This is a genomic window from Microtetraspora malaysiensis (assembly GCF_001528665.1).
In the GTDB taxonomy this organism is placed as follows: domain Bacteria; phylum Actinomycetota; class Actinomycetes; order Streptosporangiales; family Streptosporangiaceae; genus Microtetraspora_A; species Microtetraspora_A malaysiensis.
Genome location: NZ_BBYJ01000020.1, coordinates 1 through 54,169, shown reverse-complemented (window position 1 = coordinate 54,169; position 54,169 = coordinate 1). Strand labels below are relative to the sequence as shown.

Below are 54,169 nucleotides of genomic sequence, written 5' to 3'. Positions count from 1 at the left end.
CCGCCCAGGCGGACGAGCTGTTCACCGTTCTGATGGGCGAGGACGTGGAAGCCCGCCGAAACTTCATCATCCGCAACGCCCGTGACGTCCGCTTCCTCGACGTGTAAGGACTGACTTTTCGTGACGGAAGTGAACACTCCGCCTGGACCGCCCGCTGACCGCATCGAACCGGTGGACATCCAGTCCGAGATGCAGCGCAGCTACATGGACTACGCGATGTCGGTCATCGTGTCGCGTGCCCTGCCCGACGTGCGCGACGGGCTCAAGCCCGTGCACCGCCGGGTGCTGTACGCGATGTTCGACGGCGGCTACCGGCCCGACCGCGGATATTTCAAGTGCTCCCGCGTCGTCGGCGACGTCATGGGCTCCTACCACCCGCATGGCGACACGTCGATCTACGACGCCGTCGTACGGCTCGCGCAGCCCTGGTCGATGCGCTACCCGCTGGTCGACGGCCAGGGCAACTTCGGCTCGCCGGGCAACGACCCGGCCGCCGCGATGCGGTACACCGAGTGCCGCCTCGCGCCGATCGCCATGGAGCTGCTCCGGGACATCGACAAGGACACCGTCGACTTCCAGCCCAACTACGACGGGCGGTCGCAGGAGCCGGTCGTCCTGCCGTCGAGGTTCCCCAACCTCCTGGTGAACGGCTCCGCCGGCATCGCGGTCGGCATGGCGACGAACATCCCGCCGCACAACCTCCGCGAGGTGGCCGAGGGCGTCAAGTGGAGCCTGGAGAACCCCGACGCGAGCGATGAGGAGCTGCTCGAGGCGCTCATCGCGCGGGTGAAGGGCCCCGACTTCCCGACCGGCGCGCTGATCGTCGGCCGCAGGGGCATCGACGACGCGTACCGCACCGGCCGCGGCTCGATCACCATGCGAGCCATCGTGGAGGTCGAGGAGGACGCCAAGGGCCGGCAGTGCCTGGTCGTGACGGCCCTGCCGTACCAGGTGAACCCGGACAACCTCGCCCTCACCATCGCCGAGCTGGTCAAGGACGGCCGGGTCACCGGCATCGCGGACGTCCGTGACGAGACGTCCTCGCGCACCGGCCAGCGGCTGGTGATCGTGCTCAAGCGCGACGCCGTCGCCAAGGTCGTACTGAACAACCTGTACAAGCACACCCAGCTGCAGACCACCTTCGGCGCGAACATGATCGCGTTGGTGGACGGTGTGCCGCGCACGCTGCGGATCGACCAGTTCGTCAAGTACTACATCGAGCACCAGATCGAGGTCGTCGTCCGGCGGACCAGGTTCCTGCTGCGCAAGGCCGAGGAGCGGGCGCACATCCTGCGCGGTCTGCTCAGGGCGCTCGACCGGATGGACGAGGTCATCGCCCTCATCCGGCGGTCGCCGTCGGCGGCCGAGGCCCAGGGCGGCCTGATGACGCTGCTGGACATCGACCAGGTCCAGGCGCAGGCCATCCTCGACATGCAGCTGCGCAAGCTGGCCGCCCTCGAACGGCAGCAGATCCAGGACGAGTACGACGGCCTGATGGCGCAGATCGCCGACTTCCAGAGCATCCTCGCCTCGCCGGAGCGGCAGCGGACCATCGTCTCCGAGGAACTCGGCGAGATCGTGGCCAAGTTCGGCGACGAGCGGAAGACCGAGATCATCGCCTACGAGGGCGACATGTCGATCGAGGACCTGATCGCCGAAGAGGACATGGTCGTCACGATCACCCGCGGCGGGTACGCGAAGCGCACCAACATGGACCTGTACCGCGCGCAGAAGCGTGGCGGCAAGGGCGTCCGGGGCGCGCAGCTCCGCCAGGACGACATCGTCGAGCACTTCTTCGTGACCACGACGCACCACTGGCTGCTCGCCTTCACCAACAAGGGGCGGGTCTACCGGGTCAAGGCGTACGAGCTGCCGGACTCGGGCCGGGACGCGCGTGGGCAGCACCTGGCGAACCTGCTCGCCATGCAGCCGGACGAGCACGTCATGGAGATCCTCGACCTCCGCGACTACGACGTGGCGCCCTACCTGGTGCTGGCCACGCGCAGCGGCCTGGTGAAGAAGACGCGGCTGTCTGAGTACGACTCACCGCGGTCCGGCGGTCTCATCGCGATCAATCTGCGTGAGGACGACGAAGTGATCGCGGCCCGGCTCGTCTCCGAGGACGACGACCTGCTCCTCGTCTCCAAGGATGCGCAGTCGATCCGGTTCACCGCTTCCGACGAGGCGCTCCGCCCGATGGGGCGCGCCACCAGCGGCGTGATCGGCATGCGGTTCCTCGAAGATGACGAGCTTCTCGCGATGAACGTCATCGGCGACGGCGACGACGTGCTGATCGCGACCGAGGGCGGATATGCAAAGCGGACGCCAGCGAGTCAATATCCGGTTCAGGGCCGCGGAGGTAAGGGCGTGCTGACGGCGAAAATCGTCAGCTCTCGTGGCAAGCTGGTCGGTGCCGTTATGGTTCGTCCGGAGGACGAAGTTTTCGCGATCACGTCAGCTGGTGGGGTGATCCGGACCAGCGCCGGCGAAATCAAGCAGTCCGGCCGGCAGACCATGGGTGTGCGCCTGATGAACCTCGCCGAAGGCGACAGCGTCGTGGCCCTCGCCCGGAATGCCGAGTCGTTGGAGACCGAGGAAGACGGGGCAGGAGACGAGGCATGAGCAACTCCAGCGGCGAGAACGCGGCCGGCGCGCCAAAGAAGAAAGCAGGAGGCGCCCGTCCCGCTTCTTCACCGATGCGGGATCAGGTGACCGAGCGGGTCGGCGAAAGCGGTAGCGTCGCTGGGGTGGCGCGCGAAGCAGATGTGACACCTCCGGGCAAGGACGGCAAAGCCGGAGATTCGGCACGGCCCCGGCCCGGAGGGCCGGACCAATCCTGGAAGCCGTCCGCCGACGGCGGCGCTCCGCGGCCCGGTGCGCCGGGCGGAGGGCCGCAGCGGCCGGGCGGCAATCCCGGCGGCCCGGGGGCGAGCGGTCCCGGTGCGGGCGGTCCGAGCGGGAACGGTCCCGCCGGCTCCGGCGCGGCTCCCGGCAGGCAGGTCGCCGGCCCGGGTCCGACGGCCGCCTACCCTCGGCCCGCCACGGGCTCCACGCCCAAGCCGGGCGCGGGCGCGTCTAGCGCGTCCGAGTTGCCTCTGCGGACCGATCCGGCCCCCGACGGCAAGCCGGCGATCCGCGCCCCGCGTAAGGCCCACCTGGTGCTCCGCCGGGTGGAGCCGTGGTCGGCGATGAAGTTCAGCTTCGTCCTGTCGCTGGTCTGCTTCGTGGTGCTGTTCGTCGCCGTGGCCGTGCTGTACGGCGTGCTCTCGGCCCTTGGCGTCTTCGACACCATCACCGACATGGTCACCCAGCTCACCTCCGGCGACGGCGGCAAGGCGACGAGTGACCTCGCCAAGAGCATCGAGTCGTGGTTCGACCCGGTCCGCATCCTCGGCTACACGGCCCTGCTCGGTGCGATCAACGTCGTTCTCATCACCGCGCTGTCCACGCTGGGCGCCGTCATCTACAACCTGTCGTCCAGCCTCGTCGGTGGCATCGAGGTCACCTTCAGCGAGGCCGAGTAGCCCGCTCCGGTACGGTCGCCGCTCGCCGGGCGGTGGCCGTACCAGTCCGGCGGCCCGACCAGCCCGCCGGACAGGGTAAGCTTTCTCTCGTTCGAGCAACGGAATTCGCCTCCGTCTTACGGATGCGGTAACGTTCGTTGCGCGTACGAGGGGCTATAGCTCAGTCGGTTAGAGCGCTTCCCTGATAAGGAAGAGGTCCCAGGTTCAAGTCCTGGTAGCCCCACTTCGATAAACGCCCCGAAGCGATCAAGCTCCGGGGCCTTTTTATTGCCACCTGTACTGCAACAGCCTCATTCGATGAGTTTCACCGCGGCACGTGACGAACGAGCCGGAACGGTGCCGATGGTTGGTGGGTCGGTCAGCGGCGTCCCGCTCGGGTCAGTGCGTCCTCGGCCTGGGTGGCCATCGCGGTGACCAGGTCCTGCGCTGAGGGCAGGTCGGTGATGAGGTCGACGGCCTCGCCCGCCCAAACCGGCTGCGAGGGGATCGCGCCGCGTGCCACGTCGTCCTGGTAGTCCTGAAGGGCTTGGGGCTCGGCGGCGAGCTCGGCCTCCCTGCCACGCCAGCGGTCGAGATAGGGGTGGCCGAGGGTGCGGGCGGGGTACTTCGACGGCCAGCTGGAGCCTCGTGCGATGTCCAGCACGGTGCTGCGCTCGGTGTCCTCCCCCCGCCCCTCGAGGATCGCCTTGGTGATCGAGGGATCGACCAGAGCCTCGGTGGTGGCCTGGAATCGGGTGCCGATGAGTGCCCCGGCAGCGCCCAGCACGAGAGCCGCCGCCACCCCGCGCCCGTCGGCGATCCCGCCCGCCGCCAGCACCGGCACCGGCGCTACGAGATCCACCACCGTGGGCACGAACGGCAGGGTGGACCGTCCGCGCACGGCTCCGTGCCCACCGCTCTCGGTTCCCTGGGCCACGATCACATCGGCGCCCAGGTCCACGGCCCGCCTGGCCTCCTCCAGATCGGTGACCTGGAGGATCAACAGAGCCTCCGCCCGGCGGACATGCTCCACGTACGGGCTCGGATCGCCGAAGGACAGCATCACGGCGCTGGGGCCGTAGCTCAGCGCCAGCTCCACCGCGGCGAGATCGATCCCCCAGGTCAGGAATCCGACCCCCCACGGCCCTTCAGTGCTCGCGACGATCGGCACCTCACGTGCCAGCCACTCCGGGTCTCCGTACGCGCCGCCCAGAATCCCGAACCCGCCACCGCGGGAGACGGCTGCGGCCAGCGCGCCACCGGCCGACCCACCCATCGGCGCCAGCGCGATCGGATATCGCACGCCGAGCATCTCTGTGAACACCGTCGACAATGTCATGATCACAGCATGCCGTCTCGTCCGGGGGGTCGCACGCGGAAGCTCTTCGTGCTCTCGGGATCGCCGCCACTTGTCCACAGCCTGTGTGCCGAGGACCTCTAGTAGCCCGATGGATGGTTCGACAACCAGGTACGGTGCCGCTCCCTGAGGGCGTCACGTTCTGAGCACGTGGGCAGTATCACGTCGGTGCCGCCGTCGTAAGGGTGGTACAGCCATCGGAGGTCCGAAGGGCCGAGGATCACGCCGCCGATCTCGTCGTCCGCGACCGCTCGCAGCACGGTGTCGACGATGCCGGGACACCATGGTCGTAGCTCGGCATAGAGCTGCGTATAGGCGTGGAAATCGGGGTCGTCTGGCTCTTCGATGAGAGTCTGCCAATGCCGCGCTGACGGCGCGACCTGGGATCGCCTCGGCCACCGGTGGGGTGTGATCGCCGCAGTGTTCGTCCAGTCGGCCGTGATGATCAGGAGGTCCGCGCCCGGATCGAGTTCGGACAGCAGGGTGTAGTGGCGGTCGAGCACGACCGCGTATTCCGCCTCATTGTCCGGATAGCGCTTGGACTCCGGCAGGCTGTGAAATCTGACCCAACGGTCCGGATAGTGGCCGCGCAGCCAGTGGGCGAACGGCGGGCACTCGGGCCACTGTTGTTCCCAGAGTCGGCTCAGCGTGCGCGGATCAAGGTCGCCGTTGGTGAGCACTATGCCTCCTGTCGGAGGGGTCGAGGACGGCCAGGAAGCGGGTGAGGAGCGCGCTTGGCTCGGTGGCCCGCCGGACGAGATGCAGCGTGGTCGCGGTGCCCGCGAGCCGCCGGGGCGTCACCCCCTCGCGACGCAGGACGCGGTAGGAGTCCGTCATGACGGCCGCGCCGAAGCCCGCGGCGACCAGGGCGAGGATCGTCTGCACGCTCCGGCCCCGGGCCCCGATGCGCGGCACGATCCCGGCGTGATGGCACAGCGCGAGGATCTCGTCGTGGGAGTGGGGTGCGGACTCGCGCGGCCACAGGACCAGCGGGATGTCTCCGAGAACGGAGACCGGTGCCGGTTCGCGGGTCGCCGCGCGTGGGTGGGCGGACGGCAGGAAGACGGTGAGCGGCTCCCGCGTCCAGACGCGGGTGGCGAGCCGGGCGTCGCGGACCGGCAGCCGCTGCACCGCCACGTCGATGCTGCCGTCCAGGACGCCCGCCGACATCTCGGCGTCGTCGAACATCTCCACCAGCCGCAGATCGACGTCGGGGAGGCGGAGCCGGAGGCGCCCGAGAGCCTCCCCCAGCGCCCCGTTGATGCCCGATCCGGCGAACGCGACCGTCACGCGTCCGGTCCTGCCCTGGGCAGCCAGTCGTACGTCGTCGAGGGCCGTCTCGGCCTCGGCCAGGACGGTGACCGCGCGGCGCAGCAGGGCTTCGCCGGCGGCGGTGGGTACGAGCCCGCGGCCCGAACGGGCGAACAGGTCGACGCCCAGCCGCCGTTCCAGTTCGCGCAGTTGCCTGCTCAGGGTCGGCTGGGTGAGGTGCAGCCGACGAGCGGCGCCGCTGATCGACCCCTCCTCGGCGATCGCGATCACGTAGCCGAGCATGCGCAGATCCATCCATACCTCCCGGGCATGACCGCTAGGCCGATCGATGCCTCACAGTAAGGCCTGACTTGGCTCCAGCTTCAGGATCATGACTGCGTGCGGGGCGCTGACCTCGGGATTCGCTGCCGGGAGCGGCGAAATGCGCACACTGAACAGGTGGCTCGTGTGGGCCCTGTCCCTGTACGTGCGTGTCCGGACGGCCAGGCATAGCCGCCTGCGTGGTCAGGTTTCAAGGGTCTCCACGTGTGGACCGGCAGGTGTCTGTCTGCCCCTCCCGACCTCGTCATCACTCCGCCAGGCACTACCGCGGCCTGGACGATCACGAGATGAGGAGTACGGGGTGGGCACGATCAGCGCTTTCGAGAGCGTCTGTGTGGACGGCGTCATGCAAGGGCCGGGCCGGGCGGGCGAGGACACCAGGGGTGGATTCCATCACGGCGGTTGGGGCATCGGGTACACCGACGAGGTGATCGGGAAGTTCGTCGGGTCGGGGATCGGCAGAGCCACGGCGATGCTCTTCGGGCGTCGGACGTACGACGACCTTCTGGGTCACTGGACAGCGGTGACCGACCCCAACCCGTTCACCGAGGTGCTGATGAACTCGCGCAAGTACGTCGCCTCACGCGAGGCGGGCAGCGAACTCGCCTACCCCAACTCCACGCCGCTGGTGGGGGAAGCGGCCGGCACCGTCGCACGGCTGAAGGACGAGGTCGACGGCGTGATCAGGGTGATCGGCAGCGGTGAGCTGGTGCGCTCACTCCATGCGGCGGGCCTGGTCGAGGAGTACGTCCTGCTGATCCACCCAATCGTGCTCGGTTCGGGCACGCGGCTGTTCGGCGAGGGGGAACACACCAACCTGACGCTCCAGGAGGCGATCACGGCCACGACCGGTGTGGTGATCGCACGCTACCGGGTCAAGTGACGAGGGAGGATCGGGATATGCGGTACATGCTGTTGTTCCACTATGGCGAGGAGAACGAGGAGTCGATCGGGGCCGAGGCGATAGCCGCAGGGATGCGAGCCATGGCCAGTTACGCCGTGACGCTGGAGCAGGCCGGGATTCTGGTGAGCGGCCAGGTGTTGCAGCCGTCGGCCAGCTCGACCACACTCACGTTGGTCGACGGGGAGCCGCGCATCCAGGACGGGCCGTTCGCCGACACCAAGGAGCAGCTCGGCGGCGTGATCGTCATCGAGGTGCCGGATCTGGACGCCGCCCTGGAGTGGGCGCGGCAGGCGCCGCCGCTGTCGTGGGGCACCGTCGAGGTCCGGCCCGGTGCCGTGCACATCGAGGCCGGGACATGGGTTCCATCATCGTGACCGGCGAGACGGCCGCGCACGTCGCCGAGCGCACCGCACGGGCGTCCTACGGCCGGCTGGTCGCCCTGCTGGCCGCTCCGACCGGCGACCTCGAACTCGCCGAAGACGCCCTGGCCCAGGCTTTCGAGCAGGCTCTGACCACGTGGCCGCGCGACGGCGTACCGGACAACCCCGAGGGCTGGCTGTTCACGGTCGCACGCAACCGTCAGCGGGATCTGTGGAAGTCCGCCGCCCACCGCCGCAACCAGCCGCTGGAAGCGGCCACCGACATCGCTGCCGACGCCGTCTCGCCACTGAATTATCTCGACCCGGACCAGATCCCCGACCCGCGGCTGGCCTTGCTGTTCGTCTGCGCGCACCCGGCCATCGCCGCCAACGTCCGTACCCCGCTGATGCTTCAGGCCGTGCTCGGGTTCGACTCCGCCCAGATCGCGCGGGCCTTCGCCCTACCCGCCGGGGCGATGTCGCAACGCCTGGTGCGGGCCAAGCGCCGGATCCGGGATGCCAAGATCCCCTTCGCCGTTCCCGGGCGGCAGGCCATGCCCCAGCGGCTGCCGCCGGTGCTCGAGGCGGTGTACGGCTGCTACGCACTGGCCTTTCCGGAACGGGGCGACGAGGCGTCGCTCGCGGGCGAGGCCCGGTATCTGGCCGTCACCACCGCGACGCTGCTCGGCGACGAACCTGAGGCGTGGGCGCTGGCGGCGCTGCTCACCCTTGCCTCGGCACGCGCCACGACTCCCCGCGATTGCTATCTACCGCTGCAGGACCAGGCCCCAGACGATTGGGATCACCGCCTCATCACCGAGGGCGAAGCCTATCTCCGCCGCGCCGAGCGGCCCGGCCGGCCGCCCGGGCGCTTCCAGCTCGAGGCGGCCATCCAGGCGGTCCACTGCGATCGGGCCCGCAGCGGTGCCACCGACTGGGACGCACTGCGCACCCTCTACACGGCTCTGGTCGCGATCGCGCCGAGTCTGGGCAGCCGGGTCGCGCACGCCGCCGTCATCGGCCGCACCCAATCACCGCAAACGGGGCTGTCGCTGCTGGAGGCATTGCCCGTCGAGCGGGAGCGGTTCCAGCCGTATCACGCAGCACGCGGCGATCTACTCGCCCAGCTCGGCCGGCGCCAGGACGCGGTCGCGGCCTACGCCCAGGCGGCCACGCTCAGCGCGGATCCCGCTCTCCGGGCCTTTCTCGAGCGGCGGACCAAGGAACTATCGCGCTGACCGGCATTCCCTGCTGATCACGAACCCGGCCGCGGCCTGAGCGCGCGAACAGGTCGACGCCCAGCCGCCGTTCCAGTTCGCGCAGTTGCCTGCTCAGGGTCGGCTGGGTGAGGTGCAGCCGACGAGCGGCGCCGCGGATCGACTTTTCCTCGGCGATCGCGATCACTCAGTCGAGCACGCGTAGATCCATCCATACCTCCCGGGCATGACCGCTATGCCGATCGATGCCTCACGGTAAGAGACGGAGGCGCGCCGGTGCCAGGATGGAGGAACCCGCCTGCCTGACCCCCGGAGAAGCCATGCGTCACCTCGGCATCCTCGCCCACAGCACCGGAGGGGCCGCGCTGTGCTTCCTCGAGTTCTGCCAGGAGGGGTTCCGGCGGCTGGGCCGTCACGAGCACCCCGATGTGACGCTCGACTACATCGCCTTCGGGTACAGCATGCCGGCCTGGGACGCCGGAGATCACACGACGATCAGGACCACCCTGGCCAGGAGCGTGGAGCGGCTCGCCCGCGCGGGCGCGGATTTCTTCGTCTGTCCGGACAACACCGCCCACATGGCTCTTGAGGTGCCCGGACCCGATCTCGCCCTGCCGGGGCTGCACATCGCGGATGTGGTCGCCGACCAGGCCGCTCGTGAGGGGCGCGGGCGCGTCGGCGTACTGGGGACGACGTACACGATGGACGGCCCGCTGTACCCGCGGGCCCTTGCCGCCCGGGGCATCGCCGCCGAGGTGCCGGATGCCGACGACCGCCGGATCGTCAACGAGATCATCTTCGATGAGTTGGTGAACGGCGTGGTCACCGAGGCCTCGCGACAGGAGTACGGCCGCGTCATCGGCCGGCTGGCGGCCCGGGGTTGTGACGCCGTCGCCCTGGTGTGCACGGAGATTCCGCTGTTGGTCACTCCCGAGGCGTCTCCCTTGCCTACGCTGGACTCGACCCGCCTGCTGGCCCGCGCCGCGTACGAGGTGGCGGCCGGTCACTTCGCCCTGCCGTCCTGGCGCGGCGGCCCGATGTGAGCCCGGCCCCCTTCGAGTAGAGGAGCCGCTGGTCGGGTACGTACGGCACTCGCGGGCGGCGGCGAGCCCATCTCGACGATGAGGAGCAGTGATGACGGACGGCATCATCGAGCGTGACGGTGAACAGGTCGTCTTCCGGTACGAACGCCGCCTGGCGCGGCCCCTGGACGCCGCCTGGCACGCCGTCACCGACCCGGCGGAGATCGAGCGCTGGGGCGGGGCGCGCACCGAACTCGACCTCCGCCCCGGCGGGCAGTTCGTCTCGTATCACCAGGGCGGCCATCGCGTCGAGGACCGCGTGTTGCGGGCGGAGCCGCCGCACCTGTTCGAGCACACCTATTTCAAGGACGTCAACCCCGGCGCCGTCGTGACCTGGCGGCTCCAGAAGGCCGACACCGGCGCGCTGCTCACCTTCACCCACCGCCTGCCCATGGACGACGTACGGGCGGCGGCGGAGGGGATCGCGGCGGGAGACGATCCGCGCACCATCCTGGCCCGCAACGGCGCGGGGTGGCACCACGTGCTCGACATGCTCGGGGCGTATCTCAGCGGCCAGAGCCTGCCCTGGTCGCCGCAGGAGCAGCAGGCCCTCCAGCGGCACTACGCGACGCTGATCCCGTAGCGGCCGGAGTGTCGAACGTGGCTCTCCGGTGGCGTCGCCAGTACGAGAAGGTGACGGCGAGCAGCAGGGGGCTCCAGCCGAGCAGCGGCGCGTAGCAGACGATCAGCACCGCGACGCCCCTCGAGGACAGGACGGTGGAGATGGTTGTGTCACCGCGCAGCGCCCAGGCGCAGATCATGGCGATGAGCGCGGCGCCGACGCAGGCGGCCGTGACGGCGGCGGCCGGCCGTACTCTTCTGCCGCCGACGAAGGGGATCCAGCGGGGCGCCACCTCGCCCCAGGGGCGGACCAGGCCGAGGGTCATGAACGCGGCCAGTTCGCTGATCAGGCTCAGCGAGAGGATGTACGCGATCTCTCCCGGGCCGATGTGGGGTCCTCCGGCCGGGAGGTGGTCGGCGTAGCCGATCGGGAGGCCGGTCACCAGCGCCACCCGCCACAGTCCCGAGGGCAGGACCAGCAGCGGCACGGTGTGGGCCGCCCAGACCGCCCAGCGAGGCGGCGGCGGGACGATGGGGAGCGCGCGTGTCGCGGGGACGTGGGGGCTGGCGTCGGCTCGGCTGCTCATGTTTTCAGCGTCCCGGCGGCGGAGGGCCCAGGCCTCCCCCGTAGGTGCCGGCCGTCTCCCTCTTGCGGGGGAGCGGCCCGGCATCGGCCGTCAGCTGAACGGGGGCCTCGGCGAATGGACAAACGTCACATAGCCACAGAAAATCGGAGAAACAGAAACACCCCTAGCATCAGTGACGTGCGGGAACGAAGGGGAAGTAGCCGAACGGGCCCGCTCCGGTGAAGCGGATCGCGACGCCGAGGCCGCGACGCCGAGATCGCGGTGCAGACGACAAGGGGGAAACGTGCGAAGGATCCTGATCGCGGCTGTGGTCGCCGCGCTCAGTGCGACAGTGGCGGCGTGCGGGCAGAGCGCGGGCGAGGCGGCGTCCACGGGGGCGCCGGCCACGGCCGGGACGTCGCCCGAGGCCGTGGTGGCGACGCCTCCGACCGCCTCGCCCATCTACGTGAACAACCTGTACGGGGCCGAGCAGGGACGGGATGACAGCAGTCCGGCGAACCTGGTGCTGTCGGAGTTCAGCTCCATGAACGGGATCACCTGGACGAGCTGGGGGCCGGACCAGGCGGTCGGCACCGGTGCCCTGAGCGGGACCTGGTGCCTGCCCGGCTGCACGGAGAAGCCGTACGACGCGACGGTCACGCTCAGCGGCGTCGCGACGGTGAAGGGCACGCGGTATTTCACCCAGTTCGCGGTCGACGGCGACTTCCCCAAGCCCGGCGACCCCGCCGACAAGCTCACCGGTTCGCTGCCGACGCCGTGAACATGATCCGGACCGGGGCGCGGATCCGTTCGCGCGTCCCGGCCGGTCAGGCGCGGGCCATCGGAGCCGACCGCATCTTCGAGAACACCCAGGGCGGCGCGCCGGTCCGGCTCGACCTTCGCGAGAGCGTGCGGCGCCCGCCGGGCTGAGCCCCGGGCGTCGGAATCAACCCCACCCGGTCCGTACGCGTGCGACCCTGGATGGCCCGGTCGTACGGGAGGGGAGCGGATGACAGCGGCGGAGGACTTCGGGGCGCGCGTGGAGGAGCACCGGCGCGAGCTGCACATTCACTGCTACCGGATGCTGGGCTCCTTCGACGAGGCCGAGGATCTGGTGCAGGAGACGCTCCTGCGGGCCTGGCGGCGCCGGGACGCGTTGCGCGAGGAGTCCGGGCTGCGGGCCTGGCTGTACCGGATCGCCACCAACGCGTGCCTGGACCATCTCCGGGCGCACCCCCGGCGGCCGCAGCCGCGCTCGGCTCCGGCCGCGGCCGATCCCGGAATCGAGCCGCCCGTCTCCGACGCGGTCCCCTGGCTGCAGCCGTACCCGGACGCGTTGCTGGACGCGGCGGACGCGGCGATCGAGCGCGAGACGATCGAGCTGGCCTTCCTCGTCACGATCCAGCACCTGCCGCCTCGGCAGCGCGCCGTGCTGATCCTGCGCGACGTGCTCGGCTGGTCGGCGCAGGAGACCGCCGAGTCGCTGGATCTCACCGTGGCGGCGGTCAAGAGCGCTCTGCAGCGGGCCAGGCCGACGCTCCGGGAGCACCTGCCGGAGCGGCGCCTGGAGTGGGGCGCGGTGACGGAGCCCACCGCCGAGGAGCGCGCGGTCCTGCGGCGCTACATGGACGCGGTCGAGCGGGGCGACCCGTCCCTTCTGCCGGGGATCCTGCGGGCCGACGTGTGGCAGTCGATGCCGCCCGAGCCGATCTGGATCCTGGGACGCGAGGCGTTCGTGGCGGGCTGGACGCCCGCCATGGTGGGCCCCGAGGCGTGGGGCGACTGGCGGCTCCTGCCCGTCCGGGCGAACCGGCAACTTGCCGCGGCCGCGTACCTCCGCAGGCCCGGGGAGTCCCGGTTCTCGCCGTCCTGGATGGGAATCCTGCGGGTCGAGGACGGCCTGGTGTCGCAGATCACGACGTACGGAGACGAGGTGTTCCCGCGGTTCGGGCTGCCGGCCGCGCTCTGATCTTCCTGCGGACCGATTCCTTTCTCCCGCCCCGCTCGTCTCACGAGGGAGCCAACAAGAGAGGAACCACAATGGCCGATCTTCAGCGGAACGTGCAGGCCGTCGTCGACGAGATCGTCGGGTCGGGGGCCGAGCGCGGGGTGCAGGTCGCGGTCTACCGGCGCGGCGAGCCGGTGGTCGACGCGGTCGCGGGCGTCGCCGATCCGGAGACGGGTCGCGCCTTCACCTCCGACACCCCCGTGTACGCCACGTCGACGGGCAAGGGGGTGACCGCGGCCGTCGTCCACGTGCTGGCCGAGCGCGGGGCGCTCGACTACGACACTCCCATCGCGGACGTGTGGCCCGAGTTCGCCGCCCACGGCAAGGACAAGGCGACCGTACGGCACGCGCTGACGCACGCGACCGGTGTGCCGGGGCTGCCGGTCGCGACGACGGCGGCGGACCTGTGCGACTGGGACCGGATGTGCGCGGCGATCGCGGACGCCGTGCCGTGGTGGGAGCCGGGCACCGGCTTCGGCTACCACGCCCAGACATACGGCTACATCCTGGGCGAGGTCGTGCGCCGGGTGACGGGCAGGGCGATCTCCCAGGTCCTCCGTGACGAGGTGGCGGGTCCGCTCGGCGTGGCCGGCGAGCTGTTCTTCGGCGTGCCGCGCCGGGAGCTCGGACGGCTGGCCAGGATCGAGGACGCCCCGTTCCCGGCGGAGCCACCCGCCGAGGCCGCGGAGACGGCGGAGCCACCCGCCGACGCCGCGGAGGCGCCGGTGGACATGCCGTTCTTCCGCGTGGTGAACGGGTACACCGCCGCTCCGATGGCGGCGCTGCCCGACGCCGCGTTCAGCAACCGCGCCGACGTGCTGACCTCGGACATTCCGGCCGGGGCGACGATGACGGCCCGCGCGGCGGCCCGCCTGTACGACGCGCTCCTGGCCGGGACGCTGGTCTCCCCTGCCCGGCTGGCGGAGTTGTCCTCGCCGGCGGTCTCCGGGACGGACGAGGTCACCGGCGCCCCTGCCGTCTTCGGGCTCGGCTACACGATCGGGCTGACCGAGGCCCTGTCGGATCCCACCCTGTTCGGCATGGCCGGCAGCGGCGGCACCGCGGCCTTCGCGGACACGGCGACGGGCGTCTCCGTCGGCGTGATGAAGAACCGCGCGTCGATGGGCGACTTCAGCACCGTCGAACGGATCGCCCGGGTCGTGCTCCAGGCCGGTTGACCGGATCTCCGCGGCGTCAGCCCTCGTCGGGGCCGGTTTCCGGGGCGCGGACGGCGTCCAGGACGAACAGGCCGACCAGGATGCCGTCGGGCAGGGTCACGACCACCTGGTGGACCTTCTTCCGGTCCATCCGGCGTACCAGGGGCTCCATGTCCTCGCTGAGCCGTACGGTCGTCACGCCGACGCGCATGACGCGCTCGGCGGTGGCGTCGGCCGGCACGTCCCTCAGCTCGGCCGGGCCGATCACGCCCTGGACGAGGCGGTCCCGGTCGACCACCACGGCGAGCCCGGCCGGGTCGGCGACGATCCGCTCGGCGACGTCGTCCACGGTGTCGTCGAGATAGGCGATCACCGGGTCACGTCGTACGGCCTGGGCGACCAGGACGGCGTGCCCGTCGAAGGGCAGCCCGGCGGCGATCCAGTCCATCTTGCCCTCGGCATAGTCGTGGACCTGGTCGAAGCCGAGCCGTTCGAGCCGGCGGGACGCGCGGGGGCTCAGGTCGCACATCCGGTCGTGGCAGTAGACGATCACGGGCCGGGTCGGGTCCAGTCCGGCGGCCGTCTCCTCGTTGAGATTTGCCAGCGGCAGATGCGTGGCGCCGGGGAGGTGCGCCCACTCGTACTCCTCCAGGGGGAGCACCTCGACGAGCTGGGCCCGGTGGCCGGTCAGCAGGTCCTGTACGGCGTCGCGGTCGATCGTGTGCACCATGGGTGAGCCCTTACCCGCCGTCCGGGACATGGCACGTGCCCGCGCCTCCCGGCCCCGGAAAACGAGCTCCGGGGCCGGGAACAAAGCCCGGGGACCGGTGGTTACATTCCACGTGGCCGGTGTGCAGGTGTCCCCGGGCCTCACCTAATTTCGCCTTCGCGGACTACCGTTCGGCTGGAGCCGCGTTGTGCTTTTCGCCGAGAGGCGACCCGGCACCGGTTACACATACGTCGAGACCCCGTCAGGAACGCTCCTGGCGGGGTCTCGTCTGTCTCCGGGGGACCCCGCATCGGCGCGACGCTCGCGGGTAGGTGTGCCTGGTCAAGGGGGAACTCATGACCGATCGCTCGGACCCCGAGGTGGACCTGCTCTGGGAGGAGTTCCACGAGGTGGTCAACATGACGTCGGCGGAGCTGCGTTCCTGGCTGCTGACCTCCGCGTCGGACGAGGACGCCTTCCCCGCCGATCCCGACCTGGGCATCCGGGAGCTGGGACGCGGTGTCCTGCATGTGCTCGGCAAACGCAAGGTCGATCTGACGGACGAGGACGTCGAGGTGATGTGCCGGGTCGTCGACTTCGTACGCGAGAGGGTGACGACGGCCCCGGCCGGGGCGGCGCGGGACGACCGCTGGCGGCGCGCGCTGATGTCGGTGGGCCACGATCCGCTCGGGCCGGCCGTGCCCGAAGGCTGACGCCGCGGATACCCGAAGGCTGACGCCGCGGGACGCCTGTGCCGGGTGTTCCCGCCGCCTCCGGGGGAAGGGGACGACGTCATGTGGGGCAAGCGACGAGGCACCGAGCCGCTTGAGGCGCGCTCCGCGCTCCGCGCCCGGGCGCTCCTCTCGAGCGTCGCGCTGCCCATCGCGATCGCGGCCGCCGCCTTCTTCGCGTGGCTCGCGAGCGCGACGGGAGAGACCGTCTGGGCCGTGGAGTCGGGCATCGCCGCTTTCATCGCCCTGGTCGCGGCGATCGACCTGGTCGTCGTCTGGGTCCGGATCAGGCGCCGCAGGAGAGCGGGGACGCTCTGATCGCCCCCGCCCGGCGCCCCTGAGGCCGGGCAGGCGCGATCAGTGCCCGGGGCCGGTGTCGTCCCCGGCGACCGCCCGCATCACCTCGGCGGAGTTGGCGTACCGGCCGGCGGGCAGCAGGGTCAGCGCCGTCACGACGCTCTCGTCCGCTCCCGTGCGGTCCGCGAAGCGGACGAGCTGCTCCCGGGTCCCCGGATATGGGAAGGCCGAGAGGGCCTCGCTCACATGGACGGGATCAGCGGTGGCCACGGCATCTCCTCGACTCGTCGCAACCGGTTCGGCCGCCCACGCCTACCCCGGCCTCGGCATGTCATGCGTGCCGCCGCCGCGGCGGGTCAGGGAGCCGCGGGGGCGTGGCCGGGACGCCCGACCTCGGCGAGGACCCGTTCGATGCGGTCGGCAGCCGCGATGATGTCGGCCACCGGCCCGATCCGCGTCTGCCAGGGGAACCAGAACCAGAGGGCGCCCTCCTCGTCCGGGGCGGTGAACACGCTCTCCGCCAGGGCGGGGGCGGCGACGTTGGTGATGTTCAGCATGGCGTGGCCCCCGCGGGCGCGCACGCGCACGGCGAACCGCCGCTGCTCCAGCTCGGTGCCGAGTCGCTCCAGGTGGCCGATGGCGTCGATCATCATGATGGTCCTCGCTGTTCGAACCGTTGTCGGTACCAGGTGGCGGGGCCGGCCGCCGTGGGTTACGCGGCGGCCGGCGCGGGCCGGTTCGTGATCAGAGCCGCTGCCAGAGGGCGGGCACGTTCGGCGGCTCCCAGCCGGTCATCGACGTGTGCGCCTGGAGGCACCGGTAGGTGACGCCGCCGTAGGTCACCGTGGCGCCCGCCGCGTACGACGTGTTGGCCTGCCAGGTGGTGCCGCCGGGCGGGTTGCTGGGGCTGGGACTCGGGCTCGGGTTCCCGCCGCCGCCCTCGACCCTCAGGGTGAGGCCGTAGGTCGAGAGGATCTCGCCGACCGGCTGGAAGTACGTCGTGCCGCCGCTGCTGCAGTTGCCGGTGCCGCCGGAGGTGACGCCCTGGGCCTGGTCACCGGAGATGAAGGAGCCGCCGGAGTCGCCGGGCTCGGCGCACACGTTGGTGCGAGTCACCTCGTAGACGGTGCCTTCCTGGTAGGTGACGCTGCTGTTGCGCTGCTGGACGGTGCCGCAGTGCCATCCGGTGGTCGAGCCGGAGCGGCAGACGGACGCGCCCTCGATCGCCACGTTCGCGCCGCGTACGGTGAGGTTGGCCCCGTTGCTGTACACCCACGGCTGCGCGGTCCAGCTGCCGTTGGCCGCGACCCAGGCGTAGTCGTTGCCCGGGAAGGACGAGCCCTGGAAGGTGCCCAGGGCGACGCCGTTGGAGCCGCTGGTGGAGCTCGCCACGGCGCAGTGGCCCGCCGTGACGAATCCCTGCGTGGCGCCGCGGGTCACCGGGAAGCCGATCGAGCAGCGGGTGCCGCTGCCGATGTAGTACGCGTCACCGCCGCGCAGGTCGTAGAACGGCCGCGGCTGCTCCGCCGACTTCTCCACGTGGACGAGCGAGCGGTCGGTGCCGCTGGCGGCGACGAACGCCTCGGCCTTCGCGGGCTGGGAGGCCAGCACGACGACGCTGTTGGTCCGTACGTCCACGTACCAGACGGGAGCGGTACGGGGCGCCTTGGCCGCGGCTCGGTCGAGGGCCTCCTTTGCGGCGTCGAGGTCGGTGAGGGAGTGCTGGACGACCGTGGCCTCGGCTCCGGTGGCGACGATGGCGGGCACCGCGTTCGCGTCGGTGGTGGCGACCACGAGCGTGGCGGTGGGGCCGTTCAGCCAGGAGCCGCCGAAGCTGCCGGAGAGCCGCGAGCGCAGTGACGCCTCGGTCTGGCCGGCCCGCTGCTCGTTGGCGAGGCGGGTCCGCGCCTGTTCCGCGCTGAGGCCGAGGTCGCGCTGCATCGCCTCGGCCACGCCGGGCGGCGGTTGCGGGGCCGGCTGGGCGACGGCCGGCTCTTGGGGGGAGGTCGCGGGCTGCGCGGCCGCCATGGTGGCGGGGAATGCCAGGGCGGCGACGGTGAGCGCGCATCCCGCGAGAACGGAGTGTCGAATGCGGAGCATGACGTTTCTCCTTGGGGGGTGGGGACGCCCTCAAGGTAACGGCCATTACATCCGTGGCGTATCTACCGATTTACCCCTATGTCGGTGTTATGGAATGGCATGGAACTGCGGGTTCGCCTTGAGCCACTCCGCGCATCGCGGGCTGCGCTCTACGGCCTCGGCGTGCGCCGCCATGGCGAGGTCGATCACCATGGACGCGGCCCTGGCGGCGGGGGCGTCGGCGTGCCAGCCGATCCGCTGCCGCCAGTGGAGCGGCGCTCCGGCGAGGGGCACCATGACGGTGCCGGGGACGAGCTGGAAGGTGGCCTGGCAGAGCACGACGGCGCGGTTCAGCTGCGCGAGGTAGACGCAGGTGGCGAGATCGGTCTCGTACATGGTGGCCGGGGTGAAGCCGGCCCGGGCGCACGCGGCGGCGAAACAGTCGCCGAAGCAGCCGTCCCCCGGCGTGACCGCCCAGCTCTCGTCGGCGAGCCGGCCCAGCTCGATCTCGTCCGCGTCGGCGAGTGGATGGTCCTCGCTCAGCAGGACGAAGACCGGGACGGCGCCGACGGTACTCCACACCACGGGATCGCCGGCGGGCGGCGGGCTCTCCCCGCAGGTGCCCACCATGGCGAAGTCCAGCCGGCCGGTGACGAGCATCCCGGTGAGCTCCCGCGCGGACCACGAGGTGTAGGTGTTCACCGGGGTCTCCGGGCAGGTGGTGGTCAGCCGGGCGACGAGCCCGCCGAGGATGGGCCCGTTGGTGGCGCCCATCCGGAAGCAGGTGATGCCGTCGTACGTGTTGGCGAACCGCACCGCCTCCTCTTGAAGCTCCCGTACCGCTGGCAGGACCACGCGGGCCCTGCTCAGGACCAGCTCGCCGAGGGGCGTGGGGCGGGCGCCGTAGCGGTCGCGCTCGAACAGGGCGCCGCCGAGTGTGCGCTCGATGCGCTTGAGCTGCGCGGTCAGCGCGGGCTGGGCGAGGCCGAGCAGCGTGGCCGCCTTGGTGATGCTTCCCGCCTCCGCGACCGCGGTCACGATTTTCAGGTGACGCAGCTCGAGATCCATAGCCGGAAAGTACGGCGGTTGAGTTGTCTGTGCAATCAAGCTACGTCACGAAATCGCGATTGATTTCATTTTGGAGCGTGACATTTCGGATTCGGAGAGTGAATCGGTGGGCGGCTCCCCGTGGCCGCCCACCGATCACCCGGTCAGATCTTCTGCCAGAGCGCCGGGACGAGCGGCGGCTCCCAGCCGGGTAGCGCCGTGTGTCCCTGCAGGCAGCGGTACCGATCGCCGCCGTAGGTCACCACGTCGCCCGCGGCGTAGGTGGTGTAGGGCGCCCAGGTGTCGCCCTGCCCGCCGCCACCGCCGACGGTCAGCGTGAACGTCGCCGAGTGGTTGGCCGCCGTGCCGTTGCCGTTGACGGTGATCGTGTACGTGCTCGCCGTGGTCGTCGCCGAGGTGGCGATCGTCACCGTGGAGGACTGACCCGCGGTGACCGTGGACGGGCTGAAGGAGACGGTGATCCCCGAGGGCGCGTTGGCCGACAGCGTGACGCTCTGCGCGTTTCCGCTGGTGACCTGGGTGCCGACGGTCGCCGTGGCCGACTGGCCGGCCTGGACGGAGGCCGACGACGGGCTCAGCGAGAGCGTGAAGTCGTCGGCCGGGGTCGGCGTGCCACCGACCGCGAGCTTCCACAGCGCCGCGGCGACGGCGTCGCTGTTCCGGTCGAGCGCGGTGGTGTTCACGTTCGCCGGGTAGCGGTCGCAGGACGCGTGGTAGCAGGAGTCGTACGCCTGGCCGGCCGTACCGCCCCACTTCTGCGCCTGCGCGGCGGTCTTCACGCCCTCGGCCCCGCTGAACAGGCCGCCGACCCGGACGCCCGCGTTCTTGAACGGCGCGTGGTCGCTGCGGCCGTCCGCGCCGGTCTCCGGTTCGGTCGCCACGTTGATCGAGGTGAAGTAGTCGGTGAAGACCTTCTGGATGGCGACGTCGTCCTTGTAGACGAAGTAGCCCGGGTTGGGCGAGCCCAGCATGTCGAAGTTCAGGTACGACTCGACGCCGCCCGCGCCGCCGTTCTGCACGTAGTACGTGGAGCCGCGCATCCCCTGCTCCTCCGCGCCCCACCAGGCGAACCGTACGTGCTTGGTGAGCGTGGGGTTACGGGAGGCCAGGGCGAGCGCGACCTCGAGCAGCGCGGCGGAGCCGGAGCCGTTGTCGTTGACGCCGGGGCCGGCGGTCACGCTGTCGAGATGGCCGCCCAGCATCACCGTCGGACCGGTCGGACCGGCCGGCCAGTCGGCGATCAGGTTCGCGTGGGTGGCTCCGTTGTAGGTGAAGTTCTGGATCCGCGTGGTGTATCCCGCGGCGTCCAGCTTGCCCTTGACGTAGTTCAGCGAGGCCGTGTAGCCCGCCGAGCCGGAGGCGCGGGTGCCGCCGTTGGCGGTCGCGATCGACTGGAGCTGGTTCAGGTGCGCGGTGACGTTGGCGACCGCGATGTCCGGGGCCCCGGTCGAGGGGACGCCGACCACCAGCGAGAACGCCGACTCCTTGGTGCCGCTCGCGCCGGTCGCGACGACCGTCAGCGGGTAGGTGCCGTTCGCGACGCCCGGTGACGTGCTGATCGTCAGCGTCGAGGACTGCCCGGAGTTGACCGTCGAGGGCGAGAAGGACGTGCTCACGCCGCTCGGCAGCGGGGTGCGGGTGCTGAGCGTCAGCGACTGCGCGTTGCCGGCCGTCACCGTGGTGGTCACGGTCGCGGTCACCGACTGGCCCGGCTGCACCGTCTTGGACGAGGGGTTGAGCGAGACCGAGAAGTCGTTGCCCGGCGTGGACGTGCAGGTCGGTTCACCGGCTTGCGCGGGTACGCTCACCGCGGCCCAGGCGGCCTTGGTCGCGTCGAACTCGGCGCAGCTTCCCGGGAAGAGCGACTTGGCGGCGTTCAGTGTGGCCACCCGCGCCTTGGCGTGCGTCCACGGGGCCGTCTTCATGTTCAGGCCGGCCTGGAAGATCTTGCCGGCCTTCTGGATGCCGATGCCCGTCACCGTGGTGCTGTTGCAGGTCGGGCTGGCCGGCTTGCCGCCGCCCGGGTTGCTGCCCTCGGCCAGCAGGTAGAACCAGTGGTTCTGCGGGCCTGCCGCCGCGTGCACCTCGGTGTTCGGGATCGAGGACGAGTAGCAGTTCGGGTCGCCGAGGGCGCCCGGGTTGTACATGTTGCGGATGGGCCCGGTGCCGGTGAGGTTGACCCCCTCGCCGACCAGGTAGTCCGGCGTGTCGTACGGCGCGGGCTCGTTCGCGTAGTGCTCGGTCAGCGCGCCGAAGATGTCGCCGGTCGACTCGTTCAGCCCGCCTTCCTCGTTGCCGCTGCTCTGCTGGGGGCTGCCGGAGTACTGGAAGACGGAGTGGCCGTACTCGTGGGCGACCACGTCGATCGGCGTCGCCTGCTTGGCGTTCGACTGGTTGTGGCCGAAGTTGGTGTAACTGCCGTTCCAGTACGCGTTGACGTCGTTCAGGCCGACCCGGGCCGGGAAGGCGCCGCCGGAGCCGTTGAAACCGTTGCGCCCGAGCCAGTCGCGCAACATGTCCCATTCCTTCTGCGCCGCGAACATCGCGTCGACGCAGGCGGTCTCCAGGTCGGTGCCCGACCCGTTGCCCCAGGTGTCGGAAGCCTTGGTGTACGCGGTGCCGCTCTGGCCGCCGCACCGCAGACCGGGCCGCGTCGGGTCGGTCATCGAGTACGACGAGCCGGACCCGGACGTGTTGAACGTCACCGGGCCGTTGTAGTTGCTGTTGCCGGTGCCGCCCTTGACCTCGTCCCAGGCGTCGAAGACCGAGCCGTCCCTCGCGTCCACGTAGACGTGCTGCACGCTCGGGCCCTTGCCGGTGGCGCCGGTGACCACGACCTCCCAGGCGAGGCGGGGCCGCTCGCCGACCGCGTGCACGAGGAGGGTGGGCTCGCCGACGCTTTCGACGACGGACAGCTTGGTCCTGGCCTTGGTCGCGGCCTCGCTCGCGGTGACCGAGGTCGTGGGGTCGATCTTGAGGGTGGCGCGCTGGCCGGTCGTGACCGCCTGGACGACCTGGCCCGACTTGTCGGTCGCCACCACGACGTCGCCGCCGTACACCGGCAGGCCCCGGTGCGTCCTCCGGTAGGTCAGGTACTGGAGGCCCTGGCTGCCGGCGACCGAGCGCTCGAGCTGGAACGCGTCGTCGGAGGAGGTGTGCAGCGCCGCCGCGTCGGTGAGGAGCGCGCCGCCCGCGCTGCTGATCGCCCGCTTGCGCTCGTCGGAGCTCGGCGGGCTGAAGGCCGGCGTGGGGTCGGGCGCGGAACCGGCCAGTGCGGAACCGGCCAGTGCGGAACCGACCGGGCTCGATCCGGCCGGCACGGACCACGTCCGTGCCGCGGCTGAGGCGCCCGGTGCCGCGGCCAGCGAGGCGGCGGCCATGGCCGCCGCCAGCACGGCTGCGGCACCGGGCCTGATCTTGGGATTCACTCTCGTGACTCCTCTGCAGGGGGGTGGGGGGAGCCCGCAATGGGGGCTGCGTAAAGCTGACACCGAGAGCGCGAAGGCCGGTACCTTCCAAGAATCCATAGCGCCGAGATATGGAACCGGCGGCGTGGCCGTCCGGAGCCCGTCGGCGCGCTGCGCGTCCCGGCGCCGCCAGGGGAGGTCCGCGGCGGCCGGTCGTCGTGCGCGGCCTTCGCCGGGGTCCTCCACAGGAGGGCTTCAGACCATCGTCCCGGTCCTTCTGGGCCTGCGGACGGAGGATCACCCCCACCTCGCGCCGCTTAAATGAAGCGACAGTTCCATGCCGTGAACGGCAACATGGATCCGTTTCGGGGGCGTCAGCGAGGAGCAGCAGTGCACAGTGTCCGTCGTGATCTCGGCCTGCTCCGGGATCGGCGTTTCGCCCTGCTGCTCGCCGCGCGGACCATCTCGGTGCTGGGCAGCGGCTTCGCGCCCGTCGCCCTCGCCTTCGGCGTGCTCGGGCTGCCGGGGGCGACGCCGACCACGCTATCGGTGGTCCTCACCGCCGAGGCGCTGCCGATGATCGCGTTCATGCTCGTCGGCGGCGTCATCGCGGACCGGCTGCCCAGGAACCGCGTGATGATGGCGGGCGAGGGGCTCAACGCCGCGGCGTACTCCTGCCTCGCCGTGATGATGCTCACCGGCTGGACGCCGATCCCCGGCCTGGTGACGGCGGCGGCCGTCAGCGGCATCGCGACCGCGATCTTCTTCCCCGCGCTGACCGGGATCGTGCCCGACGTCGTTCCCGCCGAGCGGCTGCAGACGGCGAACGCCCTGCTCGGGCTCGGCAGCAACATCTCGCGGGTGGCCGGGCTCGTCCTGAGCGGTGCGGCGGTGGTCCTGATCGGGGCCGGTTGGTCGCTCGCGATCAGCGGCGCGATGTTCGCCGTGGCCGCCGTGCTGGTCGCCGCGCTGCGCCTCGCCTCGACGGAACGCGCCGCCACCGCCGAACGCCACTCGGTGCTCGCCGACCTGCGCGACGGCTGGCGCGAGTTCAGCTCCCGCCAGTGGCTGTGGGTGGTGGTCGCGCAGTTCTCCATCATGGTCATCGCGATGCAGGCGGCCCACGGCGTCCTCGGTCCGCTGATCGCCAAGGAGAGTCTGGGCGGCGCTCCCGCCTGGTCCGCCGTCCTCGCGGGTGAGGCCGTCGGCATGATCGCCGGCATCCTGGTGACCCTGCGGCTGCGGCCGCGCCGCCCCATCCTGGTCGCGACCCTGCTCACCCTGCCGACGGCGCTGCCGTACCTGCTGCTCGGGGCGGCGGCTCCGCTGTGGACGGTGGTGGCTTCCGCGGTCGTGATGGGCATCTGCTTCGACATCTTCGGCGTGCTGTGGAACACCACGATGCAGCGGGAGGTGCCGCCGGAGGCGCTGTCGCGGGTCAGCTCCTACGACGCGCTGGGCTCGCTGATGTTCGGCCCGATCGGTCTGATGCTGGCCGGGCCGGTGGCGATCTCGGTCGGTCCGCGCCCGGCGCTGCTCGGCTGCGCGGCGATCGTCGCCGTGGCCTCCCTGCTCGCGCTGCTGTCTCCCGGCATACGGAACCTGCGCGCGCCGCGTGACGAGCCGGTGACGGCGGCGCCGGACGCGGCCCCGGCGGAGGCCGGAGCCTAGCTCTCCCCCCGCACGCCCGTACGCGCGGTTCGGTTGGGGTTTCCGCTCGGCCGGGTCGGTCACTTCGCCGGAAGTGCGGTCCTCGCGAAGCCCGCTTCGCCGGGCCGACGCCGCGGTCCTCGCTCCCTTCCGCTCCGCTCCCTCCATCCGCCCCGAAGTGGTGACTGTTTCGGCACGTCCGATGACCTTGGGTAACCGCCTGCCGCTTCGCGCGGAGCCGGTTCGGGGCGGTCGTCAAGATCAAGGCCGACTTAGACGGTTTTAGCGCCAAATCCGTGCCATCTTTCTCGTGTGATCTGTGTCACACTCCGCGCCCTGACTTGGGAGGGTCCCGATGGTCAGGATTTGTGGCCAGATTTGCTGTCTGACCAGGTCAAACGACATTGTCTCCTTTTGATCATCTTTTCGATAACGAAATGGTCACCCGTCCGACCTGCGCAAATGATGACCTCAAACCGTCTTACGGGTAGTTGGTGTGGCTTGTAGGTTCTTGACCTGTCCTTAACTGACGGATGGGGCGCAGATGACGTCCCACGACAGCCCAAGGAGCTGTTCTCTTGAAGCGCACCCTCGCCATCGGCGGAACCCTCACCGGCCTCCTGGCCGCCGGACTGGTGGCCTCTCCGGCCCAGGCAGGCGGCTACAGCGTCAAGGAGACGCTGGCCGGCACCTCGCAGGCCGCACAGCAGGTCGCCTTCTTCTGGTCGGCGCAGATGCTGAAGCAGGCCACGCCGTACAACGTCGAGACCACGGTCGCGGCGAAGCACATCTCCACCGGCGGGCCGTCCAAGAGCAGCAAGCCCGGCACCGTTCCGGCCATCGGGGATGAGAAGAAGTCGTCCTCGAAGTCCAAGAACGTCAACCTCCCGAAGACCACCGGCAAGGTGTTCTTCCTCGGGGCGGACAACCAGCCGCACTGGTGCACCGCCACCTCCCTGCAGTCCAAGTACCGCAACCTGGTCGCCACGGCGGGCCACTGCGTGTACGACACGAAGAGCAACAAGGCCACCCTCGACAAGTGGGTCTTCGTGCCCGGCTACTACCAGGGCAAGACCCCCTGGGGCATCTACGTCGGCAAGCAGGCCTTCACGCACTACGACTACGACGTCTACGAGGACGGCGACCGCGACTACGCGTTCGTGACCGTCTACAACGGCATCCAGCTCGCCGGTGACAAGGAAGTCGACAAGAAGACCTACGACGCCTACACCGGCGACAAGCAGATCCTCTCCGAGGAGGTCAGCGCCGCCGAGTTCGCCGCGAAGTACACCGAGGGCGGACCGTACTGGAAGAAGGCGCTCGACCCCGAGAGCGTGGAGGTGGACCCGCCGGCCGACGGCCACGCCAAGCACGACGAGTACTACACCAAGGGCATCGACGGCATCAAGCTGACCGCCGTCGAGGTCGACGCCAAGGCCTACAAGGCGGCCCCGGACGGCACCACCGCCATGAAGAACGGCGAGAAGTGCCCGAACTGGTGCGGCCACCAGAGCGACGCGTGGACCCGGATCTCCATGATCGAGTACCACAAGCTCAAGCGGGACAAGAACTTCCTGGGCGACCTCAAGGTGGCGCGCGGCAAGCGCTACGTCGAGGCGTACAAGAAGCAGTACTTCCTCAAGCGGTGGATCAAGACCAGCACCCCGGAGAAGTACTACAAGGACCACTACTACGTCCGCGCGGTCTCCAACGTCGGCCGCCTGGGCGACAAGGTCGGCGGCCAGGGCCTGGCCTACAACCAGAAGCTCGGCAAGAACGTCTACGTCTTCGGCTACCCGAGCGGGTCGCACCCGGACGGCAACCACGCCTACACCGGCCAGACCCTCAAGTGGAGCTACGGCAAGACGTTCGCCGCCAAGGCGCCCGCGATCAAGGCCGAGGAACTGGTCGCCGTGAAGTCCTCCTTCACCGGTGAGGGCTCCCTCGGCTCGGCGTGGCTGCTCAACTACAAGAACAACCGCCGCCTCGGCTACCTGAACGGCGTGACCATCGCCGTGGCCGACCGTGACGGCAACAAGCGGATCGACACCAGCATGTCCCCGTACTTCGACGGGGAGACCTACGGCGTCTACAAGCAGGCCGCCAACGTCTGGTCGGGTTCGATCGTCTAGTTCCCCCCATCGGGTGATTCCGCCCGTCAGGGAAGCACGACCTAGGGATGACTCCTAGGGAAAAAGGGATGCCAACGGGGTCCGGCGCTCGGCGCCGGGCCCCGGTTCGGCGTCTCCTGACATGGTCCTCAGTCGCCCGCGGCGTCCACGCCTCCCGTGCGGAACCGCGCCACGTCGGCCTCCCGCAGTTCGAGACCGAGGCCGGGGCGGGACAGGTCGGGCCGCAGCACGCCCTCGACCGGTTCACGGAAGCCGTCGAAGAACATCGACTCGATCCTGACGTGGTCGTGGAACCACTCCAGGTGCCGGACGTTCGGCGTCGCCAGCGCGACGTGCAGGTGCAGCTGCGGCGCGCAGTGCCCGGACACGTCGAGGCCGCGCGCGGCGGCGAGCGCGGCGGCCCGCCGCCACTCCAGCATCCCGCCGCACCGGGTGACGTCGATCTGCAGGCAGTCGACCGCGCCGGCCAGCCGCCGGAAGGTGTACAGGTCGCAGCCGTACTCCCCCGCCGCGACGTCGGCGCGCACCGCGTCGCGGACCCGGCGCAGGCCCGCGATGTCGTCGGAGGTGACCGGCTCCTCGAACCACCGGACGTCCCACTCCTCCATCGCCCGGCCCATCCGGATCGCCTGTTTCGACGTGTACGCGCCGTTGGCGTCGACGTACAGTTCCGCGTGGTCGCCGACGGTCTCGCGGGCCTGCCATACGCGCCGGAGGTCGCGTTCCTCCCGGGTGCCCCGGCCTTCGCCGATCCTGAGCTTCACCCGCGAGATCCCCTGGTCGTGGACCCAGCCGCCGAGCTGCGCGGCCAGGACCGCGTGGGGATAGGTGGTGAAGCCGCCGCTGCCGTAGATGCGCACCCCGTCGGCCGCCTGGCCGAACAGCACGCAGAGCGGCACACCGAGCAGCCGCGCCTTCAGATCCCACAACGCGGTCTCGATGGCCGAGATCGCGTACCCGCACACGCCCGCCCGGCCGTCGTCGCGGACCTTGCGGACCATCTCCTGGAAGGCGCCGGGTACGTCGAACGCGTTCCGGCCGATCACCACCGGGGCCAGCTCGGCGCGGGCGACCGCGGCGCACGCGGCGGCGCCGTACGTCCAGCCGAGGCCGCTCTGCCCACCACCGGTGACCTGGACCACGACGACGGTCGTCCGGTCCCAGGCCAGCGTGCCGTCGGCCTCCGGCCGGTCGGTCGGCACGGTGTAGGCGGTCGCGCGCAGGCTCCGGATCGGCGTCATCGCGAGCCGGAGGTCCGATCCGCCGGCACCGGCATCAGCCGCCGCGCCTGCCGGGGCAGCGCGCCGGAGACGGCCTCCCGCCATGCCTGGTCCAGCGCCTCGGCGAGGTGGATCGGCCGCCGCCCGATCTGCGCCTGCTCGATCTGCGTACGGCAACTGAACCCGTCGGCGAGGACGAGCGCGTGCGGCGGGGCGGCGCGCAGCGCGGGGAGCAGGGCGTCCTCGGCGCACGCCATCGACACGGCGTGGTGGCCGTCCTCGAACCCGAAGTTCCCGGCGAGCCCGCAGCATCCGGCGTCGAGCACGGTCAGCCCCGCCCCGGCCGCCTCAAGCAGCCGCCGGTCCGCGTCGAACCGCATGACCGCGTGCTGGTGGCAGTGCGGCTGCGCGACGACCTCGCGGTCCATCGGCGGCGGCTCCACGCCGTGCTCGTCCAGCAGCTCGGCGAGCGTACGCGTCTGGTCGCGCAGCCGTCTGACGTCGAGGTCGTGCGGCATCAGCTCGGCGGCGTCGGAGCGGAACACGGCCGTGCAGGACGGTTCGAGGCCGACGATCGGCAGGCCCGCCCTGATCTCCTCGCGGAGCACCGCGAGAGTCCGCTCGATCACCTTGCGCGCGACGCCGAGCTGCCCGGTGGAGATCCAGGTCAGGCCGCAGCACGCCGCCGCGCGCGGCAGCCGTACGGTGAACCCGGCCCGCTCCAGGACCCGGACCGCGGCCACACCGACCTCGGGGTGGAAGTTGTCCATGAAGGTGTCCGGCCAGAGCAGCACCTCGCCCCGGTGGCCGTCGCCGCGCGGCCCCCGGCGGCGGTAGGACCGGCTGAACCTGGCGGCGGCGAAGGGCGGGAGCGCCCGTTCCAGCGCGATGCCGCCGGCGCGCTTGACCAGCTCGTCCAGCGGAGGCGTCCCCGTGATGAAGTTGACCAGGGCGGGTGCGAGCGCCGCGAGCCGCGCCCACACCGGCAGCCACCCCATCGAGTAGTGGGCGCGCGGGCGCAGCCGCCCGGCGTAGTGGTGGGCCATGAACTCGGCCTTGTACGTCGCCATGTCCACGTTGACCGGGCAGTCGCTCTTGCAGCCCTTGCAGGCCAGGCACAGGTCGAGGGCGTCCATCACGGCCTCCGAGCGCCAGCCGTCCTCGATCACGCCGCCGTTCACCATCTCGAACAGCAGCCGGGCCCGGCCTCGGGTGGAGTGCTTCTCCTCGCGGGTCGCGCGGTAGCTCGGGCACATGACGCCGCCCTCCTCGTGGCGGCACTTGCCGACGCCGACGCAGCGCAGCGCCGCCCGCGCGAACGAGCCCCGGTCGTGCGGGTAGGCGAAGTGTGTGTCGAGGTGGGGCGGCGCGTAGTCCGTGCCCAGGCGCAGGTTCTCGTCCATCCGGTACGGCTCGTCGCCCGAGAGGCGGACCAGCTTCCCGGGGCTCATCCGCTCGCGCGGGTCGAAGACCGCCTTGAACTCGGTGAACGCCGGCATGAGCTCGGCGCCGAACATGGTGGGCCACAGCTCGCCCCGGGCCTGCCCGTCCCCGTGCTCGCCGGACAGGGAGCCGTTGTAGGAGACGGCGAGGTCGGCCGCCCGCTCCACGAACTCCCGATATTTCCTGATCCCCTCGGCCGTGACCAGGTCGAACGGCATCCGGGTGTGCACGCACGCCTGCCCGAAGTGCCCGTACAGCGTGGACGCCTCGGCGTAGCCGTACTCCTCCTGGAGCCGGTGCAGATCGCGCAGATAGGAGCCGAGATCCTCCGGGGCGACCGCCGAGTCCTCCCAGCCCGGCCAGGTGTCGGGTTCGAGCGGCACCCAGGCGGTCGCGCCGAGGCCGGCCTCGCGGATCTGCCACAGCTCGTCCTCGCGCCGGGGGTCGTCGTAGAAGCGCACGGCGTGGCCGAGCTCCTCGGCCAGGTCCCGCGCCTTGGCGTCCGCCTCGTCCTGGGTGTCCGCCCCGAACTGCGCGATCAGCCAGCCCGCGCCCTCGGGCAGCAGCCGCAGCGCCTCGGCGTTGAGATGCTTGCGCTTCTCGAAGCCGATCAGCTTGTCGTCCAGCCCCTCCAGGGCGAGCGGCTTGTGCGGCAGGATCGCGGGCACCGCGTCCGCCGCCTCGAAGATCGAGGGGTAGCCGAAGACGACCATCGCCCGCGCCTTCGGCCGGTTCACCAGCCGCATCCGCGCCCGCAGGATCGTGACCAGGGTGGACTCCGACCCGACCAGCGCGTTCGCGAGGTCGAAGCCGTTCTCCGGCAGGAGGGCGTCGAGGTTGTATCCCGAGACCCGGCGCGGGATGGCGGGGAAGCGGCGCCGGATCTCCTCGCCGTACCGCTCGGCGATCGAGCGCAGCCGCGCGGTCATCTGCGCGGGCACGCCGTCGCCGCCGCCCGGCGCCGCCCAGAAGCGGTCGCCGTCGTACGTCAGCACGTCGAGGCCGAGCACGTTGTCGGACATCTTGCCGAACGCCTGGGCGGTGGAGCCGCAGGAGTTGTTGCCCAGCATCCCGCCGATGGTGCAGTGGTCGTGCGTCGCCGGCCGGGGTCCGATCATGAGGTCGTACTCGGCGATGCGCGCGTTGAGCGTGTCGAGCACGATGCCCGGTTCGACCGTCACGCTCTTGGCGTCGGGGTCGATCTCGACGATCCGGTCGCAGTACTTGGACCAGTCGATGACGACGGCCGCGTTGCAGCACTGCCCGCCGAGGCTGGTGCCGCCGCCGCGTGACAGCACCGGGACGTCCTGCTCGCGGCACATCGCCACCGTCTCCATGGCGGCCTCCACGGTGCGCGGGACGACCACGCCGACCGGCACCTGCCGGTAGTTGCTCGCGTCGGTGGAGTACAGCGCGCGGCTGCCGTCGTCGAACCTGACCTCGCCGTCCACGCGGCGGCGCAACTCGCCTTCGAGCAGAAGGTTGCGGGAAGCCATGGTCTAGTCGCCCTTCTGCCGGATCCGGTTCTTGAGCGGCGTGGTCGCGATCGCCGTCTTGTGCGGCCGGCCACGCGGGAACGCCTCGGTGAACTTCTCGGCCTGCCGGCAGGTCGCCCTGCCCGGCACCTCGCCGGGCAGGCCGAAGACCGTGCCGACGCCCCAGGCGGCCGGCCGTTCGATCAGAGATTCCGCCGCTATTCGGGCCATGGGCCCGCAATTACCCCTGTCGGCCCAGGTCATGCCCGGGCGAACGTCCGCCGGTACGCCGTAGGAGTTGTCCCGACTATGCGGAGGAAGTGACGGCGGAGCATCGTGGTGGTCCCGAAGCCGCACCGGCCGGCGATCTGCTCCACGGACAGCTCTCCGGCCTCCAGCAGCCGCTGCGCCTCCGCGACCCGCTGCGCGACGAGCCAGCGGGCCGGGGTCGTCCCCGTCGCCTCGGTGAAGTGGCGGGCGAACGTGCGCGGCGCCGAGCGGGCCCGTCTGGCCAGGTCGGCCACGGTCAGCGGCCGGTCGAGGTGCGCCCTCGCCCAGTCCATGGTCTCGGCCAGCGCGGACCTCGTCGTGGTGACCGGCGGGACCGGGCGCTCGATGAACTGCGCCTGCCCCCCGGTCCGGTGCGCCGCGGCCACCATGCGGCGGGCGATGGCGTTGGCCACGGTCGCGCCGTGCGACCGCCGGACGAGTTCGAGGCAGAGGTCCACCCCGCCGACGGTGCCCGCGCCGGTCCAGACGCCCCGGTCCTCGATGAACAGCACATCAGGCTCGACGCGCACCTGCGGATGGTCGGTGGCGAGCCGGTCGGCGAGCGCCCAGTGGGTCACCGCCCGGCGCCCGTCCAGCAGCCCGGCGGCGGCGAGGACGAACGCGCCCGCGCAGAGCGACCCGACGGGAACGCCCCGCGCGTGCGCCTCGCGTAGCGCGCACAGCACCTCCGGCTCAACCGGTGTGAACGGGGCGTCCCGCCCGGGGACCACGACCAGGTCGGCATCGTCGAGCCCGGTCAGGTCATGGGTGGCCGACACCGTCACCCCGGGGAACATCCGAACCGGCCGCGCGCCCGCCGAGCAGCGGCGCAGCTCGAAACCGGGCAGGCCTCCGTTCGTGCGGTCCATCCCCCAGACCTCGCAGATCACTCCGAAGTCGAAGGCCCGGACATCGTCGTAAAGCAGGGCGGCAACGGTGAACATGGCAGGAAAATATCGAACGATGACATTTCTGCCACTCACCGTCGCGGCCGGGCCAGGGCCAGGCTTGGGGGCATGAGAGAGATCGACACCAACGCCGCCCTGATCGTCATCGACGTGCAGAAGGGCTTCGAGGACGCCTTCTGGGGGCGCAGGGACAATCCGGACGCCGAGAAGAACATCGCCGCGCTGATCCGCGCCTGGCGCGCCGCGGAGCGGCCGGTCGTGCTCGTCCGGCATGCCACGCAGAGGCCCGGAGCGCCGCTGGCGGCGGACACGCCGGGGCACGCGTTCAAGGACGTCGTCATCGAGGCGATGGACGGCGCCGAGCCGGACCTGTTGGTCACCAAGGCGGTCAACTCGGCGTTCTACGGCACGCCGGACCTCTTGGGCTGGCTGCGCGGGCGGGGTATCGGCCAGATCGTCATCGCCGGGATCCAGACCAACATGTGCAACGAGATCACCGCCCGGATGGGCGGAAACCTCGGCTTCGACGTGCTCTACCCGATCGACGCGATGCACACCTTCGACGCTGTGGGGCCGGACGGCGACGTCGTCACGGCCGAGGAGCTGACTCGGGCCACCGCGGCCAGCCTCCACCACGGTCGCTTCGCCACCGTCCTCCGTACTAGCGAACTCATCTAGGTTGTAATCCTAACTAGGTTGCCTTACGGTTTAGATCGTCACGCAACGAAGAAGGGACAACCGGCGATGACGATCTCCCCTGATTTCTCCACCCTCGCCGCCTGGCTCGCCGCCCCGCTGGTGGCGTACCTGCTGCTCCTCGCCCCCTGGCTGGGCAAGCGCTCGTACGACCGGCTGGTCCGCCGCCGGGACGGCGACCCCCGTGCGCTCGTACGGATGTTCCGCTCCTGGATCGCCGAGTCGTGGGGCCTGATGGCCGTCGCGCTCGCCCTCGCCGCGATGTCACCGGGCGTCGGCCTCGCCGACCTCGGCCTCGTGATGCCGTCCGGCGGCGGTTCGTGGATCATCGGAATGGTCGTCGGGGCGACGATCGGCCTGGTCATCGTGACCCTGGTGCTCCGGAGCCGGGCGAAGTCGGGCCGCGACATCCCCGGCCAGGCCGCCTTCAGCGCGATGCTGCCGCGTACGACGGCCGAGCGCTGGGCCGCGGCCGCGATGGCGGTGACCGCGGGCATCTGCGAGGAGGTGCTCTACCGCGGCTTCCTGATCGCGCTCGGCGTCGGCGTGCTCGGCCTCGATGTCAAGGTGGCGGCCGGAGCGGCCCTGATCATCTTCGTCGCCGGCCACTGGTACCAGGGGTGGAAGGGGCTGCTGATGGTGACGCTGGCCGGATGCGGCCTCACCGCGCTGTACCTCGCCCAGGGCAGCCTGCTCCTCCCGATCGTCGTCCACGCCCTCATGGACCTCCGCGGGCTGCTCTTCGTGCCCACCCCCGAACGGCCGGCCGGCGCCGACACGGGAGCGGTCGAACCGGTGCGAGGATGAGCGCATGGCCACCGACCGACGCGCGAGCTGGCTCAAGGGCGTCCTCGACCTCCTGGTGCTCGCCAGCCTCACCGAGGGCGAGAGCTACGGATACGAGATCGCCAAGACGTTGGCGGGCACCGGGCTGGGCCAGATCAGGGGCGGCACGCTCTACCCCGTGCTCAACCGGTTGGAGGAGGCGGGGCTGGTCGCCGCGGAGTTCCGGGCCACCGAGCGGGGGCCGGGCCGCCGCTACTACCGCCTCACCGAGGAAGGGCACCGGACTCTCGACGAGCAGGGCCAGTTGTGGCTGGCGTTCGACGACTCGGTACGCGCCGTGCTGTCCAAGGGAAAGATCGAATGACGGGCACCTCTGACGACTACTTCGAGGAGCTGGCGGAGCGGCTGCGCGCCTCGGGCGTCCCGGCGGACCAGGTGGCCGCCACGATCGACGACCTGGCCGCCCACCTCGACGAGACCGGGGCCGAGGCCGAGGCCGAGGCCGAGTTCGGCCCCGCGGCCGACTTCGCCGCCGAACTCACCGCGCGTACTGCCGACGAGGGCGAGGCGCCGCCGCAGGCGAGGGAGTGGCGGTGGACCGCCGACATCTTCCAGGACCGGCAGATGCTCGACCACTTCGGGCAGCAGGGCTGGGAGGTCGAGCGGGTGGACGGCCTCGGCCGTTTCGTCTGCCGCCGCGACGCCGAGCGTCCGCTTCAGTGGGAGTACCGCCGCGAGCGGGTCCCGGTCGGGGGACGCCGCGCGTTGAGCGCCCGCCTCGCCCCCGAAGGCTGGGAGCCGTGTGGCTCCTGGATGTACTTCGAATACTTCAAGCGCCCCGCCTCCGCCAGCGCGGGCCCGGCCGCCGAGGTCGCCTCGCCTCCGGACGCCCCCAGGCGACGCACCTTCTTCAGTCGCCGCTTCTACGCCTTCTCGGCGGCATATCTCGCTTTCCTGGCCGTGGTCGGTGTCGTCCTGATCAAGACGGGCGCGAGCGACGGCGGATCGGGCTTCCTCGTCGGGGTCGCCACCGGGGTGCTTCTCGCGGCCGCCTTCATCGCCGTACGCGCTCGCGGCCCGCGATAGCCGTACGCCGGAGTTCTGCCGATTCGGTATATCAGGGCATCTGTCAGTGCATGTACGGATGCACGTGCAAATGGGAGGGTCGTATTCTTGCCCATGATCAAGAGAGAGTGAGGCATGGATGACCGATTTCCCCAACGGAGCGTCGTGCGCCGAACTGGGCGACCTTCCCTGGCGCAAGAGCCGGTACAGCAACCCGAACGGCAACTGCGTCGAACTCGCGCCGCTGCCCGGCGGCGGCGTGGCGATGCGGAACTCGCGGCACCCCGAGGGGCCCGCGCTCGTCTACCGAGCCGCAGACCTGCGTCTCTTCGCCCACGCGGTCAAGGCCGGCGAGTTCGACGATCTGCTCGGCGACTGAGCTTTCCTCAGCCGATTGTCCGCAGGATGTGTCAGGCGGCCCTCGCCGGTTAGTAGAGGTATCGGCAAAAGAGACGAAAGCCGCAGACGGCGAGAGGCGGTGGACGAGGTGTCGGGCACCCTCCTGAGCCTGGAGTTCGACCGCAGCACGATCACAATGGTCCGGCACATGGTCACCGACTCGGCCCGCAACGCCGGCCTGACCGGCATGGCGCTGGAGGACTACGTTCTCGCCGTGCACGAGGCGGTCACCAACGCCGTCCGGTACGGCAACGCCCCCCGGGGCATCGCCATGTGGAGAGAGCCGGGCGTGCTGCGCTGCGAGGTCACCGACAGCGGGCCGGGCATCCCCGACCGCTCGCTGCATCGCAAGCGCCTGTCTCGGTTCGATTTCGGCGGCCGCGGGATCTGGCTGATGCACCGGCTCTCCGATGTCAACATCCGTACCGGGCCCGAAGGTACGAGGGTGCTCCTGTCCACCCCCGTCTCGTGAGAACGTTTTTTGCTCAGGGCGGATCCGGCGATGGTTGTCCGAAAAGCCGCCGACCTTGCTCGCGTCGCCGGGATTAGCGCGTCCGTGACCTGGGCAATCTCACGTAGTACACCGTTCGTCGCGAGTTGTACGACCTGCCATACGGACCGATTGGGCCTTGGGATAAGGTCCAACCGGTTCCATCGTGAGCAGGGCTGAACGTCCATCCCTTGCTAGGCTGCAGGGAACCGTAGAACCGGGCGTTGTCTCACCCGGCAGGTGAGACCGTCATAGAAGTGGGGTCACACCGTGAAGAAGCTGCTCGTTCTGGCGCTGGTCGCTCTTGGGGGACTGCTCGTCTGGCGCAAGGTGCAGGCGGACCGCGCCGAGCTGGACCTGTGGACTGAGGCCACCGGCAGCGAGAACTGACCACCGGGGGTGGACCTTGATCGTGGGGAAGGAACGGGCATGACGCCCGTACGGCTGGTCTGCCTTGACCTGGCCGGCACCACGATCGGCGACATCGCGATGGTGGAAAGGGCGTTCGCTGAGGCGATCGCCACCCAGGGCATCGTCCCCGGGACCGGTGCGTACGCGCGCGCCATGGTGCACGTGCACAGGTCCCGGGGCTGCCCGACGATCGACGTCTTCCGCGGCATCTTCCCGGGCAACGAGGCCCAGGCACAGGCAGCGAACCTCACGTTCGAGCGCGCCTACGAGGGGGCCATCGAGCGGACGGGGCTGTTCCCGCTTCCCGAGGCCGTCGAGGCGCTGCGACAGCTCCGCGAGGCCGAGGTCAAGATCGCCTTGGTCACCGGCTTCACCCGATCCACTCTCGGACGTGTCCTGGGCACGCTCGGCTGGGCCGGAGAGCTCGACTTCGCCCTCTGCCCCGAGGACTGCTCCGGACGGGGCCGCCCCTTCCCGGATCTGATCCTCACCGCCCTGTTACGCGCCGGCCTCGAGGACGTACGCGAGGTGGCCGTTCTCGGCGACTCGGAGAACCACATGCTCGCCGGCAGACGCGCGGGCGCCTCGATCGTCGCGGGGATGCTGTCCGGCGGCCACAGCCGTGAGCGCCTCATCGACGGCGGCGCCACCCACATCGTCGAGTCGGTCGCGGAGTTCCCCGCTCTGCTCACCGCCACCGAAGGGGTCGGCGCGCACCACGCTGCCACTTCCGCCCGGTAAGCTTTCCCTAGCACCAGGGGCCTTAGCTCAGTTGGCAGAGCGCCTGCTTTGCAAGCAGGATGTCAGGAGTTCGAATCTCCTAGGCTCCACCAGCCAAAACGCCGCTTTCCGGATCAAGGAAAGCGGCGTTCGTGCCATTAACGTGCCATTAGCGTCTGGCCGGAGCATCTTCTGAGTCCTTGCGCTCAGCTTCCACCCGGGCGCTCAACGCGTCAGCGATCTTCTGGTCCGCGTCGCGGGTGGCGTGCTGGTAGATCAGCGCCGCACGGTCGCTGTCGTGCCCCATCCGAGCCTTGAGGTCGGCGAGGCTCGCGCCTGACTGCGCGGCGAGTGTGTTGCCGGTGTGCCGAAGGTCGTGGAAGTGCAGGCTCTTGACTCCCATCGTGGCCAGGGCTTTCGACCAGCGCGCCTCACGCCGGAAGTTGCCGCCGCGTAGGAATGCGCCCCGCTTGCCGAGAAAGACGAACGAGTCGTCCGCCGTTTCGACGAACTCGGCGAGATGCTCAGACAGTGCCGGAACGATCGCGGCGGGGATGCTGACGGTCCGCTTGCCGGCCCGAGACTTGGGCGGCGCGAGCACCATCTCTCCCCCGTCCAGTTCGATGAGCTGTTCCCGCACCCGGACCGTGCGCGCCTTGAGGTCGATGTCCGACCGGCGCAGCGCGATCACTTCGCCCCACCGGAGGCTTGCGAACGTGGTGAGCAGGATCAACGCACGAAAGCGGCGATCGTCCATCCGGTCAGATAGCTCGAAGACCTGGGCGACGGTGAGGATGGGACGTTCCGGCGTCTGCTCGTTGTCCGCGCCCTTGATACGGCAGGGGTTCCGGCTGATCAGCTTGTCCTCTTCTACCGCCGTCATGAGCACGGCCCGCAGCAGGCGGTATGCCTTGGCCGCCGTGGACACCGAGACACCTTTGTTGATGAGTTTGGCCCGCCATGAACGCACCATCGGTGTGGTTAGCTTGCCGACCGCCACCCCACCGAGGCCGCCTCACGCGCCAGAGCCCGCGCGAACTCCACATCCTCCGCCGTGACGTGGTCGGCGGCCGAGGTTGTGACGAGCACCTGAACTCCGCCGAGGCGGTTCCGGCAGTCCTCGATCTATCCCGCAAAGTGTCCCAAATGTGAACGTAGAGCACTAATCTAACGAACTCCGAGATCACTACGTGATTCAAAGGCGACAAGATTTCTATCGCTTGCTTTAGCTCAAGGAGCGATATGAAGCGTCTTAACGTCGTCGTCGTGCTCGGTATGCTCGCGGTCCTGCTTACCGACACGGGCACTGCTCTTGCCGCATCCGCCGTCAATCCGATCCAGGCTCTCAGGCGGCAGTTCGTGGCCGGGCGAGGGGTTCTGGTTTCAGAGACGAGCCGGACGACCATCAAGGGTTCCAAGCAGACCTACATCAGGCGGACCACCGGCACGGTCGGGTTTGGGAAGTCTGGCGTAGTCGGTTATGACCTCACATCCAAGATGAAGATCATCCCCGGGCTCAAGGCCACCCTCACCGACGAAGAGGCGGAAGCCATGAGGACACCCATTCGCGCAGTCAACATGGGACGCTACACCTATGTCCAGGGTGTCCGTGTCCACGGTTTGAACTGGGGTCCGATGCCTGAAGGAACGACCTGGATCAGGTTCGGCAAGAACAACACACACTGGGGAAGTTACGGTCAGCGCGGCGATCAACTTGTAGACACTCTCAACCCCGCAAGGCTGAAGTCCGTGATCTCGAAATCCGCTTCTTTCCGCTCAGGCGAGTATCGCGGCACCCTCAAGACTCCTCAGGATCTGTACGCCGGGCTAGGGCCCATGAACCCGGACAAGTACAAGATCTCGTTCAGGTTGTTCATCAGCAAGGAGGGATTGCCTGTCCGTCTGATTACGCAGTACGAAGCAATGGTGTATGTCCTTGACCCTGACGGCAATCTGGCCAGGAAGCCGAGTACCCAGGTGGTGGATACTCGATACCACCATTGGAATGCAAAGGTGAAGATCGTGGCACCTCCGGCATCTGAGGTTGTGGACTTCGACGATGTACCGATAAACCAGCCGGACCAGGGCGGAGCGGCACAGGTGCTTCGCTGATCGAATAGCGAAGAGTGTCGTCACGGCCACGTCTTTGGCGAGAGCCGATCACCTGTGTTTTCCCTGGGGAGAACCGACCATCAGTGCCGCCGTCGCGTCGTCAAAGGTCTTGCCTCGAGGCCAGCGCTTGCCGTTGAGGTCGGACCGTTCTGCATCGCGGACCCGGCGGACAAGTTCGGCGGGTCCGCCCTGGGCGAGGATGTCGAGGGCTTGCCGCCAGGTGGCGAGTCCGAAGCGATCGACGAGGCGGGATGCGCCATCGCTGAGGAGCGCTGCCGCGCGAATCTGGTCAGCGGGGAGTGTGCCTGTGAGTGCTTGTTCGGCGGCGAGGGGGTCGGATGAGGCGACCCAGAATCCGCCGTCGCGGTTGCGGTGCGCTCGCATGGCTTCCACGTATGTCCGCAGAGCGGCGGTGTGATGGGGTGTGCCAGAGTCGAGCGCGTCCATCGATGTCCGGTAGCGCTTGCCGACCTGGCTCTCGCGTTCATCTGTAATAACCATTGGATCGTCTGTGCCGATCACGTCGAGCACGAGGACGGAGTCGGCCAGGACGAGGAAGTCCAGCACCTCGCCCGTACGGCGGAGCATGACAACGGTTGCCGAGGGCGAGCCGGGATGGTTCACGTCGCAGGTGAAGTCATGCAGTGATGTGGTGGCCTTAATGCCTTCCGCAAGGATCTCCGTCAAGGTGCCGGCACTTTGGGTCAGGGACGCGATCAGTGTTGAGCCGAGGGTCCGGGCGTACCAGGCCACGCCATGGGAGCAGCCGGACTCCGAGCCCGCGGGCGTACCTGCACCATCGAGGAGGACAACAGCGTCCGGGGTTGCGGCGATGAAGTCCTCGTTGAGCCGGTCAGGGGATGCGGGTTCGGTGGCGAAGGTGACGCGCATCAGGTGTCCTCGTGGCGGTAGAGCGGACTGGCGAGTTCCGCTGTGACTGGTTCCCCTGTCTCCGGGTCGTATTCGACGCCGACCACCGTGGAGAAGCGCCCGTCCCCTGCTTGGCCCCACAGGGTGGCGATCTCGGTGGTGATGAGCTGGACCACGCCGAGGGTGCCTTGCGGGTGGATGCCGGTGAAGACCAGGACGTTGCCCTTGCCGTCCGGCCGGGGCAGCCGCCCCAGATAGGCGTAGTCGACCGGCCGGGCCGGGTCGCTGTCGGAGCCGGACCGGTAGATCGTGCCGGTGCGGGTGTCGCGCAGCGTCCAGGCGCCGTCCTTGACCCAATCCAACACGGGATCGGTCTCGTACAGCGCGCCCATGACCGGGGAGAGTTTGGGGCCGCAGATCACGATGAGGTTGGGCCGGTTGAGGTCGATCTCGCCGCCGAGGGGGACGTGTTCGAGTTCCATCGACAGGCCGAAGCCGCGGGCGAGGTCTTCCAGCCGCTTGGCCGCTGCGACGTCTTCCATCGCGACGACGGGGCGGGCGTTGGTGGCTTCGCGCTTGAGCGGGGTGGCCAGGGTGATGGTGCCGGTGCCGAGGAACGCGCCTTCAGGGGCCGGGCCGGTGTGGCGGATCTGGTGGATCCGGCCACGGGTGAGCCCGGCCGCCTGGGCGATCTGCGCGTAGGACATGCCTTGCGCGTGTAGTTTTTGGATCACGCGGCGGCGGAGTCGAGCCAACTCGGTGACCTCTTGTTGAGCGGCGTTGAGCCGTTCGGTGGCGGTCCGCAGCAGCAGGTACGGATCGTCGATGGCGGCTATGCGCTCAATGTCGCTCGGTGGCATTGCTCCCCCAGGGTTGAACTCCGCCGAGTCTAGACCCCTGGACAGAATGCCGTCTATCCCTCTAGACGGTATGACTTCACCCGTTTTGTGATTCGTTGCCCGTATGGCGGAGTGTCGGTTAGGGACACCGCGCGGGCTCATCTCGCCCGTCCAGCCATGATGTCCGCCCAGACCTCGCGAGCTTGCCGGAGCGGCCAGCGGTTCGTCTCGACGATCGAGATCGGAGTCCTCTGAATGGTGCGGCGGATGAATCCGACGCCGGCCATCGCGTACAGCTCGTAGAACCTGGCTGTGCAGTCACACGTCCACGCCACCGCACGGCACCGGTCGCCAGATACGAACTCGAACCACTTCAGCTCGCGGCAGTTGGGTTGCGGCAAGGACAGGTGCGGTGCGACGCAGTCGCTCATCTGCCGGCCGCCATGGCCGGGGCGGGGTCGAGGACGGCCCACACGGTGCGGCCGTTGTGGTCGCCCAGGACACCCCATCCGGTGGCCAGGGTGGAGACGAGCATGCGGCCGCGCCCGCCTCCGGCCTCTTCGTAGGCGGGGAGCAGTTCCGGGGAGCGGGGGCCTCCCTCGTCGGCGACACCGAGCCACAGCCGCCGGTGGTTGACGCGGATCGTGACGATGAACATCCCGCCGAATCGACCGCTGGCCGAGTGTCGTACGGCGTTGGTGGCCAGTTCACTGACGATGAGTTCAGCCGATTCGAGGGACGGCCAACCCTTCAGGAAGATGGTGACGAAGCGGCGGGCTTCGGTGATCGAGGCGGGGGAGCCGAGGAAGTGGCGGGACATTCGCCAGCCTGACATGGGCGTACCCCTGTGTATAGGGGGCTATGCATCCATGTCGGCAGCGTATGACCAACGCTAGAAACTGCTCAAGGCATTCGACGTATAAATGCGCCAGAACTGGCTACTTGCTCGCGAGAGCGCGGTAGTCCGTACCGGTCTGCCCTAGAAGATCCCGCAGGGCATCGTCATACACAGCGGCGGCAGCGAACGCCTCGAAGACGTCCATATGCGTGTCGATCTCCCCGACCTCGGTCAGGGTGAGATCACCGGTCAGGCTCTCGACCACGCTCACCGAGCCGTCGTAGATCGTGAACCCGTGGAGGGGGAAGGCCGGCGCTTCCACGTTCCAGGGCACGACCCCCAGGCGGACATGGGGAAGCGTGGACACCTGGGCGAGCCGGTCGAGCTGCGCCGGCATCAAGGACGGCGAGCCCGGCCACGTTCGCACCGCACCCTCCGTCAGCACGAACGCGAACTTCCGGCCAGGCTCGAACACGACGGCCTGAGACTCGACCCGTACGGCCGCAGCCTTGGCCGCGTCGTCCTGGTCCACATCCTGGCCGATCGAGAGAGCGAGCCGGGCATACTCGGCCGTCTGCAACAGCGGCGGAATCATCGCCGAGGAGAACACGGCCATCCATTGAGCCGAGCGAACCCGTGCGGCGTTCGCCGCCTCTCGGCCGGCAAGCCCACTCTTCAACCGGGACACCTCATCACGCAGCCGCAGCAGCAGCGCGTCCAACTCACGCCGCCTGTCCTCGTCGAGGTCAAGCGCCGCGCCCGCTCAACCGTCTCCGGAGTCGGCAGCAGTCGCCCGGTCTCCATCCGAGAGATCGTCGGCTGAGCCACCCCGGCCCGCTGCGCCAGGTCCTTACCTGTCAGCCCTGCATCCTTACGCAGCCGCCGCAGCAGCTCGCCCAGCTCCCGCAACCGATCCCGCCGATCCTCCATGACCAACGGTCTACCACCGGACGCAGACAGCTCGGCCGATCATTGCCGAATTGAGCTTTTAAGGATCAAGGGCGGCGCTGCGCCCGCCCGGCGGCCGGGCATGCGGCCTGGGGGGCCGGTCCCGGCCGCCAGCAGCTCGGGCCGCCTGTCGCACACCATCGCCCCGCAGCCGAGCGAGCGCACTACATACGGCGCCGTGCCACCGCTTGCATCCGACAGGGGATGCGGAACCTAACTAATCAGGTGAAGATTAGAAGAACAATGTCGCTTACCGGGGAGTAGTTAGTTCACTCCGACGTACCGAGTCCAACGCCTACACCCGAACCCGCATACTGCAGGCCGCCCAAGCTACTCCGAAACAGGCTTCAGGACGTAGCCATCGATGACATGTAGATGGTGGGGGATATCAGAGAGCATCCCTCTCAGCGACGAAAGCGCCTCGGATGTCGCAAAGACTACTTGACGACCCTCCGCATCCCTAGATGCGCGATCAAGGAGCGCCCTGAATGATATCTCCTTTGCGCTCTGCTGTCTCGGCTCATCCAGGATCAGCAGTCCCAGGTGGTTTGTCTCCATTCGATTCGACACTTCCAGGAGGCCCAGCAAATAAGCCCAGATCACTCTGATTGAATCAGAAGCAGAAATATCAGCCTGAATGTCGAAGTCATCACGTCTCGGCAAGTAGTCCACGTCAGAGATCCGCAACCGCTCATCTGAGAATGAACCGAAATCGTAGGCGTGGAGCTGTTGCACGAAAGAACGCTCTAGACCGCTCAGTTTTTCGCGATCGGCATCTGAGAGCCTGTCCGCCGGCAGATCTTTCATTGCGGTTCGAATCAAGCGCGCGTCATCGGCGATGCGGGTCAATTCGCCGATCAGCTCAAGGAATCTCTCATTTATCGAGTGCAGCCGATCGATGCGCTCGCGCAGTTGCACTTGACGTGTGATTATCTCTATGGACGGAGTTCCCCTAGGTGCGCCGAGTGTTGCTCGAAGAGCTCTGACAAGTGAGTTCAGTTCCGCCGTCCTGCCATGTATGGCGGCCCATCGCTCCTCCTTCGCATTCAGCGTAATTTCGGCATCCCTAGCCATAATATGGAAAAGTTCAATCTGTTGCTTGATATAAGAAACAGTATCCTCTGGGCTCAAAGTGCGCACCGGCGATGGGGCACCGACGAGAGATTCGGGAAGCTGCTGATGACAAACTGGACAATCGCCATGTAGTCGGCCGATCTCATCTGAGCCGAGGCGCTGAAGAGTCAGAATATCTTGATGCTGGCGAAGATCCTCCTTCAGGGCATCTAAGCGGTTCTCCAGTGAATGGAACTCGGTACGATCGCGCAGGATATCATCTCTGATGTAAGAACCAGCCTCACGCAGCTCATCGAGATTGTTGAGTGCTTCGGCAAGCCGATGCTCGGTCTCAGGCTCGATATCAGCAACACGCGGAACCACGGCTTCTGTGAGCTGTCTATGTTCCTCCTCCAGTTCTCTCAGGACATCAGTCATAGGGACCCATCCCGAATCCCTACTCTCCGCTAGCGAAGGTGTCTCTTGTGGCGGCCAGGCAACAGTTAACGTCTCCGGCAATTGGAAGGTAATGAGGCCACTGCCACGGAGAATCTCCTTGAAAGCCCGCACAGCGGATCGCCAGGCTTCTTGAAGCTTCGTCTCTTGCGCTCGAAGCCGCAAACGTTCAGCTTCCATCTTGCCAACGTCTAAATTCAGGAGGAATTCGATCGATCTAAGACGGACGTCCGTAACACCCGAGAAGTAAGGCATCTGAGCTTGAATTCCGCCCCATCCCCGCCGTTGTTCCACGAATAGGAGCGGAAATACTTGCTCCATATACAGCCGAGACATGCGTCCATCGGTCCCTGGTAATTCGGGCATTTCCCAACCGATGAATGATGCAAGCCAGCGATGGAAGCCGCGCGGATTAGCGGCAGCCCCTGGGCGGCCTACATACAAGTCCTGGCTGTTATAGCTGCCAGGAGCAGATATAGCCGGCCCTTCGACTACTCGCACAAGACTCGGGCTCATTTGTTCATGCTTGATCCAACGAGTGACGGTCGCGATCTTACCATCCTTGCCCTCAATCTCCACAGTCACCCATGAAGAAAGGACTGGTGTCTCGCGCTTTGTGGTTACGTCATATATCAACCTTTCGCGCATAGCCGACGTGACCGCATGGATTGGTCGTGCGGTTATCATTCGTTCAAGCCCGAGAGCAAAGAGCAGACTTTGAACTGCAGTGGACTTGCCGCGCGAGTTATCTGCCCATAAGACCATAAGGCCATCGCCGATAGGGATATCAGCTCCGAATCGACCTCGACCCGTCTCGGTTCGCAGCCGGAGATGGCGAAAGCGCAGCCTGCTCATGCTGTCCGCCACTCATAGATACGGTCAGTGTCTTTCTTGGTCAGTTTTCCCGGTATGCTTGCTAGGAGTTCGCGCTCTTTTGCGAATGCCGGACTCTTGTTAATTAAGTCCACGACACGTTTCCCCTCACGGGTTAGCTTGAAAGTTCGAGAGGATTTCTGCTCAAGCAAGCCGATGCCCACTGCCAGGTCTAGAGCCCGATCCAGTGCAGGTTCAAAGCGAACCACCGGTTGTCCAGGGTGATCACGACCATTCAGAAGCGCCACTAAGAGAGCACTGTGTTCGTCGTCGCGAATAGCCCAGCTCAAGAGTTGCAGTACCTTCCAGTTAGCACCCGAGCCGTGGCATTTCGCTACTAGAAGAAGAACGAGTGCAACACGACGCTCCGGCCGTAGCGCCGGCGGGACAGGATCAGGTTGACGAACGAATCGAAATGGAACGTCTAAGAGTTCCTCTATATCGAGCGAATGAGGCGCACTCGTGACGCCGCCCGGAAATCTAGCGGACAACGCATCAGCCAGTCGCCTACTTGGCCTAATGCGATTCTTTGGGCATCTGGCTCACGAATACCCGAGACGTGTGCTTCCAAATCGGCTTGGTAGGATTTTATAAGGCTTAGCATTCGCGAACTTGGATCATCTGGACTCAGTTCGCTTTCAATTTCTAGATATTCTTCGCGCAATTGTCGGCGAAGCTCTACGGCTTCCCAAGTGTCAGGCCAGTCGCGCAGCGAAGCCATGACCCCTTCTTTTTGCAGGAAGGCGCGAATAAATCGATCACGCAAAGCACGAACGCCAGCTTCCGGAGTGGAAGCCTTGAGGACCGCTAGCTTTCTCTCCAGAACAGTCACAAGATGCGGCTTATCTGAGGGAAACAACCCTACCTCTGTGGCGTTAACTAGCGGAGGTGGCACCGCAGCTTTGGCAGCTCCATCCGCCAGAGCCGCGCGGAGCTCCGACGGATAGTCGTGTAGTGTCTTAATATGAATAGCAAAGGTGGGACTAATAAAACTCAATCCATACTCGCGGACGACAGCTGCACGACTGTGGGCATATGAAACAAGTTCGGCTGCATGAAATTCCGGCACCATGAGAAAATAGTGCTCAAGAATCAAGCCGTTGAGGAGCTCCTCAAGTCTGCTAGCATACTTTTTTAGTTTAACGGTATCGTCGTAAAGCTTGCCCTTCTGCTTATCTGTTCGATTGCGAAGGGTTAGTGAATCTCGATCGGCGTAGCATTGATATGCAATGCCGTCCGTCGAATAGCCTTCAATCCCGGCGTCGCCACCCATCTCGGCGGGGATGTAGACGAGTTTTTCTGGAGGATAGCGGCGGCGAAGTATGCTCCAACAAGTCTGCTCAAACGCGTTCCCAGGATCTAGCGCAGGACGGCGATCTATATCCACTTCAGTCCTTACTGATCACAGCTCTACTACTCGCATATACTCAACTGCGGCAGGCTCGTTACACCCGCGATCCATGACCAACGTCATGAGCGACAGTGCTTATAGCGAGATTCGCGCCATTAAAACGAAAATTGGTTCGAATGTTATGCCGGATTGGTTCCGTCAGACGCTCGACGTCCCCTTGCCACTAGTTGTGTTCGAGAGCCATCATCCGCTAACGAAACTAGCCTCGCCATGGTTGGCCGGTCAGCTCCTCGAAGGCTTCGGCGCAAACGGCCTGTCGCCCTTGCCCGGTCTTCACAGTTGCGACCACGGGTTCGCGACAAGGGCCTCTGTCGGGCCCAACACCATGCTGGGTACAGCGCTCCTCTCGGAACGCGATGCTGCGAGGGTCGTGATTCTCTGGTGCGAAGGGTAACCACTCTGGATCGTTTGGCATACGGCGACGTTACGACGATATAGGCGTTAATACCAGCACCGTCCATATTGATCTGGCTATCCCAGTCCTCCTCGCTGCTTGAGTGTCCCGGACGTGCCCGCCGAGTCAAGGGCGCCTGCGGCGTCGCTTCGCGATCAACTTCGTTGACCCCTGACACGGCGGTCCCGTCCTGGGGGTCGGCAGCTACGAGGAGGACGGGGGCGGTCCAGGAGACGGGCCACGCATGGCACACCGCCGCAGGTCGTGGGTGTGATCGTCGGGCCATTAGCGGGCCATTAAGGGCGGACAACAGGGGGCAGTCACGGTCACTCGCGGACTGCCTCTTGCCCAGGTCGCGGCCGTTTCCCCTGGAGATCGGGCCGTTTTGCAAGCAGGATGTCAGGAGTTCGAATCTCCTAGGCTCCACCGCAGGTCAAAGGCCACTTCCCTTGATCGGGAAGCGGCCTTTTCGATCTTGTGAGACGGCGAAGCGCGGAGCCGACGCACGGGCAATCGGCTATCCGGCGGATTGCCTTTCCGCTGTCAACAGGGCGGTTCTGAAAGTCAGCCTGCCTTGAGGAACTGCTCGAATGCTTCTCGGGCCAGTGCGGACACCGTCTTACCCTCTTGCTCGGCTCGAGCCTTTGCGCGTTCGCGTAGTTCTTCGGGTACCCGGAAGGAGACCCTTGGTGAGTGCGTCCCTTCGCGTGTCAGTGAGGGACGCCCGCCGCGGCTGGTCGGGACGGGTACGCGGCCCTCATCGATCGCACGGTGGACGTCGGCGATCGCATCACTCACGTACTTGTCGGTGATCCGATTGCCCTTGCTGTCGTAAATCTCTTCGAAGTCACTGTCGATCTCGGAGTCGTGATCCAAGGCCAACTCGATGTCGTCGGGCGGCCACGCTTCTCGGTGCTCGGTCATGGCTTCCTCCTCCTCAACGCGGTCGGCATCACGTGAATGATCACCAGGTACTTATCGGTGAGGATGCCGATCACTTCCAGTTCGACGCCCCTATCATCTGGGCCGATCCACACCCATCGGTCCTCCAAGTTAGGGTCGGCAGCCGGAACGATGGCTGGCGGTCCGGATCGAACCACGTGAAGAGCACGCGCCTGCCCGATGCGGTGCTTGCGTGCCGACCGGTAGAAGCGCAACTTCCTCATACCCATATTATGTCCGACACAACCATGATGGGTAGGGCGTTCCGTAGACACGCGCACATGGTGGGCGTGTGTGTCCCGGTGGTGACTCAGGGATCCGCGTGGCTGAGCTGATCATCGGGCCTATTAGCGGGCCATTAAGGGCGGTCAACAGGGGGCAGCCACGGTCACTCACGGAGTGCCCCTCGCCCAGGTCGCGGCCGTTTCCCCTGAAGATCAGGCCGATTTGCAAGCAGGATGCCAGGAGTTCGAATCTCCTAGGCGCTTCACCAGCCAAAACGCCGCTTTCCAGATCATGGGAAGCGGCGTTCGTGCCATTAAGGTGCCATTAGCTTGCGGGTGCTGCACCGGCCGTGCCTCCGTCTCCCGCGTCCTGTCGCACTTTAATGACCCGCGTGTCAAGGGCGGCGCTCCGCACCGCCGTGCGGCCCGAGCTTACGGGCCGCACGCTGCGACCTTCCGCTTGCGTTGGCGGAGGCAGTTGTCAGGCACCATGCCTCTCCGGTCAGGTGAACCTGAGCGTGATGGCATCGCTGTGCCCGGACCAGCTCAACGTCAAGTGCCAGCATCCCGCCTTGGGCAGGTTGACCGACGAGGGCCCGGCGCCGCCGACGATCTCGCGGACCACCGACGTCGTCGTTCCGTGCAGTACGGCCCCGATGGTCAGTGACCGCATCGGTTGTTGCGGCAGCCGCGAGATCCACAGGATCTTGTTCGTGACGTCGGGATCGGCAGAGGCTACCGGCGGATAATTGAACAGCACGGCGATGATGTCGCCGTGCTCGCTGAACACGTGGGGGACGCCCGAGCCGTCACCGCTGAACCCCGTCCTCGCCCAGATGGGCAGCGCGTCCCGGGTGACGGTGGAAACGCACGCGTTGGACGACGGCCGGGCGTCTTGGGACGGACCGCTCGCCGAGCATCCCGCTGTCAACATGACGAGTGCGCCCAGGGCCGAGACGCTACTTCTGATCGCGGCCACGCTCGAACTCCACAACCTAGGGAGACCTTCTCGTGTGGATTGTCCGCTGCGATCCGAAGGAAGGCCAGCGGCAGTGGGGTGATTTGGCGGTTGCGTCGGTCAGCTGCAGCTGAAACCCGATGGATGGGGTGATCCGACACAGGAGCCGATCGAAGTCCGTACCTGTAACGCGGCTGCGAAGCCTTGACACAGCGGTCCCGTCCTGGGGTCGGCAGCTACGAGGAGGACGGGGGCGGACCAGGGGACGTGCCGCGTATGGCACGCCGCCGCAGCTCGCAGACGTGATCGTCGTGCCATTGGCGTGCCATTAAGGGCGGTCAACAGGGGGCACTCACGGTCACTGATGGACAGTCTCTCGCCCAGGTTGCGGCCGTTCCCACTGATGATCAGGCCGATTTGCAAGCAGGATGTCAGGAGTTCGAATCTCCTAGGCTCCACTCATGTATTAGCCCAGGTAGGGGCGGTTTCCCCGACCTGGGCTTTGATCGTTATTCGGCCTTCTTCGGCTTCCGTGCCCGCTGCGTTCCCGATCGTTGTGTTGCTGAACGGGGAGCGTTGCCCCAACATGTGGCTCAGGCTCACGCCGCACGTGGTGCCGCCCGACCCCCAGGGCGTCGCCGAGTGGTCGATCGGCGTGCTCGCCCCCGAGCGCGGTACCTTGGAGACCACGGTGCTGCGGTTCTGCTGGACCATTGGGCTGCGCGGCTACCCCGAACTGCGGCTCGCGCTCGCCCGCGAGGCGACTACCGTGCGTCAGCAGCAGCCGCGTGAGTGAGCACGCACTGAGCAGGCAGGACTCAAGCCTGCTGCTCGGCTCTGACCCGCAGCTGCGGGTCGAGCGCTGTACGCGCTGAGCCGCGCACCGTCAGCACCCCGATGGTGAGCAGCGCGGCGAAGCACAGGTAGTCGGCGATCAGCGCCCAGCCCCCGGGCAGGCCGAGGAAGCTCACCACCGGTGTGACGATGAGCAGCACGCCGGTCCACCACGGGTACACCTTGGCCCGCAGTACTGCGATGCCCATGCAGATGAAACCGGCGAGCGTCAGGACCAGCGCGAACGTCTCGTATACGGCGTAGCCGGCCGGTGGGTCCGAGGGGATGCCGCCGTGCCCGACCAGGTACGGCTTGACGAAGGCCTCGATGACGCCCTCGCTGATGTTCAGCATCACCAGCGCCGCGAAGATGCCGATGTACCCGAATATGGTTAGTTTTTCTGCCCGGCGCCCGTGCCCGGCGAGGATTGCCGGTAAGCCGAGCACGACGATGATGTCGCCGCCGATGGCGATGCCGTTGAGCAGCGACCAGTGCGGACTGGTGAACCGCGTGTCCCCGGCGCCGCTCGCCAGCGCGTTCGCCGCGAGGTATCCGGCGCTCGCCACCACGGCGCCGACGATCAGCGCCCAGCCGGCCAGGCGTGCCCGTATGTCGTTCATGACAACCCTCCTGCCGCGCCGCGCCACGGTGGCGCGCTCCGGCGGATCCAGGGTCGCCTGGCGGCCCGGGCCGGGGCATCGAGCCTGGGTCGCCTCGTGCCGATACCCGCGGATGACCCGGGAGATACCCGTGGATGACGTGCGCCGGCCGCGCCTGTCGGTACATTCGGCGCATGACCGACCGGCGCCAGGCACACCTGATCGGCGACTGGATGCTCGCCCTGGTGCTCACCGTCTTCGCCCAGCTTGACCTGCGCTTCAACGTTGAGCAGGCGGACCACTACGGCTCCGAGCCGGCCCGCGCGCTCACCACCGCGGTGGCCACCGCCGTGCTCGCGCTGCGCCGCCGGGCGCCGGTTGCGACGGCGGTGTGTGTGGCGCTGGCGACCGCGGGGCCGCAGCTGTTCACCACGCTCACCGTGCAGCTGTGGGGCGACTTCGTGCCGCTGCTCATCGCCACCTACTCCGCCGCCCGGTACGCCGGGGGCCGCCGGGTGGTCGCGGGAGTCCTCGCGCCGGGCGTGGCCATGACGGTCGACTGGCTGCTGGTGCCGTCCGTCCACACCACGCCCAACTTGCCGATCGCGTTTCTGCCGTACCTCTTCTGCATAGCCGCCGGCCGGATCGTACGCCGCCAGGTGCACGGCCAGGAAGCGGCCCGGGTCCTCGCGCGCCAGCTGGAGGACGAGCGGGAGGAGTCCATCCGCGCCGCGATCTCCGAGGAGCGGGGCCGGCTGGCCCGGGAGCTGCACGACATCGTGGCGCACTGCGTGAGTGTGATGGTCGTGCAGGCCGGCGCCGCCGAGGACCTGCTCGACCGCGATCCGAAGGCGGCCCGGGCCCCGCTGCGCTCGGTCCAGGACACGGGCCGGCAGGCGATCACGGAGCTCAGCCGGATGCTCGGGCTGCTGCGCGGCGCGGCCGGTGGGCCGGCCCTGCGACCCCAACCGGGCACAGCCGACCTCGCCGACCTTGCCACCCACATGAGCGAGATCGGGCTGCCGGTCACGGTCTCCGCAACCGGCGCGGTACGCCCGCTCGCGCCCGGTGTCGAGCTCACCATCTACCGTGTGGTGCAGGAGGCGTTGACCAACACGCTCAAGCATGCTGGCCCCGCACAGGCCCGCGTGCTGGTGCACTATACGGACAGCGAGGTGACCGTGGAGGTGCTCGACGACGGGCGCGATGCGACCGGCACCGGGACCGGGCACGGACTCGTCGGCATGCGGGAGCGGATCGACCTGTACGGCGGCACGCTCAGCGCTGCGCCCGAGCCGGCCGGCGGGTTCGCGGTGCGGGCGAGTCTGCCGCTGACCGAGCCGCCGTCCCGCGTCGACGCGGCCCCACAGCCATGATTAGGGTCCTCCTGGCCGACGACCAGGCCCTGGTGCGCGGCGGCTTCCGCTCGATCCTCGACGGCCAGCCCGACATCGAGGTAATGGGCGAGGCGGCCGACGGCGCCGAGGCGGTGGCTGCCGCCCTGGCCGGTGACCCGGACGTGGTCGTGATGGACATCCGGATGCCCCGCATAGACGGCATCGAGGCCACCCGGCGGCTACTCGCCGACGGCCGCAGCCGGGCCCGGGTGCTGATCTTGACCACGTTCGACCATGACGAGTACGTCTACACGGCGCTGCGCGCCGGCGCGAGCGGCTTCTTGCTCAAGACCGCGCCGCCCCGGCAGCTCGCGGACGCCATCCGCACCGTCGCGGCGGGCGAGGCGCTCCTCGCTCCGGAGATCACGCGGCGGATGATCGAGGACTATGTACGCCAACCCCGCCCGTCGGCCGCCGCCCTGGTCGGCCTGAACCAGCTGACCCCGCGCGAGCGGGAGGTGCTGGTGCTGATTGCCCGTGGCCTGTCCAACGCCGAGATCGCCGCCGCCCTGTTCCTCAGCGAACCGACCATCAAGACGCATGTAACCCGCGTCCTGGCCAAGCTGACTCTGCGCGACCGCGTTCAGGCGGTGGTGTTCGCCTACGAGTGCGGACTGATCCGCCCCGGCGGGTCCTGATCCGGCCTCGGTCCCGTACCGAACGCGCCGAAGGCGCCAGCCGCAACGACGAGCTACGCAGCCGATCCGGCAGGCACCGGATCCGTCTGCGTATCCCGGCGATGCAGTGGCCGCCGGCGCGGCGCAGGGCACATCCGCGCGGCCGACAACCAGAACGACGACTGCTCAGCAGGCGTGCTCGCTCCTGTGGCTCATCTGGCAGCCGCCCCCACGCTGGCCGCCGGACGTGGCATCGGGGACAGGTCAGCCGACGACGCCGCTCATGAGCGGCCCTCTGATGCTCTCCGGGGGCAGCACCGCACCGGTCAACCGGGCCGCGAGGAGAAGCGCTCCGGAGACCGACGGCGCCTCAGCGCCGGTTCCGGGTACACCATCGGGATCAAGGCCCGCCTCCCTCATCAGGTCGTTGAGCCGATCAGGATCACTTCCGTGCCGCCATTCTGGAATCTTGGGGTTGAAGTACGTGACCAACTCCCCGTCCACCGCGTAAACGAAGTCGTCGGATGCGTAGTCGTGCCTCAGTACTGCCACGGCCACGGTCCCGGCCGAAAGTACCTGTGCCTTGTCGGCTTCCGTGCACGCCCACCCGCTCTCCTCGATGAGCACGGTCCAGTCGCCCACTCGCCCTGCGAGCACGGTCTCAGGAAAGAGGCCAGCGTCTATCAACTTGTCATAGGTGAGCGGTCGGATGCTCTCCTGGTCAGCACCAAGTCGGAGAAGCGCCTCCACCTCGCTGACTCCACGCACGAAGGTCAGGCACCACAGATCGCCCAACTCGTCGTCTTCGGCCAGCCAGGCAACATCGGCGTGGGTAAACGCCATGAGCAACACCTCATCTGTTGATCGTCGTGCCATTGGCGTGCCATTAAGGGCAGTCAGTAACGGTCAATCACGGTCACTTGCGGATCGTCCTTCATGCAGGTCGAGGCCGTTGTGCTTGAAGATCAGACCGTTTTGCAAGCAGGATGTCAGGAGTTCGAATCTCCTAGGCTCCACCGCAGGTCAAAGGCCGCTTCCCATGATCAGGAAGTGGCCTTTTCGATGCCGTACAGCAGTGAAATACGGCAAGGGCTACAGCTCCAGATGGTCACCGAGTCGCTTGAGCGCTTTGCGTGTCTCCTCGGATGAGACCTCGCTGTACACGTTCATGGTCACCGCGATCTGGCTGTGCCGGAGGATCTGCATTGCCACGCGGGGGTGGATGTCGAGGGCGACGAGGAGGGACGCACAGGTCTTCCGGGTCGCGTGAACGTGGACCTTTCGCACCCCCGCCTTGACACAGGCGTTCGCGAAGCTGCGCCGGAAGTTCGACGGCTCCACCGGTCGACCACTCGCGGTGGTGAAGACGAGGCCCGTCTCATGCCAGCTCTCCCCCGCCGAGTCGCGCGCCGTTCGGTAGTCGGGTGCGGACGACCGCACTGTTGCGGACGGCCGCGGCCGGGGTGCGGGCGATCCACAAGGGCGGCGCAGGCGAAAGCAGCATGGCCGGCTTCGTCTCATGCTGTGGCCGTCGGGGCGGGTGTCGGTTCGTGATCTGAACTCGGCTTGGCGGTGCCGTCCGAGGTTGTTCCGGTTTTGGTGTAGAGGACCTCGCGGGCCTGCTCTGCGGCGCGGATGAGGCCTTCGCTGACGAAGTCGAGGAAGCGGGCGACGTTCTCCAGGCGGGTGGCGGCGGGGGTGCCGGGGCCGAGGATGCCGACGCCTTGGCGTGCGGCCTCGACGACTTGGTCGTTGGACCGGGCGCTGCGGATCATGGACTGGTACCAGAGGTCGTCGTCGACGACGTAGCGCTCGCGGCGGCGTTCGTCGCGTTCTCGGCGGATGAGGTCCATGCTCTCGAGGAACGTGATCGCTTTGGAGATGGATGCCGGGCTGACCTGGAGGCGCTGGGCGAGTTCGGAGGCGGTGAGGCTGCCGGTGTCGAGGGTGTAGAGGCAGGCCAGCACCCGGGCCATCATCTTGGGCAGGCCCGAGGTCATGAAGACGGTGGTGAGTGTCTCCTGGTAGTCGTGGACGGTGTCGGCGTCGCGTCCGTGGGGTTGTGGGGATGCTTGTGGCCCTTGGGGTGTGGTCTGTCTGCGTCGGTGGGTGCGTTGCTGGGTGGCGCGGTGGGCCAGGTCGGCGCGGTAGCCGGTGGGGCCGCCGTTGCGTGTCACCTCGCGTGTGATCGTGGAGGTCGGGCGGTCGAGGCGGCGGGCGATCTCGGCGTAGGCCAGGCCGTCGGCCAGTCCCGCCGCGATTTGCTGGCGTTCCTGCTGGGTGAGCCTGCCTCCCGGCATTGTGGCCCCTTTCATGCGCTATGGGTGTCTCATGGCGCTGTTCGGTGTTCCCTGATGGCTTTCACCATAGCGTTCAGTTTCAATGCATTGCAATGATCGAGCGGTGGTCATTGCGTTAACCGTGAAGACCGTTGCAACAGTTTTCTGGCATCTGCCTGCATGAATGCCGATCTGCAGCAACGTTGATGTTGCATGACTTTGGAAAGCAACGTAGCGTTTGTGATGTCGGAAACACCGCAGT

Annotated in this window: 60 protein-coding genes and 2 tRNA genes (1 of these 62 cut by a window edge); 31 read left to right on the top strand and 31 right to left on the bottom strand. The window is 68.2% G+C overall.

Features of this window, described 5'->3' with window-relative positions; translation table 11 throughout:
• The 4 genes from gyrB to AWQ71_RS25725 form a co-directional block, all read left to right on the top strand.
• On the top strand, window positions 1-107 hold the end of the coding sequence (gene gyrB, locus AWQ71_RS25740) for a DNA topoisomerase (ATP-hydrolyzing) subunit B (RefSeq protein WP_084259292.1). The gene continues 1,837 nt to the left of window position 1, outside the view; 107 of the gene's 1,944 nt are visible here — the last part of the coding sequence; its start codon lies off the left edge, out of view; it ends in the stop codon at window positions 105-107.
• Window positions 108-120: 13 nt separating this feature from the next.
• Entirely contained in the window at window positions 121-2,622 is a 2,502-nt protein-coding gene (gene gyrA / locus AWQ71_RS25735; protein WP_067137551.1) for a DNA gyrase subunit A, read from the top strand.
• A 467-nt stretch (window positions 2,623-3,089) separates the two neighbouring features.
• Window positions 3,090-3,524 (top strand): DUF3566 domain-containing protein, encoded by a 435-nt coding sequence (locus tag AWQ71_RS25730; RefSeq protein WP_369407215.1) that lies wholly within the window; start codon window positions 3,090-3,092, stop codon window positions 3,522-3,524.
• Window positions 3,525-3,673: 149 nt separating this feature from the next.
• Window positions 3,674-3,747 (top strand) — tRNA-Ile (locus tag AWQ71_RS25725).
• Between the two features lie 135 nt (window positions 3,748-3,882).
• Here the strand turns inward: AWQ71_RS25725 and AWQ71_RS25720 are convergent.
• From AWQ71_RS25720 to AWQ71_RS25710, 3 genes are all read right to left on the bottom strand, one after another.
• Window positions 3,883-4,842 (bottom strand): NAD(P)H-dependent flavin oxidoreductase, encoded by a 960-nt coding sequence (locus AWQ71_RS25720; protein WP_067137709.1) that lies wholly within the window; start codon window positions 4,840-4,842, stop codon window positions 3,883-3,885.
• A gap of 98 nt (window positions 4,843-4,940) precedes the next feature.
• Window positions 4,941-5,540 carry a DUF3885 domain-containing protein gene (locus AWQ71_RS25715; RefSeq protein ID WP_067137550.1) on the bottom strand — a complete coding sequence of 200 codons (600 nt, stop codon included), beginning with the start codon at window positions 5,538-5,540 and terminating at the stop codon, window positions 4,941-4,943.
• Window positions 5,518-6,426, bottom strand: a complete 909-nt coding sequence (locus tag AWQ71_RS25710) for a LysR family transcriptional regulator (protein WP_067137548.1) — start codon at window positions 6,424-6,426, stop codon at window positions 5,518-5,520. The genes AWQ71_RS25715 and AWQ71_RS25710 overlap by 23 nt, the downstream gene beginning before the upstream one ends.
• A gap of 328 nt (window positions 6,427-6,754) precedes the next feature.
• Between AWQ71_RS25710 and AWQ71_RS25705 the strand changes: the two genes are divergently transcribed.
• Genes AWQ71_RS25705 through AWQ71_RS25695 form a run of 3 tightly spaced genes read left to right on the top strand, consistent with a single transcriptional unit; the run spans window position 6,755 to window position 8,954 of the window.
• Window positions 6,755-7,336 (top strand): dihydrofolate reductase family protein, encoded by a 582-nt coding sequence (locus tag AWQ71_RS25705; protein WP_067137546.1) that lies wholly within the window; start codon window positions 6,755-6,757, stop codon window positions 7,334-7,336.
• Between the two features lie 17 nt (window positions 7,337-7,353).
• Window positions 7,354-7,731, top strand: coding sequence for a YciI family protein (locus AWQ71_RS25700; protein ID WP_067137544.1), 378 nt, complete (start codon window positions 7,354-7,356; stop codon window positions 7,729-7,731).
• A complete protein-coding gene (locus AWQ71_RS25695; protein WP_067137543.1) occupies window positions 7,713-8,954 on the top strand; it encodes an RNA polymerase sigma factor in 1,242 nt (413 codons plus the stop codon). Before AWQ71_RS25700 ends, AWQ71_RS25695 begins: the two co-directional genes overlap by 19 nt.
• Here the strand turns inward: AWQ71_RS25695 and AWQ71_RS40555 are convergent.
• Window positions 8,893-9,120: a helix-turn-helix domain-containing protein gene (locus AWQ71_RS40555; RefSeq protein ID WP_218001965.1), complete on the bottom strand. Its 228-nt coding sequence runs from the start codon at window positions 9,118-9,120 to the stop codon at window positions 8,893-8,895. The genes AWQ71_RS25695 and AWQ71_RS40555 overlap by 62 nt on opposite strands.
• Window positions 9,121-9,253: 133 nt before the next feature.
• On the opposite strand from AWQ71_RS40555, the gene AWQ71_RS25690 reads away from it, so the two are divergent.
• Together AWQ71_RS25690 and AWQ71_RS25685 are read left to right on the top strand one after the other, a co-directional pair.
• Window positions 9,254-9,976 (top strand): aspartate/glutamate racemase family protein, encoded by a 723-nt coding sequence (locus tag AWQ71_RS25690; RefSeq protein ID WP_067137708.1) that lies wholly within the window; start codon window positions 9,254-9,256, stop codon window positions 9,974-9,976.
• 91 nt (window positions 9,977-10,067) lie between these two features.
• Window positions 10,068-10,598: an SRPBCC domain-containing protein gene (locus AWQ71_RS25685; protein WP_067137541.1), complete on the top strand. Its 531-nt coding sequence runs from the start codon at window positions 10,068-10,070 to the stop codon at window positions 10,596-10,598.
• On the opposite strand, the gene AWQ71_RS40550 is transcribed toward AWQ71_RS25685, so the two are convergent.
• Window positions 10,522-11,163 carry a hypothetical protein gene (locus AWQ71_RS40550; RefSeq protein ID WP_084259291.1) on the bottom strand — a complete coding sequence of 214 codons (642 nt, stop codon included), beginning with the start codon at window positions 11,161-11,163 and terminating at the stop codon, window positions 10,522-10,524. The genes AWQ71_RS25685 and AWQ71_RS40550 overlap by 77 nt on opposite strands.
• Window positions 11,164-11,446: 283 nt before the next feature.
• Here AWQ71_RS40550 and AWQ71_RS25675 point away from each other — a divergent pair, with 283 nt between their 5' ends.
• The 4 genes from AWQ71_RS25675 (at window position 11,447) to AWQ71_RS25665 (ending at window position 14,328) form a co-directional block, all read left to right on the top strand.
• Entirely contained in the window at window positions 11,447-11,923 is a 477-nt protein-coding gene (locus tag AWQ71_RS25675; RefSeq protein WP_157570571.1) for a hypothetical protein, read from the top strand.
• Window positions 11,920-12,072 carry a hypothetical protein gene (locus AWQ71_RS41950; RefSeq protein WP_157570570.1) on the top strand — a complete coding sequence of 51 codons (153 nt, stop codon included), beginning with the start codon at window positions 11,920-11,922 and terminating at the stop codon, window positions 12,070-12,072. Before AWQ71_RS25675 ends, AWQ71_RS41950 begins: the two co-directional genes overlap by 4 nt.
• 79 nt (window positions 12,073-12,151) lie before the next feature.
• Window positions 12,152-13,111, top strand: a complete 960-nt coding sequence (locus AWQ71_RS25670) for an RNA polymerase subunit sigma-70 (protein ID WP_067137536.1) — start codon at window positions 12,152-12,154, stop codon at window positions 13,109-13,111.
• Window positions 13,112-13,182: 71 nt separating this feature from the next.
• A complete protein-coding gene (locus AWQ71_RS25665) occupies window positions 13,183-14,328 on the top strand; it encodes a serine hydrolase domain-containing protein (protein ID WP_067137534.1) in 1,146 nt (381 codons plus the stop codon).
• Window positions 14,329-14,344: 16 nt separating this feature from the next.
• Here AWQ71_RS25665 and AWQ71_RS25660 read toward each other — a convergent pair whose 3' ends face one another.
• Window positions 14,345-15,037 carry a rhodanese-like domain-containing protein gene (locus AWQ71_RS25660; protein WP_067137532.1) on the bottom strand — a complete coding sequence of 231 codons (693 nt, stop codon included), beginning with the start codon at window positions 15,035-15,037 and terminating at the stop codon, window positions 14,345-14,347.
• A 335-nt stretch (window positions 15,038-15,372) separates the two neighbouring features.
• On the opposite strand from AWQ71_RS25660, the gene AWQ71_RS25655 reads away from it, so the two are divergent.
• Together AWQ71_RS25655 and AWQ71_RS25650 are read left to right on the top strand one after the other, a co-directional pair.
• The gene (locus AWQ71_RS25655; protein WP_067137531.1) at window positions 15,373-15,729 is read left to right on the top strand and encodes a DUF3140 domain-containing protein; all 357 of its coding nucleotides are present in this window, start codon (window positions 15,373-15,375) and stop codon (window positions 15,727-15,729) included.
• Window positions 15,730-15,810: 81 nt separating this feature from the next.
• Window positions 15,811-16,065: a DUF6343 family protein gene (locus AWQ71_RS25650; RefSeq protein WP_067137529.1), complete on the top strand. Its 255-nt coding sequence runs from the start codon at window positions 15,811-15,813 to the stop codon at window positions 16,063-16,065.
• A gap of 39 nt (window positions 16,066-16,104) precedes the next feature.
• Here the strand turns inward: AWQ71_RS25650 and AWQ71_RS25645 are convergent, their stop codons facing one another.
• From AWQ71_RS25645 to AWQ71_RS25625, 5 genes are all read right to left on the bottom strand, one after another.
• Entirely contained in the window at window positions 16,105-16,314 is a 210-nt protein-coding gene (locus AWQ71_RS25645) for a DUF2795 domain-containing protein (RefSeq protein ID WP_067137528.1), read from the bottom strand.
• A gap of 86 nt (window positions 16,315-16,400) precedes the next feature.
• On the bottom strand, window positions 16,401-16,697 hold the full coding sequence (locus AWQ71_RS25640; RefSeq protein ID WP_245658456.1) for a hypothetical protein: 297 nt from the start codon (window positions 16,695-16,697) through the stop codon (window positions 16,401-16,403).
• A gap of 91 nt (window positions 16,698-16,788) precedes the next feature.
• Window positions 16,789-18,144, bottom strand: a complete 1,356-nt coding sequence (locus AWQ71_RS25635) for an alpha-lytic protease prodomain-containing protein (RefSeq protein WP_067137526.1) — start codon at window positions 18,142-18,144, stop codon at window positions 16,789-16,791.
• 87 nt (window positions 18,145-18,231) lie between these two features.
• Window positions 18,232-19,191, bottom strand: coding sequence for a LysR family transcriptional regulator (locus tag AWQ71_RS25630; RefSeq protein WP_067137525.1), 960 nt, complete (start codon window positions 19,189-19,191; stop codon window positions 18,232-18,234).
• A gap of 143 nt (window positions 19,192-19,334) precedes the next feature.
• Window positions 19,335-22,619: a M28 family peptidase gene (locus tag AWQ71_RS25625; RefSeq protein ID WP_067137523.1), complete on the bottom strand. Its 3,285-nt coding sequence runs from the start codon at window positions 22,617-22,619 to the stop codon at window positions 19,335-19,337.
• A 369-nt stretch (window positions 22,620-22,988) separates the two neighbouring features.
• Between AWQ71_RS25625 and AWQ71_RS25620 the strand changes: the two genes are divergently transcribed.
• Together AWQ71_RS25620 and AWQ71_RS25615 are read left to right on the top strand one after the other, a co-directional pair.
• Window positions 22,989-24,269 (top strand): MFS transporter, encoded by a 1,281-nt coding sequence (locus AWQ71_RS25620; RefSeq protein ID WP_084259289.1) that lies wholly within the window; start codon window positions 22,989-22,991, stop codon window positions 24,267-24,269.
• Between the two features lie 557 nt (window positions 24,270-24,826).
• Complete coding sequence (locus tag AWQ71_RS25615; protein ID WP_067137521.1) at window positions 24,827-26,380, top strand: trypsin-like serine peptidase; 1,554 nt, start codon at window positions 24,827-24,829, stop codon at window positions 26,378-26,380.
• 128 nt (window positions 26,381-26,508) lie between these two features.
• Here AWQ71_RS25615 and AWQ71_RS25610 read toward each other — a convergent pair whose 3' ends face one another.
• From AWQ71_RS25610 to AWQ71_RS25595, 4 genes are read right to left on the bottom strand one after another with little or no spacing between them, the layout of a single operon-like run.
• Entirely contained in the window at window positions 26,509-27,621 is a 1,113-nt protein-coding gene (locus AWQ71_RS25610; RefSeq protein ID WP_067137705.1) for an enolase C-terminal domain-like protein, read from the bottom strand.
• Window positions 27,618-30,539, bottom strand: coding sequence for an FAD-binding and (Fe-S)-binding domain-containing protein (locus tag AWQ71_RS25605; protein WP_067137519.1), 2,922 nt, complete (start codon window positions 30,537-30,539; stop codon window positions 27,618-27,620). Before AWQ71_RS25605 ends, AWQ71_RS25610 begins: the two co-directional genes overlap by 4 nt.
• Window positions 30,540-30,542: 3 nt before the next feature.
• Window positions 30,543-30,749, bottom strand: coding sequence for a hypothetical protein (locus AWQ71_RS25600; RefSeq protein ID WP_067137517.1), 207 nt, complete (start codon window positions 30,747-30,749; stop codon window positions 30,543-30,545).
• A 29-nt stretch (window positions 30,750-30,778) separates the two neighbouring features.
• Window positions 30,779-31,732 carry a GlxA family transcriptional regulator gene (locus AWQ71_RS25595; RefSeq protein ID WP_067137516.1) on the bottom strand — a complete coding sequence of 318 codons (954 nt, stop codon included), beginning with the start codon at window positions 31,730-31,732 and terminating at the stop codon, window positions 30,779-30,781.
• Window positions 31,733-31,804: 72 nt separating this feature from the next.
• On the opposite strand from AWQ71_RS25595, the gene AWQ71_RS25590 reads away from it, so the two are divergent.
• The 9 genes from AWQ71_RS25590 (at window position 31,805) to AWQ71_RS25555 (ending at window position 36,376) form a co-directional block, all read left to right on the top strand.
• Window positions 31,805-32,374, top strand: coding sequence for a cysteine hydrolase family protein (locus AWQ71_RS25590; protein ID WP_067137514.1), 570 nt, complete (start codon window positions 31,805-31,807; stop codon window positions 32,372-32,374).
• 66 nt (window positions 32,375-32,440) lie between these two features.
• Window positions 32,441-33,199, top strand: coding sequence for a CPBP family intramembrane glutamic endopeptidase (locus AWQ71_RS25585; RefSeq protein WP_067137512.1), 759 nt, complete (start codon window positions 32,441-32,443; stop codon window positions 33,197-33,199).
• A 4-nt stretch (window positions 33,200-33,203) separates the two neighbouring features.
• Entirely contained in the window at window positions 33,204-33,542 is a 339-nt protein-coding gene (locus AWQ71_RS25580; RefSeq protein ID WP_067137510.1) for a PadR family transcriptional regulator, read from the top strand.
• Complete coding sequence (locus tag AWQ71_RS25575; RefSeq protein WP_067137508.1) at window positions 33,539-34,264, top strand: HAAS signaling domain-containing protein; 726 nt, start codon at window positions 33,539-33,541, stop codon at window positions 34,262-34,264. The genes AWQ71_RS25580 and AWQ71_RS25575 overlap by 4 nt, the downstream gene beginning before the upstream one ends.
• Window positions 34,265-34,382: 118 nt before the next feature.
• The gene (locus AWQ71_RS25570; protein WP_067137506.1) at window positions 34,383-34,622 is read left to right on the top strand and encodes a DUF397 domain-containing protein; all 240 of its coding nucleotides are present in this window, start codon (window positions 34,383-34,385) and stop codon (window positions 34,620-34,622) included.
• Between the two features lie 99 nt (window positions 34,623-34,721).
• Window positions 34,722-35,114, top strand: coding sequence for an ATP-binding protein (locus AWQ71_RS25565; protein ID WP_067137504.1), 393 nt, complete (start codon window positions 34,722-34,724; stop codon window positions 35,112-35,114).
• Window positions 35,115-35,402: 288 nt separating this feature from the next.
• Window positions 35,403-35,522 carry a DLW-39 family protein gene (locus AWQ71_RS43360; RefSeq protein WP_211264163.1) on the top strand — a complete coding sequence of 40 codons (120 nt, stop codon included), beginning with the start codon at window positions 35,403-35,405 and terminating at the stop codon, window positions 35,520-35,522.
• Between the two features lie 39 nt (window positions 35,523-35,561).
• A complete protein-coding gene (locus AWQ71_RS25560) occupies window positions 35,562-36,284 on the top strand; it encodes an HAD family hydrolase (RefSeq protein WP_067137503.1) in 723 nt (240 codons plus the stop codon).
• A 16-nt stretch (window positions 36,285-36,300) separates the two neighbouring features.
• A tRNA-Ala gene (locus tag AWQ71_RS25555) sits at window positions 36,301-36,376 on the top strand.
• A 56-nt stretch (window positions 36,377-36,432) separates the two neighbouring features.
• Here AWQ71_RS25555 and AWQ71_RS25550 read toward each other — a convergent pair.
• The gene (locus tag AWQ71_RS25550) at window positions 36,433-37,263 is read right to left on the bottom strand and encodes a tyrosine-type recombinase/integrase (protein ID WP_218001964.1); all 831 of its coding nucleotides are present in this window, start codon (window positions 37,261-37,263) and stop codon (window positions 36,433-36,435) included.
• Between the two features lie 242 nt (window positions 37,264-37,505).
• Here AWQ71_RS25550 and AWQ71_RS25545 point away from each other — a divergent pair, with 242 nt between their 5' ends.
• Window positions 37,506-38,375, top strand: coding sequence for a hypothetical protein (locus AWQ71_RS25545; protein WP_067137500.1), 870 nt, complete (start codon window positions 37,506-37,508; stop codon window positions 38,373-38,375).
• A 48-nt stretch (window positions 38,376-38,423) separates the two neighbouring features.
• On the opposite strand, the gene AWQ71_RS25540 is transcribed toward AWQ71_RS25545, so the two are convergent.
• From AWQ71_RS25540 to AWQ71_RS41940, 7 genes are all read right to left on the bottom strand, one after another.
• Window positions 38,424-39,266, bottom strand: coding sequence for a protein phosphatase 2C domain-containing protein (locus tag AWQ71_RS25540; RefSeq protein WP_067137498.1), 843 nt, complete (start codon window positions 39,264-39,266; stop codon window positions 38,424-38,426).
• Window positions 39,266-40,105: a sigma-70 RNA polymerase sigma factor region 4 domain-containing protein gene (locus AWQ71_RS25535; RefSeq protein WP_067137497.1), complete on the bottom strand. Its 840-nt coding sequence runs from the start codon at window positions 40,103-40,105 to the stop codon at window positions 39,266-39,268. The genes AWQ71_RS25540 and AWQ71_RS25535 overlap by 1 nt, the downstream gene beginning before the upstream one ends.
• 406 nt (window positions 40,106-40,511) lie before the next feature.
• Window positions 40,512-40,919: an ATP-binding protein gene (locus tag AWQ71_RS25525; protein WP_084259288.1), complete on the bottom strand. Its 408-nt coding sequence runs from the start codon at window positions 40,917-40,919 to the stop codon at window positions 40,512-40,514.
• A 103-nt stretch (window positions 40,920-41,022) separates the two neighbouring features.
• Window positions 41,023-41,643: a DUF5753 domain-containing protein gene (locus tag AWQ71_RS40545; RefSeq protein WP_157570569.1), complete on the bottom strand. Its 621-nt coding sequence runs from the start codon at window positions 41,641-41,643 to the stop codon at window positions 41,023-41,025.
• Window positions 41,598-41,852, bottom strand: a complete 255-nt coding sequence (locus AWQ71_RS44685; RefSeq protein ID WP_157570568.1) for a helix-turn-helix domain-containing protein — start codon at window positions 41,850-41,852, stop codon at window positions 41,598-41,600. The genes AWQ71_RS40545 and AWQ71_RS44685 overlap by 46 nt, the downstream gene beginning before the upstream one ends.
• 348 nt (window positions 41,853-42,200) lie before the next feature.
• Complete coding sequence (locus AWQ71_RS41945) at window positions 42,201-44,234, bottom strand: hypothetical protein (RefSeq protein ID WP_157570567.1); 2,034 nt, start codon at window positions 44,232-44,234, stop codon at window positions 42,201-42,203.
• A gap of 454 nt (window positions 44,235-44,688) precedes the next feature.
• Window positions 44,689-45,639, bottom strand: coding sequence for a hypothetical protein (locus tag AWQ71_RS41940; RefSeq protein WP_157570566.1), 951 nt, complete (start codon window positions 45,637-45,639; stop codon window positions 44,689-44,691).
• Window positions 45,640-45,712: 73 nt separating this feature from the next.
• Here AWQ71_RS41940 and AWQ71_RS41935 point away from each other — a divergent pair, with 73 nt between their 5' ends.
• Entirely contained in the window at window positions 45,713-46,057 is a 345-nt protein-coding gene (locus AWQ71_RS41935; RefSeq protein ID WP_157570565.1) for a hypothetical protein, read from the top strand.
• A gap of 564 nt (window positions 46,058-46,621) precedes the next feature.
• Here the strand turns inward: AWQ71_RS41935 and AWQ71_RS25505 are convergent.
• The 3 genes from AWQ71_RS25505 to AWQ71_RS40535 form a co-directional block, all read right to left on the bottom strand.
• Window positions 46,622-46,981, bottom strand: a complete 360-nt coding sequence (locus AWQ71_RS25505; RefSeq protein WP_067137488.1) for a ribbon-helix-helix protein, CopG family — start codon at window positions 46,979-46,981, stop codon at window positions 46,622-46,624.
• Window positions 46,978-47,223 carry a hypothetical protein gene (locus AWQ71_RS41930; RefSeq protein WP_157544893.1) on the bottom strand — a complete coding sequence of 82 codons (246 nt, stop codon included), beginning with the start codon at window positions 47,221-47,223 and terminating at the stop codon, window positions 46,978-46,980. The genes AWQ71_RS25505 and AWQ71_RS41930 overlap by 4 nt, the downstream gene beginning before the upstream one ends.
• Window positions 47,224-47,725: 502 nt before the next feature.
• The gene (locus AWQ71_RS40535) at window positions 47,726-48,202 is read right to left on the bottom strand and encodes a hypothetical protein (protein WP_084259285.1); all 477 of its coding nucleotides are present in this window, start codon (window positions 48,200-48,202) and stop codon (window positions 47,726-47,728) included.
• Between the two features lie 565 nt (window positions 48,203-48,767).
• On the opposite strand from AWQ71_RS40535, the gene AWQ71_RS25495 reads away from it, so the two are divergent.
• Complete coding sequence (locus AWQ71_RS25495) at window positions 48,768-48,977, top strand: hypothetical protein (protein ID WP_084259309.1); 210 nt, start codon at window positions 48,768-48,770, stop codon at window positions 48,975-48,977.
• 22 nt (window positions 48,978-48,999) lie between these two features.
• On the opposite strand, the gene AWQ71_RS25490 is transcribed toward AWQ71_RS25495, so the two are convergent.
• Window positions 49,000-49,635: a hypothetical protein gene (locus tag AWQ71_RS25490; RefSeq protein ID WP_067137484.1), complete on the bottom strand. Its 636-nt coding sequence runs from the start codon at window positions 49,633-49,635 to the stop codon at window positions 49,000-49,002.
• Between the two features lie 173 nt (window positions 49,636-49,808).
• On the opposite strand from AWQ71_RS25490, the gene AWQ71_RS25485 reads away from it, so the two are divergent.
• Together AWQ71_RS25485 and AWQ71_RS25480 are read left to right on the top strand one after the other, a co-directional pair.
• A complete protein-coding gene (locus AWQ71_RS25485) occupies window positions 49,809-50,990 on the top strand; it encodes a sensor histidine kinase (protein ID WP_169806627.1) in 1,182 nt (393 codons plus the stop codon).
• Window positions 50,987-51,649, top strand: coding sequence for a response regulator (locus tag AWQ71_RS25480; RefSeq protein WP_067137482.1), 663 nt, complete (start codon window positions 50,987-50,989; stop codon window positions 51,647-51,649). Before AWQ71_RS25485 ends, AWQ71_RS25480 begins: the two co-directional genes overlap by 4 nt.
• A gap of 243 nt (window positions 51,650-51,892) precedes the next feature.
• Here the strand turns inward: AWQ71_RS25480 and AWQ71_RS25475 are convergent, their stop codons facing one another.
• From AWQ71_RS25475 to AWQ71_RS43355, 4 genes are all read right to left on the bottom strand, one after another.
• A complete protein-coding gene (locus AWQ71_RS25475) occupies window positions 51,893-52,471 on the bottom strand; it encodes a DUF6461 domain-containing protein (RefSeq protein WP_157570564.1) in 579 nt (192 codons plus the stop codon).
• 249 nt (window positions 52,472-52,720) lie between these two features.
• Window positions 52,721-53,149 carry a tyrosine-type recombinase/integrase gene (locus AWQ71_RS25470; protein WP_245658455.1) on the bottom strand — a complete coding sequence of 143 codons (429 nt, stop codon included), beginning with the start codon at window positions 53,147-53,149 and terminating at the stop codon, window positions 52,721-52,723.
• Entirely contained in the window at window positions 53,146-53,928 is a 783-nt protein-coding gene (locus AWQ71_RS25465; RefSeq protein ID WP_067137477.1) for a GbsR/MarR family transcriptional regulator, read from the bottom strand. Before AWQ71_RS25465 ends, AWQ71_RS25470 begins: the two co-directional genes overlap by 4 nt.
• Window positions 53,929-53,946: 18 nt before the next feature.
• The coding region (locus AWQ71_RS43355; RefSeq protein ID WP_218001963.1) for a hypothetical protein at window positions 53,947-54,169 on the bottom strand (223 nt) is incomplete at its 5' end.

What these genes read in the sequence shown, in the direction of transcription:
- AWQ71_RS25720 (WP_067137709.1), bottom strand. Translation starts at nt 4,842, where the DNA reads ATGACATTGTCGACGGTGTTCACAGAGATGCTCGGCGTGCGATATCCG.
- AWQ71_RS25710 (WP_067137548.1), bottom strand. Translation starts at nt 6,426, where the DNA reads ATGGATCTGCGCATGCTCGGCTACGTGATCGCGATCGCCGAGGAGGGG.
- AWQ71_RS25700 (WP_067137544.1), top strand. Translation starts at nt 7,354, where the DNA reads ATGCGGTACATGCTGTTGTTCCACTATGGCGAGGAGAACGAGGAGTCG.
- AWQ71_RS25695 (WP_067137543.1), top strand. Translation starts at nt 7,713, where the DNA reads ATGGGTTCCATCATCGTGACCGGCGAGACGGCCGCGCACGTCGCCGAG.
- AWQ71_RS25690 (WP_067137708.1), top strand. Translation starts at nt 9,254, where the DNA reads ATGCGTCACCTCGGCATCCTCGCCCACAGCACCGGAGGGGCCGCGCTG.
- AWQ71_RS25685 (WP_067137541.1), top strand. Translation starts at nt 10,068, where the DNA reads ATGACGGACGGCATCATCGAGCGTGACGGTGAACAGGTCGTCTTCCGG.
- AWQ71_RS40550 (WP_084259291.1), bottom strand. Translation starts at nt 11,163, where the DNA reads ATGAGCAGCCGAGCCGACGCCAGCCCCCACGTCCCCGCGACACGCGCG.
- AWQ71_RS25670 (WP_067137536.1), top strand. Translation starts at nt 12,152, where the DNA reads ATGACAGCGGCGGAGGACTTCGGGGCGCGCGTGGAGGAGCACCGGCGC.
- AWQ71_RS25665 (WP_067137534.1), top strand. Translation starts at nt 13,183, where the DNA reads ATGGCCGATCTTCAGCGGAACGTGCAGGCCGTCGTCGACGAGATCGTC.
- AWQ71_RS25660 (WP_067137532.1), bottom strand. Translation starts at nt 15,037, where the DNA reads ATGGTGCACACGATCGACCGCGACGCCGTACAGGACCTGCTGACCGGC.
- AWQ71_RS25655 (WP_067137531.1), top strand. Translation starts at nt 15,373, where the DNA reads ATGACCGATCGCTCGGACCCCGAGGTGGACCTGCTCTGGGAGGAGTTC.
- AWQ71_RS25650 (WP_067137529.1), top strand. Translation starts at nt 15,811, where the DNA reads ATGTGGGGCAAGCGACGAGGCACCGAGCCGCTTGAGGCGCGCTCCGCG.
- AWQ71_RS25640 (WP_245658456.1), bottom strand. Translation starts at nt 16,697, where the DNA reads ATGATGATCGACGCCATCGGCCACCTGGAGCGACTCGGCACCGAGCTG.
- AWQ71_RS25635 (WP_067137526.1), bottom strand. Translation starts at nt 18,144, where the DNA reads ATGCTCCGCATTCGACACTCCGTTCTCGCGGGATGCGCGCTCACCGTC.
- AWQ71_RS25630 (WP_067137525.1), bottom strand. Translation starts at nt 19,191, where the DNA reads ATGGATCTCGAGCTGCGTCACCTGAAAATCGTGACCGCGGTCGCGGAG.
- AWQ71_RS25610 (WP_067137705.1), bottom strand. Translation starts at nt 27,621, where the DNA reads ATGACGCCGATCCGGAGCCTGCGCGCGACCGCCTACACCGTGCCGACC.
- AWQ71_RS25605 (WP_067137519.1), bottom strand. Translation starts at nt 30,539, where the DNA reads ATGGCTTCCCGCAACCTTCTGCTCGAAGGCGAGTTGCGCCGCCGCGTG.
- AWQ71_RS25600 (WP_067137517.1), bottom strand. Translation starts at nt 30,749, where the DNA reads ATGGCCCGAATAGCGGCGGAATCTCTGATCGAACGGCCGGCCGCCTGG.
- AWQ71_RS25595 (WP_067137516.1), bottom strand. Translation starts at nt 31,732, where the DNA reads ATGTTCACCGTTGCCGCCCTGCTTTACGACGATGTCCGGGCCTTCGAC.
- AWQ71_RS25590 (WP_067137514.1), top strand. Translation starts at nt 31,805, where the DNA reads ATGAGAGAGATCGACACCAACGCCGCCCTGATCGTCATCGACGTGCAG.
- AWQ71_RS25585 (WP_067137512.1), top strand. Translation starts at nt 32,441, where the DNA reads ATGACGATCTCCCCTGATTTCTCCACCCTCGCCGCCTGGCTCGCCGCC.
- AWQ71_RS25580 (WP_067137510.1), top strand. Translation starts at nt 33,204, where the DNA reads ATGGCCACCGACCGACGCGCGAGCTGGCTCAAGGGCGTCCTCGACCTC.
- AWQ71_RS25575 (WP_067137508.1), top strand. Translation starts at nt 33,539, where the DNA reads ATGACGGGCACCTCTGACGACTACTTCGAGGAGCTGGCGGAGCGGCTG.
- AWQ71_RS25570 (WP_067137506.1), top strand. Translation starts at nt 34,383, where the DNA reads ATGACCGATTTCCCCAACGGAGCGTCGTGCGCCGAACTGGGCGACCTT.
- AWQ71_RS25560 (WP_067137503.1), top strand. Translation starts at nt 35,562, where the DNA reads ATGACGCCCGTACGGCTGGTCTGCCTTGACCTGGCCGGCACCACGATC.
- AWQ71_RS25545 (WP_067137500.1), top strand. Translation starts at nt 37,506, where the DNA reads ATGAAGCGTCTTAACGTCGTCGTCGTGCTCGGTATGCTCGCGGTCCTG.
- AWQ71_RS25540 (WP_067137498.1), bottom strand. Translation starts at nt 39,266, where the DNA reads ATGCGCGTCACCTTCGCCACCGAACCCGCATCCCCTGACCGGCTCAAC.
- AWQ71_RS25535 (WP_067137497.1), bottom strand. Translation starts at nt 40,105, where the DNA reads ATGCCACCGAGCGACATTGAGCGCATAGCCGCCATCGACGATCCGTAC.
- AWQ71_RS25525 (WP_084259288.1), bottom strand. Translation starts at nt 40,919, where the DNA reads ATGTCAGGCTGGCGAATGTCCCGCCACTTCCTCGGCTCCCCCGCCTCG.
- AWQ71_RS44685 (WP_157570568.1), bottom strand. Translation starts at nt 41,852, where the DNA reads ATGGAGGATCGGCGGGATCGGTTGCGGGAGCTGGGCGAGCTGCTGCGG.
- AWQ71_RS41945 (WP_157570567.1), bottom strand. Translation starts at nt 44,234, where the DNA reads ATGAGCAGGCTGCGCTTTCGCCATCTCCGGCTGCGAACCGAGACGGGT.
- AWQ71_RS41935 (WP_157570565.1), top strand. Translation starts at nt 45,713, where the DNA reads ATGACCAACGTCATGAGCGACAGTGCTTATAGCGAGATTCGCGCCATT.
- AWQ71_RS25505 (WP_067137488.1), bottom strand. Translation starts at nt 46,981, where the DNA reads ATGACCGAGCACCGAGAAGCGTGGCCGCCCGACGACATCGAGTTGGCC.
- AWQ71_RS41930 (WP_157544893.1), bottom strand. Translation starts at nt 47,223, where the DNA reads ATGAGGAAGTTGCGCTTCTACCGGTCGGCACGCAAGCACCGCATCGGG.
- AWQ71_RS25495 (WP_084259309.1), top strand. Translation starts at nt 48,768, where the DNA reads ATGTGGCTCAGGCTCACGCCGCACGTGGTGCCGCCCGACCCCCAGGGC.
- AWQ71_RS25490 (WP_067137484.1), bottom strand. Translation starts at nt 49,635, where the DNA reads ATGAACGACATACGGGCACGCCTGGCCGGCTGGGCGCTGATCGTCGGC.
- AWQ71_RS25485 (WP_169806627.1), top strand. Translation starts at nt 49,809, where the DNA reads ATGACCGACCGGCGCCAGGCACACCTGATCGGCGACTGGATGCTCGCC.
- AWQ71_RS25480 (WP_067137482.1), top strand. Translation starts at nt 50,987, where the DNA reads ATGATTAGGGTCCTCCTGGCCGACGACCAGGCCCTGGTGCGCGGCGGC.
- AWQ71_RS25475 (WP_157570564.1), bottom strand. Translation starts at nt 52,471, where the DNA reads ATGGCGTTTACCCACGCCGATGTTGCCTGGCTGGCCGAAGACGACGAG.
- AWQ71_RS25470 (WP_245658455.1), bottom strand. Translation starts at nt 53,149, where the DNA reads ATGAGACGAAGCCGGCCATGCTGCTTTCGCCTGCGCCGCCCTTGTGGA.
- AWQ71_RS25465 (WP_067137477.1), bottom strand. Translation starts at nt 53,928, where the DNA reads ATGCCGGGAGGCAGGCTCACCCAGCAGGAACGCCAGCAAATCGCGGCG.